Origin of the sequence: Opitutus sp., from assembly GCA_024998815.1 — a bacterium.
Classification (GTDB): domain Bacteria; phylum Verrucomicrobiota; class Verrucomicrobiia; order Opitutales; family Opitutaceae; genus Rariglobus.
Map to the genome: position 1 here is coordinate 403,701 of JACEUQ010000001.1, position 56,537 is coordinate 460,237.

At 61.7% G+C, this 56,537-nt stretch carries 56 protein-coding genes (2 of these 56 cut by a window edge); 22 read left to right on the plus strand and 34 right to left on the minus strand.

Features of this window, described 5'->3' with window-relative positions:
- The 3 genes from H2170_01645 to H2170_01655 form a co-directional block, all read right to left on the minus strand.
- On the minus strand, positions 1-316 hold the 5' end (the start) of the coding sequence (locus tag H2170_01645; protein MCS6298795.1) for a TPM domain-containing protein. It extends 473 nt beyond the left edge of the window; the window shows 316 of its 789 coding nt (coding positions 1-316); the start codon lies at positions 314-316; its stop codon lies beyond the left edge, outside the window.
- Positions 317-399: 83 nt separating this feature from the next.
- A complete protein-coding gene (locus tag H2170_01650; GenBank protein MCS6298796.1) occupies positions 400-1,017 on the minus strand; it encodes a LemA family protein in 618 nt (205 codons plus the stop codon).
- Positions 1,018-1,132: 115 nt separating this feature from the next.
- Positions 1,133-1,804 carry a methyltransferase domain-containing protein gene (locus H2170_01655; GenBank protein ID MCS6298797.1) on the minus strand — a complete coding sequence of 224 codons (672 nt, stop codon included), beginning with the start codon at positions 1,802-1,804 and terminating at the stop codon, positions 1,133-1,135.
- A 185-nt stretch (positions 1,805-1,989) separates the two neighbouring features.
- On the opposite strand from H2170_01655, the gene H2170_01660 reads away from it, so the two are divergent.
- Both H2170_01660 and H2170_01665 read left to right on the plus strand, forming a co-directional pair.
- Complete coding sequence (locus H2170_01660; GenBank protein MCS6298798.1) at positions 1,990-2,430, plus strand: hypothetical protein; 441 nt, start codon at positions 1,990-1,992, stop codon at positions 2,428-2,430.
- Between the two features lie 84 nt (positions 2,431-2,514).
- Positions 2,515-5,088 carry an insulinase family protein gene (locus H2170_01665; GenBank protein ID MCS6298799.1) on the plus strand — a complete coding sequence of 858 codons (2,574 nt, stop codon included), beginning with the start codon at positions 2,515-2,517 and terminating at the stop codon, positions 5,086-5,088.
- Positions 5,089-5,463: 375 nt separating this feature from the next.
- Here the strand turns inward: H2170_01665 and H2170_01670 are convergent, their stop codons facing one another.
- The 19 genes from H2170_01670 to H2170_01760 all read right to left on the minus strand — a co-directional run bounded on the left by H2170_01670 (position 5,464) and on the right by H2170_01760 (position 21,241).
- Positions 5,464-6,306, minus strand: a complete 843-nt coding sequence (locus tag H2170_01670) for an NAD(+)/NADH kinase (protein MCS6298800.1) — start codon at positions 6,304-6,306, stop codon at positions 5,464-5,466.
- A gap of 18 nt (positions 6,307-6,324) precedes the next feature.
- The gene (locus H2170_01675) at positions 6,325-7,077 is read right to left on the minus strand and encodes a TlyA family RNA methyltransferase (protein MCS6298801.1); all 753 of its coding nucleotides are present in this window, start codon (positions 7,075-7,077) and stop codon (positions 6,325-6,327) included.
- 2 nt (positions 7,078-7,079) lie between these two features.
- Complete coding sequence (locus H2170_01680) at positions 7,080-7,730, minus strand: SGNH/GDSL hydrolase family protein (protein MCS6298802.1); 651 nt, start codon at positions 7,728-7,730, stop codon at positions 7,080-7,082.
- A gap of 160 nt (positions 7,731-7,890) precedes the next feature.
- Positions 7,891-8,508, minus strand: a complete 618-nt coding sequence (locus H2170_01685) for an HNH endonuclease (protein ID MCS6298803.1) — start codon at positions 8,506-8,508, stop codon at positions 7,891-7,893.
- A gap of 200 nt (positions 8,509-8,708) precedes the next feature.
- Complete coding sequence (locus H2170_01690) at positions 8,709-10,586, minus strand: DEAD/DEAH box helicase (GenBank protein MCS6298804.1); 1,878 nt, start codon at positions 10,584-10,586, stop codon at positions 8,709-8,711.
- 91 nt (positions 10,587-10,677) lie between these two features.
- Positions 10,678-11,271 carry a molybdenum cofactor guanylyltransferase gene (locus H2170_01695; GenBank protein ID MCS6298805.1) on the minus strand — a complete coding sequence of 198 codons (594 nt, stop codon included), beginning with the start codon at positions 11,269-11,271 and terminating at the stop codon, positions 10,678-10,680.
- Between the two features lie 10 nt (positions 11,272-11,281).
- Positions 11,282-11,752: a molybdenum cofactor biosysynthesis protein gene (locus H2170_01700; GenBank protein MCS6298806.1), complete on the minus strand. Its 471-nt coding sequence runs from the start codon at positions 11,750-11,752 to the stop codon at positions 11,282-11,284.
- Positions 11,753-11,860: 108 nt separating this feature from the next.
- On the minus strand, positions 11,861-12,346 hold the full coding sequence (mog, locus tag H2170_01705) for a molybdopterin adenylyltransferase (protein MCS6298807.1): 486 nt from the start codon (positions 12,344-12,346) through the stop codon (positions 11,861-11,863).
- A gap of 72 nt (positions 12,347-12,418) precedes the next feature.
- On the minus strand, positions 12,419-12,901 hold the full coding sequence (gene moaC / locus H2170_01710) for a cyclic pyranopterin monophosphate synthase MoaC (GenBank protein ID MCS6298808.1): 483 nt from the start codon (positions 12,899-12,901) through the stop codon (positions 12,419-12,421).
- Between the two features lie 18 nt (positions 12,902-12,919).
- Positions 12,920-14,113 (minus strand): molybdopterin molybdotransferase MoeA, encoded by a 1,194-nt coding sequence (locus H2170_01715; GenBank protein ID MCS6298809.1) that lies wholly within the window; start codon positions 14,111-14,113, stop codon positions 12,920-12,922.
- Entirely contained in the window at positions 14,110-14,493 is a 384-nt protein-coding gene (locus H2170_01720) for a molybdenum cofactor biosynthesis protein MoaE (GenBank protein ID MCS6298810.1), read from the minus strand. The genes H2170_01715 and H2170_01720 overlap by 4 nt, the downstream gene beginning before the upstream one ends.
- Positions 14,494-14,576: 83 nt before the next feature.
- On the minus strand, positions 14,577-14,816 hold the full coding sequence (locus tag H2170_01725; GenBank protein MCS6298811.1) for a MoaD/ThiS family protein: 240 nt from the start codon (positions 14,814-14,816) through the stop codon (positions 14,577-14,579).
- Positions 14,817-15,197: 381 nt separating this feature from the next.
- Positions 15,198-16,169, minus strand: coding sequence for a GTP 3',8-cyclase MoaA (gene moaA, locus H2170_01730; protein ID MCS6298812.1), 972 nt, complete (start codon positions 16,167-16,169; stop codon positions 15,198-15,200).
- Positions 16,170-16,291: 122 nt separating this feature from the next.
- Positions 16,292-16,624, minus strand: a complete 333-nt coding sequence (locus H2170_01735) for a DUF2249 domain-containing protein (GenBank protein MCS6298813.1) — start codon at positions 16,622-16,624, stop codon at positions 16,292-16,294.
- Positions 16,625-16,711: 87 nt separating this feature from the next.
- Positions 16,712-17,047, minus strand: a complete 336-nt coding sequence (locus H2170_01740; GenBank protein ID MCS6298814.1) for a cupin domain-containing protein — start codon at positions 17,045-17,047, stop codon at positions 16,712-16,714.
- A gap of 27 nt (positions 17,048-17,074) precedes the next feature.
- On the minus strand, positions 17,075-17,560 hold the full coding sequence (locus tag H2170_01745; GenBank protein MCS6298815.1) for a hypothetical protein: 486 nt from the start codon (positions 17,558-17,560) through the stop codon (positions 17,075-17,077).
- A gap of 109 nt (positions 17,561-17,669) precedes the next feature.
- On the minus strand, positions 17,670-18,497 hold the full coding sequence (locus H2170_01750) for a hypothetical protein (GenBank protein MCS6298816.1): 828 nt from the start codon (positions 18,495-18,497) through the stop codon (positions 17,670-17,672).
- Positions 18,498-20,909, minus strand: a complete 2,412-nt coding sequence (locus H2170_01755) for a molybdopterin-dependent oxidoreductase (protein ID MCS6298817.1) — start codon at positions 20,907-20,909, stop codon at positions 18,498-18,500.
- Positions 20,910-20,986: 77 nt separating this feature from the next.
- Positions 20,987-21,241 (minus strand): hypothetical protein, encoded by a 255-nt coding sequence (locus tag H2170_01760; GenBank protein MCS6298818.1) that lies wholly within the window; start codon positions 21,239-21,241, stop codon positions 20,987-20,989.
- Between the two features lie 92 nt (positions 21,242-21,333).
- Here H2170_01760 and H2170_01765 point away from each other — a divergent pair, with 92 nt between their 5' ends.
- From H2170_01765 to H2170_01780, 4 genes are all read left to right on the plus strand, one after another.
- Positions 21,334-22,068, plus strand: coding sequence for a hypothetical protein (locus H2170_01765; protein ID MCS6298819.1), 735 nt, complete (start codon positions 21,334-21,336; stop codon positions 22,066-22,068).
- A 127-nt stretch (positions 22,069-22,195) separates the two neighbouring features.
- Positions 22,196-23,089 carry a 4Fe-4S dicluster domain-containing protein gene (locus H2170_01770; protein MCS6298820.1) on the plus strand — a complete coding sequence of 298 codons (894 nt, stop codon included), beginning with the start codon at positions 22,196-22,198 and terminating at the stop codon, positions 23,087-23,089.
- Positions 23,082-24,392 (plus strand): polysulfide reductase NrfD, encoded by a 1,311-nt coding sequence (gene nrfD / locus H2170_01775; protein MCS6298821.1) that lies wholly within the window; start codon positions 23,082-23,084, stop codon positions 24,390-24,392. The genes H2170_01770 and nrfD overlap by 8 nt, the downstream gene beginning before the upstream one ends.
- 79 nt (positions 24,393-24,471) lie before the next feature.
- On the plus strand, positions 24,472-24,900 hold the full coding sequence (locus tag H2170_01780) for an Rrf2 family transcriptional regulator (GenBank protein ID MCS6298822.1): 429 nt from the start codon (positions 24,472-24,474) through the stop codon (positions 24,898-24,900).
- A gap of 10 nt (positions 24,901-24,910) precedes the next feature.
- Here the strand turns inward: H2170_01780 and H2170_01785 are convergent, their stop codons facing one another.
- Positions 24,911-25,648 carry a sulfite exporter TauE/SafE family protein gene (locus H2170_01785; protein ID MCS6298823.1) on the minus strand — a complete coding sequence of 246 codons (738 nt, stop codon included), beginning with the start codon at positions 25,646-25,648 and terminating at the stop codon, positions 24,911-24,913.
- A 33-nt stretch (positions 25,649-25,681) separates the two neighbouring features.
- Complete coding sequence (locus H2170_01790; protein MCS6298824.1) at positions 25,682-26,152, minus strand: hypothetical protein; 471 nt, start codon at positions 26,150-26,152, stop codon at positions 25,682-25,684.
- Positions 26,153-26,212: 60 nt separating this feature from the next.
- Here H2170_01790 and H2170_01795 point away from each other — a divergent pair, with 60 nt between their 5' ends.
- Positions 26,213-26,746, plus strand: coding sequence for an NUDIX domain-containing protein (locus H2170_01795; protein MCS6298825.1), 534 nt, complete (start codon positions 26,213-26,215; stop codon positions 26,744-26,746).
- Between the two features lie 229 nt (positions 26,747-26,975).
- On the opposite strand, the gene radC is transcribed toward H2170_01795, so the two are convergent.
- Complete coding sequence (gene radC / locus H2170_01800; protein ID MCS6298826.1) at positions 26,976-27,761, minus strand: DNA repair protein RadC; 786 nt, start codon at positions 27,759-27,761, stop codon at positions 26,976-26,978.
- 190 nt (positions 27,762-27,951) lie between these two features.
- Positions 27,952-28,512 (minus strand): OmpA family protein, encoded by a 561-nt coding sequence (locus H2170_01805; protein ID MCS6298827.1) that lies wholly within the window; start codon positions 28,510-28,512, stop codon positions 27,952-27,954.
- A gap of 80 nt (positions 28,513-28,592) precedes the next feature.
- On the opposite strand from H2170_01805, the gene H2170_01810 reads away from it, so the two are divergent.
- Both H2170_01810 and H2170_01815 read left to right on the plus strand, forming a co-directional pair.
- Complete coding sequence (locus H2170_01810) at positions 28,593-29,450, plus strand: cobalamin biosynthesis protein CbiX (protein ID MCS6298828.1); 858 nt, start codon at positions 28,593-28,595, stop codon at positions 29,448-29,450.
- A gap of 93 nt (positions 29,451-29,543) precedes the next feature.
- Entirely contained in the window at positions 29,544-30,365 is an 822-nt protein-coding gene (locus H2170_01815; protein ID MCS6298829.1) for a sulfurtransferase, read from the plus strand.
- Positions 30,366-30,418: 53 nt separating this feature from the next.
- On the opposite strand, the gene H2170_01820 is transcribed toward H2170_01815, so the two are convergent.
- Complete coding sequence (locus tag H2170_01820) at positions 30,419-30,970, minus strand: methylated-DNA--[protein]-cysteine S-methyltransferase (protein MCS6298830.1); 552 nt, start codon at positions 30,968-30,970, stop codon at positions 30,419-30,421.
- A gap of 92 nt (positions 30,971-31,062) precedes the next feature.
- Positions 31,063-32,406, minus strand: a complete 1,344-nt coding sequence (gene ffh / locus H2170_01825) for a signal recognition particle protein (protein ID MCS6298831.1) — start codon at positions 32,404-32,406, stop codon at positions 31,063-31,065.
- A gap of 170 nt (positions 32,407-32,576) precedes the next feature.
- Between ffh and H2170_01830 the strand changes: the two genes are divergently transcribed.
- From H2170_01830 to H2170_01845, 4 genes are all read left to right on the plus strand, one after another.
- Complete coding sequence (locus tag H2170_01830; protein ID MCS6298832.1) at positions 32,577-32,777, plus strand: DNA-directed RNA polymerase subunit omega; 201 nt, start codon at positions 32,577-32,579, stop codon at positions 32,775-32,777.
- Positions 32,778-32,931: 154 nt separating this feature from the next.
- Positions 32,932-33,411 (plus strand): SsrA-binding protein SmpB, encoded by a 480-nt coding sequence (gene smpB / locus H2170_01835; protein MCS6298833.1) that lies wholly within the window; start codon positions 32,932-32,934, stop codon positions 33,409-33,411.
- On the plus strand, positions 33,408-34,316 hold the full coding sequence (thrB, locus tag H2170_01840) for a homoserine kinase (protein ID MCS6298834.1): 909 nt from the start codon (positions 33,408-33,410) through the stop codon (positions 34,314-34,316). The genes smpB and thrB overlap by 4 nt, the downstream gene beginning before the upstream one ends.
- A 50-nt stretch (positions 34,317-34,366) precedes the next feature.
- The gene (locus tag H2170_01845; protein MCS6298835.1) at positions 34,367-34,831 is read left to right on the plus strand and encodes a tRNA (cytidine(34)-2'-O)-methyltransferase; all 465 of its coding nucleotides are present in this window, start codon (positions 34,367-34,369) and stop codon (positions 34,829-34,831) included.
- 532 nt (positions 34,832-35,363) lie between these two features.
- Here H2170_01845 and H2170_01850 read toward each other — a convergent pair.
- The 4 genes from H2170_01850 to H2170_01865 form a co-directional block, all read right to left on the minus strand.
- The gene (locus H2170_01850) at positions 35,364-36,029 is read right to left on the minus strand and encodes a hypothetical protein (protein MCS6298836.1); all 666 of its coding nucleotides are present in this window, start codon (positions 36,027-36,029) and stop codon (positions 35,364-35,366) included.
- A 146-nt stretch (positions 36,030-36,175) separates the two neighbouring features.
- Positions 36,176-37,474 carry a SpoIIE family protein phosphatase gene (locus H2170_01855; protein MCS6298837.1) on the minus strand — a complete coding sequence of 433 codons (1,299 nt, stop codon included), beginning with the start codon at positions 37,472-37,474 and terminating at the stop codon, positions 36,176-36,178.
- A complete protein-coding gene (locus tag H2170_01860) occupies positions 37,467-37,919 on the minus strand; it encodes a response regulator (GenBank protein ID MCS6298838.1) in 453 nt (150 codons plus the stop codon). Before H2170_01860 ends, H2170_01855 begins: the two co-directional genes overlap by 8 nt.
- Before the next feature lie 507 nt (positions 37,920-38,426).
- The gene (locus tag H2170_01865; GenBank protein MCS6298839.1) at positions 38,427-41,813 is read right to left on the minus strand and encodes a PAS domain-containing protein; all 3,387 of its coding nucleotides are present in this window, start codon (positions 41,811-41,813) and stop codon (positions 38,427-38,429) included.
- A 1,249-nt stretch (positions 41,814-43,062) separates the two neighbouring features.
- Between H2170_01865 and H2170_01870 the strand changes: the two genes are divergently transcribed.
- The 4 genes from H2170_01870 to H2170_01885 all read left to right on the plus strand — a co-directional run bounded on the left by H2170_01870 (position 43,063) and on the right by H2170_01885 (position 45,970).
- Positions 43,063-43,485, plus strand: a complete 423-nt coding sequence (locus H2170_01870) for a hypothetical protein (GenBank protein MCS6298840.1) — start codon at positions 43,063-43,065, stop codon at positions 43,483-43,485.
- Entirely contained in the window at positions 43,472-43,747 is a 276-nt protein-coding gene (locus H2170_01875) for a hypothetical protein (GenBank protein ID MCS6298841.1), read from the plus strand. Before H2170_01870 ends, H2170_01875 begins: the two co-directional genes overlap by 14 nt.
- Positions 43,748-44,686: 939 nt before the next feature.
- Positions 44,687-45,301: a hypothetical protein gene (locus tag H2170_01880; protein ID MCS6298842.1), complete on the plus strand. Its 615-nt coding sequence runs from the start codon at positions 44,687-44,689 to the stop codon at positions 45,299-45,301.
- Positions 45,302-45,370: 69 nt separating this feature from the next.
- On the plus strand, positions 45,371-45,970 hold the full coding sequence (locus H2170_01885) for a hypothetical protein (protein ID MCS6298843.1): 600 nt from the start codon (positions 45,371-45,373) through the stop codon (positions 45,968-45,970).
- 345 nt (positions 45,971-46,315) lie between these two features.
- Here H2170_01885 and typA read toward each other — a convergent pair whose 3' ends face one another.
- Positions 46,316-48,133, minus strand: a complete 1,818-nt coding sequence (gene typA / locus H2170_01890) for a translational GTPase TypA (GenBank protein ID MCS6298844.1) — start codon at positions 48,131-48,133, stop codon at positions 46,316-46,318.
- 504 nt (positions 48,134-48,637) lie between these two features.
- A complete protein-coding gene (ispG, locus tag H2170_01895; protein MCS6298845.1) occupies positions 48,638-50,698 on the minus strand; it encodes a (E)-4-hydroxy-3-methylbut-2-enyl-diphosphate synthase in 2,061 nt (686 codons plus the stop codon).
- Positions 50,699-50,846: 148 nt separating this feature from the next.
- On the opposite strand from ispG, the gene H2170_01900 reads away from it, so the two are divergent.
- The 5 genes from H2170_01900 to H2170_01920 form a co-directional block, all read left to right on the plus strand.
- A complete protein-coding gene (locus H2170_01900; protein MCS6298846.1) occupies positions 50,847-52,952 on the plus strand; it encodes a M3 family metallopeptidase in 2,106 nt (701 codons plus the stop codon).
- A gap of 194 nt (positions 52,953-53,146) precedes the next feature.
- Positions 53,147-54,535, plus strand: coding sequence for a transposase (locus H2170_01905; GenBank protein ID MCS6298847.1), 1,389 nt, complete (start codon positions 53,147-53,149; stop codon positions 54,533-54,535).
- 243 nt (positions 54,536-54,778) lie between these two features.
- Complete coding sequence (locus H2170_01910) at positions 54,779-55,078, plus strand: transposase (GenBank protein MCS6298848.1); 300 nt, start codon at positions 54,779-54,781, stop codon at positions 55,076-55,078.
- A gap of 218 nt (positions 55,079-55,296) precedes the next feature.
- Entirely contained in the window at positions 55,297-55,932 is a 636-nt protein-coding gene (locus tag H2170_01915; protein MCS6298849.1) for a transposase, read from the plus strand.
- Positions 55,933-56,355: 423 nt separating this feature from the next.
- Positions 56,356-56,537, plus strand: the 5' portion of a protein-coding gene (locus H2170_01920; GenBank protein ID MCS6298850.1) for a heavy metal translocating P-type ATPase. Its footprint extends 2,038 nt past the window's final position; 182 of the gene's 2,220 nt are visible here — the first part of the coding sequence; the start codon lies at positions 56,356-56,358; its stop codon lies beyond the right edge, outside the window.

The window sequence follows — 56,537 nt, forward strand, 5'->3', positions numbered from 1 at the left end:
CGGCGACGAAGACAAAGAGCACCGCGCCGTTGTCGCGTTTTTTTTGGCCGACGCCCCAAGCCTGGGCGGTGCGTACAGTGTAGTCTTCCAGCGCGGCGCCGGCGGGCAGGCGAGGGAAGATGGCGACCACCAGTTGGGTGGAAGAATCGCGTTCGAACTGGGCGAGGCGGGCATCGAGGGCGCGGGCGCGCGCAGGCGGGATGTAGCCGGCGTAGTCGTTAAAATACGCGCTCGGGGCCGGCGGCAGCGCCACGGCGGCGGCTTGCAGGCTCGGCGAAAATCCTGCGAGCCCCGCGAACACCGCGAGAATCACCAGAACCGGGCCGAGGCGGCCGACGCGAACGGCCCACGTCTGCCAGCGAAGCAGGTTAAAGCCGCGACAGGCTGGGCGCACGGGGTTCACTTGGCGCCCTTGGAAAAGTCGAACTTCACCTCGGGCGGGGTCTGGGCGGCGGGGGTGGCGGCAAAGTAGGGCTTTTCCTTGAAGCCGAACACGGCCGCGAAGAAGACGGCGGGCACCCGTTTGATCGCCGCGTTGTAGGCGAGGGCGGCGTCGTTGAACCGGCCGCGTTCCACCGCGATGCGGTTTTCGCTGCCTTCGAGCTGCGACTGGAGCGCGGAGAAATTTCCCGTCGCCTTCAGGTCAGGGTAACGCTCCGAGACGACCAGCAGGCGCGAGAGCGCGGAGGAGAGGCGGCCCTGGGCTTTTTCAAATTCGGCGAGTTGGGCCGCGTCGGCGGGGGCCTTGGAGGCGTCGAGGGTGACCTTGCCCACGGAGGCGCGCGCCTCGGTGATTTCGGTGAGGGTGGATTTCTCGAATTGGGCGGCGCCGGCGACCGTGTTGACCAGGTTGGGCACGAGGTCGGCGCGGCGCTGGTAGACGTTTTGCACCTGGGCCCACTGGGCGTCGACGGCTTGCTGGGAGTTGACCAGGCCGTTGTAGATGCCGACGACGTAAAGCACGGCGAGCAGGGCGAGGAGGCCGGCGGCGGCCAGGGCGATGAGGAAGGTTTTCATGGGTGAAGCGCGATCAATTGATTCACTCGCGGCGAAGTTACAACTGCCGCGTGTTTCCAATCCGCTTAGATGATTCTATGCGCGCCGCCCGGTGAAGTCGGGGGGCTCGCCTCGATTAGCACTCCCGCAGCCGCCAGATCTGCCAGCGTTCCTGGCCGACGAAAAGCGGCAGGGACTGGTCGGCGGGTATCGGCCGATCCTCGATCAGCTCGAAAGCGGCGAATAACTGGCGCGCTTCTTCCGGTGCGATGGGGAAGGGCGGGCCGTCATCGGTGGCGGTAGCGGAGAAAAAAACGCCCGCCAGCACGCCGCCGGGGCGCAGGAGCCGGGCCATTTGTTTGGCGTAGGCCGCTCTGCGCTCCAGCGGCATGGAGCACAGAAACGTGCGCTCGTAAATCAGGTCGTAGGGCCCGTCGAGCGTCTCGCCAAAAAAGTCCGCCTGCCGCACGCAGTTCGCGAGCGCTCCGAGCTGAGCTCGCGCCAGTTCGACCGCCGCCGGCGCGAAATCGATCGCCTGTGCCCGCCAGCCGTGGGCATGAAACGCCGCCACTTCGTAGCCGAAACCGCACCCCGGCAGCAGCACGCGCGGGGCTAGGGGACTGGGGAGCGGGGGGCTCGGGGGCGGGGTGCTCGCTTCGCCGGCGGGCCTGGCCGGATTGCCTGAGTCGTTGGTTGCCGAACCGCGCCGAAGGAAATCAGCCAGCGCCGGAGGCACGCCTTGGAAATCCCACGGGGTGCGGCCGGCGCGGTAACGGGTTTCCCAGAAATCGGGGTGCGTGCTGTCCATGGGGCGGACGCTCCGGGCTTAGCGCGTGGGATTCAAGGCTGGTTTGGGCTCCTGAGCGGGCTTAATCACGGGGGCGTTGCCCATCAAGCCGCCCCTCCGGGATCCCAGGCTGGGTGTGCCGGCCGAGGATCTTTCGTTGCAGATTGCGAAGCGCCGTTCCCTATGCTCACTAGCTCTATCCCACCATGCCCGATCTGGATTTTAACGAGATTGTAAGCCTCATTTGCAAAGAGGACGCCCGCTTCGACCGGAAGGCGTATAGCTTTATCCGTGAAGGACTTGATTTCGCGGTGAAGGACTTGAAAAAACGCGAAGCCGAGCGCTCGCGGCAGTCGCTGCATGTTTCCGGCGCCGAGCTGCTGGTGGGCATCCGCACCTTCGCGCTTGATCAATACGGCCCCTTGGCGATCACGGTGCTCAACTCCTGGGGCATTACCCGCTGCATGGATTTCGGTGAGTTGGTGTTTAACCTGATCGAATACAACGTTTTCAGTAAGACCGATAACGACCGTCGTGAGGACTTTACCGAGGTCTACACCTTCGAGGACGCCTTTGTGAAGCCGTTCCTGCCGCAAAATCCGCGCCGGGATGGTTCGGTCTCTTCCCCTCCACTTTCCTCCACTTGAGGAGGTGAGTCGGTCTTCCGCTTCAACCGGGGCGAATTGAAGCCGTAACCACGGTTTTCGCCCCACTATTTCGTTTTTTTATTCATGCCCAAATCTATCCCGTCGTTTGCCGCCGATCTTCGTTTGCTTGAAGCGTTTTGGAAACAACCGCCCGAGCGCACCGTCCTGGCAAACGGCCTCACGCTGCTCATCCAGCGCGACACCTCCGCTCCCGTCGCCTCCGTCCAGGTGTGGGTGAAAACCGGCAGTATCCACGAGGGTGGGTTGATGGGCGCGGGGCTTTCCCACTACTTAGAACACCTCCTTTTCAAGGGCACCGAGCGCCGCGCCGGCCGCGAGATTTCCGTCACCGTCCAGGAACACGGCGGCAACATCAACGCCTACACCACGTTTGACCGCACCGTTTATTACATCGATCTGCCGTCCAACCATGTCGGGGTCGCCATTGATGTGCTCGCCGACGCGGTGCTGCATTCCACGCTGCCCGCCGACGAGGTGACGCGTGAAAAGGACGTGATCCTTCGCGAGATCGCCATGGGCAACGATGACCCCGACCACCGCCTGGGCGAGGCCCTGTTCGACACCGCTTTCCGCCAGCACCCGTATCGGTACCCGGTTATCGGCTACCGCGACGTGTTCACCGCCGTGACCCGCGAAGACCTGCTCGCGTACTACCGCGCCCGTTACGTGCCCAACAACCTCGTGGTGGTCGTCGCCGGCGATGTCGATCCGGTGGAGGTGCGCGCGTTGGTCGAGACCCACTTCGGCGTGGCTCCGAGGGTAAAACTCGCGCCGGTGCTCGTGCTGTCCGAGCCCGCGCAACTCGCCCCGCGCGCCCTGCACCGGCAGGAGGATGTCGAGCTGACCCGCGCCGGTCTTTCGTGGCAGATCCCTGGGCTCACCCATGCCGACGCGCCGGTGCTCGACCTGCTCGGCGTATTGCTCGGCCAGGGCGACAGCTCGGTGCTGTGGCAGGCGGTGCGTGAAAAGGCCCGCCTGGTGCACGCGATCGACGCGACCAGCTGGAACCCCGGCGAGACCGGCTTGTTTTACATCTCCTTTGTGTGCGAGCCGGCGCGTCGCCAGGCCGCCACTACGGCGGTGCGCCGCGAGCTCGACCGCGTGGGGGCGAAAGGCTTCGCTCCGGCGCAGATCCGCAAAGCCCTGCTCCAACTCGTCGTCGGCGAAATCAACACGCGCAAAACCATCTCCGGCCAGGCCTCGCGCCTCGGTGCCGCCGAGGTGGTTGCGGGCGACCTCGATTTCTCCAAGGCCTATTTCGCCCGCCTAGCCCGGGTGACCAGCGCCGACCTTCGCCGCGTGGTGCGCACCTACCTCGCGCCTGAACGGGTCACGGCGGTTTCACTCAGCCCGAAGCAAACGGAAGCAGTCGCGGTGAGTGCCAAAATCGCCGGCCGCCTGCCGGATGATTTCACCGAGCACGCCCTGCCCAACGGCGCGCGGTTGCTGCTGCGACCCGACCCGCGCCTGCCCAATCTGCACCTGCGCCTGTTGTGCGAGGGCGGGCCGTTGCACGAGCCGGCCCACCTGCGCGGGGCCACCTCGCTCATGGCCACGCTGCTCACCAAGGACACCAAAAAGCGCACGGCCGCCGAGGTGGCCAAATTCATCGAGGAAGTGGGCGGCTCGTTTTACCCCTTTTCGGGTAACAACAGCTTCGGCCTCGCCGCCGAGGTGTTGCCCAGCGACATCGGTCGCGCGTTGGACGTTTTGGCCGACGCGGTGCTCGCTCCGACGTTCGCCAAGTCGAGTTTCGAGGTGGAGCGCGATGCGCAGCTCGCCGACCTGCAACAGGACGCCGACGACGTGGTTACGGTGGGCCGCAAACTCGTGCGCCGGAAATTTTTTGGCGAGCACCCCTTCGCGATTGATGCGCACGGCAGCATCGAGGGGTTGAAGGCGCTCAAGCCGGCCGATCTGGCGGCACTGTGGAAGCGCATGTGTGTTGCCGGCAATGTGGTGCTGGTGGCCGCCGGCGATTTCGACCCGAAGGTGCTGGGGCCAAAACTGAAGGCGTTCCTGCGCCGCCTGCCGCGTGGGCAAGCGCCCGCACGCACAGCCGTATTCACCGCGCCCGGCGAGGTGGGGGATTTTGTGGAGACGCAACCGCGCGAGCAGGCGGTCGTATTTCAAGCGTTTCCCGGACCGGGTTTGCTGGCGCCTGATTACCATGTCGGCGAGGTGGCCGACGAGTTGTTCAGTGGCATGTCCTCTCGCCTGTTTGAGCGCGTACGCGAGGAAAAGGGGCTCGCGTACTTTGTGCGCTCCAGCCGCATCACGGGTGTGGACGCCGGAATGTTTACCTTCCTCGCCGGCACCGCTCCGGCCACGGCTAACGACGTGCTCGTCGAGATCGACGCCGAGATTGCCCGAGTGCAGGCGGGGGCGGTCACCGCGACCGAGCTGCTGCGCTGTCAGACGCGCCTCAAGGCAGGGCGGCGCATGGGACTGCAAACCAACGGGGCGCGGGCCATGCATGCGGGTTTGAATACCCTCTACGGCCTGCCGGCGGACGATGCCGCGACCTACGACGCGCTGATTGATGCGGTGACGATTGGGCACTTGCAGGCGTTTGCCCAAAAGCACTTCACCCGAAGCCAGCGCACGCAGTTGGTGGTGGGGCCGAAGGCGGTATAAGCCGGGCAGGCAGCCCGTGCCGAACGGATTCTAAGGGCACAAAAAAACGCCGACTTTTCAGTCGGCGTTTTTTTATCAGGAGCTCTTCGCTTTCTTTTCGCGCTTCTCGATTTTCTTTTCTTTAGCCGTTTTCAGCGGCTGTTTCTTGGTCTCTTTCTTTGCGTTTTCGCCTTTGCCCATGGTGGTGTTGGATTAGTGGTTACGATGTAAGGAACGGAAAGTGGCGGTCGGTTGACCGCGAAACGGTCGCCGGACGATCGGCAGGAGCCGAATTCCTTGGGTGATTAAAAGCGGAGGAGTCGGGGCGGCGTCAATAGGCAACCCGTGGCGAACCCAGCAGTTGGTGGGGCGCGCGTGTTCCGTGTCCCGATCGCACTAGCGGTTGCGCTCGGTGACCCCGCCGGCCCACTTGAGCTTGGTGCGGACCACGGCGAAGTGGTCGTGGTCGCGGCGTTGCACCAGGGGCAGGCGTTCGGTGGCATGCGTGATGGTGATCACTTGGTTGCCGCTCACGCGGTAATCGCGCTGACCATCCACGGTGACTTGCAGGGTGATGCCGGGGCTTAGGTTGCGCACCGCGAGCCGGACCTCAGCACGGAAGATGATGGAGCGGTTGCTCAACGTGTGCGGGCAGATCGGCGTCAGCGCGATGACTTCAGCTGAGGGATGAACCATCGGGCCGCCGGCGGAGAGGTTGTAGGCGGTCGAGCCGGTGGGCGTGGCAAAGATAAGACCGTCGCAATCGTAGTCGGTCACCAGTTGGCCGTCGGCGGTGACCTCGAGGCCGACGATGCGTGAGTTGACCTCGGCTTTGATGAGCACGTCGTTGAGCGCCAGATCCACCGGGCCGCCGTTGATCGAACAGGCAAGGAGCGACCGGTGGTTAATCTGGAAAGCGCCGGCCAGCAGGGAGGGGAAGCTCTCGCGGATGTTGTCGGCGGAAAACGTGGTGAGGAAACCGAGGTTGCCACGGTTGACGCCAATGATGGGCACGCCGGCGCGGGCGGCCTGGGCCGCGATACCGAGTAACGTGCCGTCGCCGCCGATGACGCAGCAGGCGTCCTGGCCGGCAAGAAAATCGACCGCCACGGGGTGCGCCCGGGTAGAAATGACCGCAACGCCGGCGGCGCGGGCGATTGCCATCAGATCCTCGGCGAGCTCGGCGGCGCCGGGCTTGGGGTCATTGACCACGAAGGCGAGCTTGCTGATGGGCGGCATGGGCATGGGAAGAATGGGTTAAGCGACTTTGCGCAGGCCGAGTAAAAACTCGCGGTTGCCGTCGGTGCCGGTGATGGGCGAATCCATGGTGCCGACGAGTTGAGCGGCGGGTAATTGAGCAAGGGCGAAGCCTTGAATGCCGGCCAAAACGGCGTCTTGAACAGCGGTGTCGCGGATGATGCCCCGGCCTTTGTCCACTTCCGCTTTGCCGGCTTCGAACTGGGGTTTTACTAGTGCCACCAACGTGCCGCCGGTGCGCAACAACGGCCAGACGGCGGGCAACACGCTCTTGAGCGAGATAAACGACAAGTCCATCACGATGACGTCGTAATCGGGCCGCGGGAGATCTTCGGCGCGGAGGTTGCGGGCGTTGATTTTCTCCAGGTTGGTGACGCGCGGGTCAGCACGAAGTTTGGGGTGGAGTTGGGCGCGGCCGACATCGACGCAGACCACGTCGACGGCCCCGCGTTGCAGCGCGCAGTCGGTAAAGCCGCCGGTGGAGGCGCCGACGTCGAGCACGTGTGCGCCCGTCAGATCGAGGGCGAATTTCTCGATGTAACCCTGCAGTTTTTCCCCGCCGCGGGAGACGAAGCGTGGCGGTTGTTCGACGATGAGCTCGATGTCACCGGGGAACTCCTTGCCAGGTTTATCGAGACGCGCGGTGCCATGGAGCACGCGGCCGGACATGATCAACGCCTTGGCTTGCGAGCGGGAGTCGGCGAGGCCGCGGGTGACGAGCAGTTCGTCGAGGCGTTGACGGGTGGCGGACATGTTCAGGCGGCGCCGATGGCGGAGAGGAAGGCGCGGGCAAGGATCAGGTGGCCGGTGGTGTTCGGGTGAATACGGTCCCAGGCGAGCGTCATCGGGTGGGTGTGGACGAGCACCGCATCAAAGGCAGCCTGAGTGTCGATGAAGAGGGCGTTGTGCTGGGCCGCTAATTTGCGAACGACGGCACCGTATTCGTCCATGCGGAGGCGCATCGGATCGGCGCGGTTGCCCTCGATCAGGTAGGGGCTGGCGAGGATGAGGCCTTTGACCAAGGGGCGGGTTTGTTCGATGAGCGCGGTGAGCACACGGGTGTATTCGTCGAGCGGCACCTGGAGATCGGTGCGAAGCGGTGTGTCGAACTGGCGCCAAACATCGTTGATGCCGATCATCACCGCGAGCCAGTCGGGGCGCTGGTCGAGCACGTCGGCCTGCCAGCGAGCCGCGAGGTCGCGCGCGGTGTGGCCGCTGGTGCCGCGGTTGACGACGCGGATCTGGTCGGCGGGGCGAGTGGCGCCAAGCCAGCCCTCAATGAGTGAAACGTAGCCACGGCCGGTGCCGGTCTGGCCCCACGGGGTGGCTTCGCCAGAGGGATCGCGGCCGGCGTCGGTGATGGAGTCGCCGATGAAGAGGAGTTTGCTGCGGGGAAAGATTTGCATGGGGCGTGCCGGAGGAGAGATGCCGTGGGTTAAGGCGGCGAGTGTTAAAATTTTTGGCGGGCCGGCGACCCGCAAGTGGTGCGAAAGCCAATTTCTTCGCGCACGATGGAAACGTGTTAATCGGAACCGCTGGAGGGCGGGCGAACGCCGACAGGTCGGGTCAGGCCTCCAGCTCGACGTTCCAGTAGGCGAGATCGAGGAAGTCCTTCCAGCGCTCGCGTTCCTTGTGCCCGAGCACCAGTGAGATCACGGGCCTCCACTTGGGGCGCACTGGTTTGCAGATGAGCCGCATGTTCGCTTGGTGCGGCAGGCGATTGGCTTTTCTGGAATTACATTTGATGCAGGAGCACACGATGTTTTCCCAGGTGGTCTTGCCGCCCTTATCGCGCGGGATGACGTGGTCGAGGTTGAGTTCTTCGCGCTTAAAAATGCGGCCGCAGTATTGGCAGGTTTCCTTGTCCCGCTCAAAGACGTTGGTGCGCGTGAGCTTGAGTTCTTTACTCGGCAAGCGGTCAAAGTGCGCCAGAAGGATCACCCGCGGCAGGCGAATGAGGGAGCGCGGCGTGTGCACCTGATCCATGAATTCAAGCGGAGGGTTGCTCAGCGAAAAATCCACCCAATCCAACAGGTTAAAGACGCGGAAGTCGTCTTCCTGGTGGTGAATGACACTGGCGTGGCCACTCGACAGCAGGGCAAAGGCGCGTCGGGCGCCGATGACATTCACCGCCTGCCACAGGCGATTGAGGACCAACACCGGTTGATCAAGCACAGCCTCCATATGGGGTGTAGTGAGGCGGTAGCCGACCCCATCTGTCAACGGTCCCGCTGTGACCTTTGGGTGACACCGAGCTATCATTAGTCGCGGCATTCCTTAACTTTACCCTGTTTAGCTGCCCTAATGCGCCGAAACGGGGCATAAAAAGGCCCCCGTGTTACCGGAGGCCTTTTGGTCCTTATGCGCTTTTCGCGCAGGTTCGCTTATTCAGCGGCACGATCGGCATCGGTCGCAATCGCCGGTTCTAGCGCGATGTTTTTAACGCGGATGCCTTTAAGCTTCTGCAGGATCAGCGCGACATGCTCGTTACTCACATCGACCAGCGTATGGCGCTGGTGGATATCCATCGAACCGACGACGTTGGCGGGCAGACGGGTGACACCGGCGATTTTACCGACGATGTCGGCCGGGGTGATCAGTTGCTTGCGACCGACGTTGAAGAACAGCGTGGTCATGTTGGGCTCGCGGCCGGTGCGGGCGGGGCGCTGGAACTTCTGTTTGCTGGGGCGTGGCTCGGCGGGCTCGCCCTCGTTTTCGAACAACGCCCGCTCCTCAGCTGTGGGTTCGGTGGGGGCGGTAGCCTCGGCACGAGCCGAGGCAGGGGCTGCGGGTTTTGGTTTGTTGGCCACCTTGGCGAAGGCGGGAGGCACTGGGCGGGCCGGTTCCGGCACGTAGGCGGGGGCCGCAACGTGGGCGGCCGGCTTGGTGGCGGGCGCGGCGATGGGGCGGGCGCTGCTGCGCTCAGCACCGGGTTTGGCAGGGGCGGCGGCCTTGGGGGCCGCTTCGGGCTTGTCGCCACCGTGCATCATGTGGAGGAGGGCTGAGATCACATCGGTGCTCGGGTAACCTTGCTCCATCAGGCGGTCGATGAAGCGGTCCTGCTTGATGTATTTGGCGGCATCAAGGACACCGCGTACTTTTTCAAAAAACACGTTTTCGCGCGCCTCTTCGACTTGGTCGATCGAGGGGACGTTTTCACGGCGGATCTTCAGCTTTCCGTAGTGAATCATGTTTTGCAGACCGTAGAGCTCGCGGCCGGCGACGAAGGTGAACGCCTTGCCCTCGCGACCGGCGCGGCCGGTGCGGCCCACGCGATGGGTGTAATCCTCGGCGTCGTTGGGCAGGTCGAAGTTGAACACCACCTCGAGGTCGTCCACGTCGAGGCCGCGTGCGGCTACGTCGGTCGCCACGAGGAATTCGAAGCCACGGCGTTTGAACTTGTCCATCACGCGGGTGCGCTGGGCCTGGGTGATGTCGCCGTGCAGGCGGTCGGTCGCGTAGCCGCGGGCGTGGAGGTGCTCGTCGAGCTCGTCCACCATGATTTTGGTGGAGCAGAAAATGATGCCGTAGCGGAAATCGTGGAGGTCGATCAGGCGGGTGAGCACGTCGATTTTATAGCGACGGTCCATCTCGATATAAACCTGGTCCACCTTGGGAGCGTTTTGCGCTTGGGCGGCGATCTTGACCCACTCGGGGTTGGGCAGGAATCGCTTGATCATCGCCTGGATGGCCGGCGGCATGGTGGCCGAGAAAAACAGCGATTGGCGCGTGGCCGGAGTCTCGGAAAGGATCTTCTCGATGTCGTCGCGGAAGCCCATGTCGAGCATGCGGTCGCACTCGTCGAGAATCACCATTTTGAGGTTATCCAGGCGGAGGGTGCCGCGCTCCATGTGGTCCATGACGCGACCCGGGGTGCCGATGACGATCTGGGCGCCGGCCTCAAGGGCGCGGATCTGGCGTTCGTAGGGCTGGCCACCGAAAATGGGCACTTCGCGCACGCCTGATTTGTAGAAGGCGAGTTTGGCGATCTCCTCGGCCACCTGCACGGCAAGTTCGCGGGTGGGGCAAAGGATGAGGACCTGCACGACCTTCTTTTTGGCGTCGACCTTTTCGACAGCGGGAATGCCGAACGCGGCAGTTTTACCGGAGCCGGTGGCGGATTGGCCGACGACGTCGCGGCCGGAGAGGAGCAGGGGGATGACTGCGGTTTGAATCGGCGAAGCCTCTTCAAAACCCATCTTATCCACAGCCTTCAATACCTCGGCGGACAGACCAAGGTCGGTAAATTTCAGTTTTTCCATGCGGGAAGGTATGCGCGGATTTTGGCAAAGGATAGACAAAAGATTTTTCAATCCAAAAGCCGGTCGCGTTCGGTCACCCCAAGTCCCGTTGTTAACGGTTCAGGTCGATGGGCGTGTTCCAGTTCGTAAACAGTAGACGTTCGCGCTCGGCGATGGGGAGCGGGAGCAGAATAGAGTCCGTTACCGCGGCCTGAATTAGGGGCTGCAGGCTGAGGCGGGCGGCAGCCAAGGCGGCCTCGATCAGGGGGTGAAAACCTTTGGGGTAAACGGCGACCAGGGGCTCGAAGCCGTCGGGGCCTTGGGGCACGACCCCGATGCTACCATGAGCAGCGGCGATAATTTTTTTAAGGTAGGCGTCCGTCAGGTGGGGTAAATCCACCGCGATTACTAAAACCTGGGTGTGTCGCGCAGCGGCAATGACGGCAGCCAACCCGCCCAACGGACCTCGGTCCGCAACCGCGTCGGTCACCACCCGGGCGCCCGGTATGCCATAATCGACACCGGCTTTGCCTGAGATGAGCAGGTCATCGGTGCCTAGACTGCGCAGCAAGGCGGCCTGGTGCGCGATGAGGGGGATGCCGGTGTTTGGGGCTGGCAGAAACGCCTTGTCGCGGCCCATGCGCGTGGAGCGCCCACCAGCGAGGATCGCGGCGCTGAAGGGGATTGCCGTGGGGGAGCGTGGCATCACGGCACGGTTAATTGACTAAGCGAAGCCAACCGTCGGTGAGGATTTTGGCGCGCAGACCACCGCGGCCCTTGAGCGCGGCTTCGGTGCCGGGCGCAAACGCCTGGTCCATCCAGTAGCAGGGCGAACACTCGCCGGTGCCGAGGAAGGTGATGCCTTGCACGGTGAAGGTTTGGCCGATCAGGGAGTTTAAATCGACGCCGCGCGTGATGACGTTGCGCCGAAAGGCCGAGGGCTCGAAGTGTGCGCCGGAGAGCGGGAGAAACGACGCGCAAAGCTCATCGTAGATCTCGGCGGCGAAGAAAGTGATCTGGCCCTTGTAGTCGGGTTTGTAGTCGAAGAACCGGTCGCCGCGCACACCGCGACCCGCCACGCATTCGAGCTCAGGAACGGCGAGGACCGGATGCTCGCCCGCCGGTTGGTCGTGGTGGCCGAAGTAGTTGTGGCCGGGGGAGAGATACAGGTTTTCGATGCGGAACATGGCAGCGGAAGACGCGGATTTATTGCCCACGAAACACACGAAATGACACGAAAGCGGGCGAAGTATCGGAGGGTTTTTCTTTTCGTGTCATTTCGAGGGTTTCGTGGGCTAACCGCCTTGCAGATGCTTAATGCATTCGCGGATGGCGGGCAGGAGCGGGGGCAGGCATTCGCCGATGGCACGGGGGTTGCCGGGGAGATTGACGATGAGCGTGCGGCCTCGGGTGCCGGCGGTGGCGCGGGAGAGGATCGCCGTGGGGACTTTAGCGAAACTCACCGCGCGCATCGCTTCGCCGAACCCGGGTAACTCGCGCACGATCACATCGCGGGTGGCTTCAGGGGTGACGTCGCGCGGCGCCGGGCCGGTTCCACCAGTGGTGACTACGAGGTCGCAGTGCTCGTCGTCACAAAGGGCGCGCAGGGTGGTGGCGATCCCTTCGCGGTCGTCGGGAATGAGGCGGACGAGAATCGTGGGTTCGTCGCCGAAGCTGGCGCGAAGGACACGCTCAATTTCGGGGCCGCTCAGGTCGGGGTAAACACCAGCCGAGGCGCGGTCGCTGAGGGTGACGCGGGCAATGCGGAGTGAGGAAGGCATGGAATTATTGCCCACGAAACACCCGAAAAGACACTAAATGGTCGGAGCGGAATACTGGGCTTGGTTTTCGTGTCATTTCGTGTGTTTCGTGGGCAAAACGGATTGCGGATCGGTTTTGGTTTTGGTGGTAACGCGGACTTCCCCAATGACCATGGTTTTGTCCACGGCTTTCATCATGTCGTAGAGCGTCAGGGCCGCCACGGAAACGGCGGTGAGGGCCTCCATTTCGACCCCGGTTTTGCCGGTGAGACGGGCTTCGGCGGTGATGAGGATGCGGTCGGTTTTAACCACGAACTCGACGGTGACTTTTTCCAGAGCGAGCGGGTGGCAGAGCGGGATGAGTTCGCTGGTGCGTTTGGCGGCCATGATGCCGGCAACGCGGGCGCAGGCTAGGACGTCGCCTTTGGGAAGCGCCTGCTTTTTGAGGAGGCGAATGGTGGCGGGCTCGCAACGCAGTTCGCCGGTGGCCACTGCGCGGCGAAGTTGCGGGGGCTTGGTGCCGACGTCGACCATCGTGGCGGCGCCGGTGTCGTCGAGGTGGGAGAATTTTTTCATGGGTGCGGGGGCGGGATTTTAACGGCAGGGCAGGACTTCGACTTCAAGTTCGTTTGTGCCGCCTGAGGGGATGCGAACCAGTGCCTCGGCCAAAGCCAGCACGGTCAGGTCGGAGGAGTCGCGCCAGGGAAGCGGGGTGACAACGAGCGCGGCGCCTCGGGTGTTGCTGTGGTTAAAGTAGGCGGGCCACCAGGTTTCGCGGGAGTTGACCTCAAGACACGCGTATTCGTCGAGTTTGGCGCGGACAAGGTAGGTCGGCGAGGTACCGGAGAGGAGGGCGAGCACGCGTTTCACAAACAGGTGGAAACACACGAAGTGCGCCAGGGGATTGCCGGGCAGGCCAAAGGCGAGGCGGCCGTCGCGGGAGGCGGCGATGAAGGGTTTGCCGGGGCGGCTGGAGACTTTATCGCAGTGTAGTTTAAAGCCGAATTCAGCGAGCAGTGAGCTCGTGTGGTCGTAATCGCCGACACTCGCGCCGCCACTGATGAGAATAATGTCGGCCGGGGACGCGAGGGCTGCGGCGAGGGCGTCGGCGGTGGTGGTGCGGGAGTCGGCCACGCGGCGGTGCCAACACAGGTCGGCCCCGGCCTCGGCGAGAAGCGCGGCAATCAGGGTGGAGTTGGAATCGCGAATTTGGCCGGGCTGCGGAGTGGCGTCGGGGGCGACGAGTTCGCCGCCGGTGACAAGGTGGGCGACGCGGGCGCGGCGGTGGACGAGTGGGTGGGTGACGCCAAGTGAGGCGAGCAGGGCGAGGGCTCCGGGAGTCAGGCGTTGGCCGGAGGTGATCAGGCGGTCGCCGGCGCGGGCCTGCGAGGCGCGGGGGCGGACGTGGCGGGTCGAGGGCGGTTGCAGCAGTTCGATTTGGCCGGAGGCCGGGCCAGGTCGGGTATCTTCCTGCATGACGAGGGCGGCGGACTCGGGTGGGAGGGCGCTGCCGGTGAGGATGCGTAACGCGGTGCCGAGGGCGGGTGCGGAGGGCGGCGGTGGGGATCCGGGGGGAAGGGTGCCGACGAGGGTGATCACTGCGGCGGGTTGGTCGGCGTGGACGAGGTAGCCGTCGATGGCGGAGCGGTTAAAAGGCGGTTGGTCTTCGGGGGCGAGGATGGGCTCGTCGAGGATGCGGCCGAGGGCGGCGGACAGGGGAATGCGCTCGCTGGGCAGCGGTGCAGCGAGGGCGTCGAGGCGTGTCCAGAGTTCGGCTACGGTGATCATGTGGGTAGCGTGTCGGTTTTCCAGATGGGCACATCCTCCTTGAGGCGATCCATGAAGGCGGCGAGTAGCGCAAAGGCTTCGGCGCGGTGCCGGGCCTGCACAGCGATGTGGATGGCGGCTTCGCCTACGCGGATAACCCCGATGCGGTGCTGCACCTGCACCGCCAAACAAGGGTGCGCAGCGGCGAGTTCGGTGAGCAGGCGGCGCATCACCGTTTCGGCCATGGGTTGATAGGCCTCGTAAACCAGCGCCCCGATGGGGTCGCCGTTTTCCTCGCCACGCACCGTGCCGGTGAATTCGGCCAAGGCTCCGACGCGGGGATCCGGGCAACTGCAACGAGGGGTAATGACGGCGTCGTTAATCAGGATTTCGATGTGCACGGGGAACGGCGGAGGCCAGAAGCGGAGGAGTTAACCACTGATGAGCACTTCTGAACACTCATGTCGGAAGTCGGACCGTTTATTTAACCGCCCGAGACCGGCGGGATGACGGCGATTTCGTCGGCGGGGGCCAGGATGGCGTCGGCAGGCAGGAAATCGTCGCCACGGGCCAGGCGGGAGACCTCGCGCAGGGCAGCGAGTTCGGGGTGACGTTGCACCAGCAGATCCCAAAGCGATGAGACCGTCAGCGGCGAAGTGAGCGGAATTTCTTCCAAGGAGCAGCCGGTGGCCCGGCGGGCGTGAGCAAAATAGAGCATGTGCATGGTGTGAAGCGTCGTGGGTTGAGTCGCTGCGGCCCCCGGGGGGGGGGCTCAAACCAAAGTGTCACCTATTAGGTGACACTTTGGTTTGGCCCCTGAGTGGGTGGAGGGGAGAAGGCCGCAGTAATAAAAGGGGCGTCGCGCCTAGGGGGAAAAATGTGGACATAAACGAGAGTGGCGGAACTTGAGCACCACGACCAACGGTTAAGTGTCACCTAATAGGTGACACTTAGGATTGGGGGCTGCGGGCGGAACGTGGGTGAATTTGTGGTAAACGAGGGTGCGTTTGGTGGCCGGTTGTCGATGAGCGGTCGATGGCGGTCGGTTGCCGATGAGCCGCCGATGGCGGTCGGTTGCCGATGAGCCGCCGATGGCGGTCATCGGTCAGCCGCCGATGGCGGTCATGGGGCGGTCGGGGACGTAGTCGGCTTGGAAGGTGTGGTTTTCTGGTTTGTTGGCGATGGCTTCCGTGAGCAGCGCGCTTAGGTCAGCGTGGCCGGCGCGGAGCGGCGCGAGTAGGTCGATCTCGCCGTGACGGCCCAGGCAGGGACGTATCTTGCCGTCGGCGGTGAGGCGCAACTTGTTACAGGTGCCGCAGAAATCTGTGGCGGTGAGCGCGCCGATGAAGCCGATCGTCGCGCCGTTGGCCGCACGCGCGTAGCGGGCGGGGCCGTGGCCGGCACGGTAGTCGAGCATCGTTTCCAGCGGGCCGAGCTCGGCTTCGATGCGCGCACGGGCGTCTTCACAGGAGAGGAAGTTGGCCGGGCTCAACACGTCGGTGCGGGTGAGCGGCATCAGCTCGATAAACCGCACCGGCATGCGGTGCTCGGCGGCGAAACGCACCAGCGGCACGAGCTGGTCTTCGTTCACCCCGCGCATGAGAACGACGTTGAGTTTAACCACTTCAAAATCGGCGGCCAGGGCGGCTTCGATGCCGCCGAGCGCGTCGGCGAGGCGGCCGCCGGTGACCCGGCGGTAGGTGTCGGCGTCAAGGGCGTCGAGGCTCACGTTAACCGCGGTGACGCCGGCGGCGCAGAGCTCGCGGGCGACGGGGGCGAGTCGGGTGCCGTTGGTGGACAGGCCCAGCGAGGTCGTGGTGGGCAACGCGGCAATCCCCGCGGCGATGGAAACAAAATCGGAGCGCAGGAGCGGTTCGCCGCCGGTGAGGCGGAATTTGCGGAAGCCCAGCTGGGAGGCGGAGGCGGCGATGCGGATCAGTTCCTCGGCGGTGAGGTGGTCAGGGCGTTGCGCCCAGCCCTTGTAGCCTTCGGGCATGCAGTACAGGCAGCGCTCGTTGCATCGGTCGGTGACGGAGATGCGCAGGTAATCGATGGTGCGTCCGAAGGGATCGGTCATGGCGGAGAAAAGGCTAAGCTGGCAGCGAGGTGGCTTAGGGCACGGAGAAAATGAACGGCGAGGGCAGGATCTTTTTCATCATAACGATGCTCGCGCCACTCGCCGGGTTGATCGGGCGAGGCTCAGGCGTGGCTGCCGCAGCCGCCGGGCAGCGCAGAGGCGGCGAGCTCGGGTTGGTTCGCGGGATTGGCGGAGATGCGCGAGATACGAACGGCGGCCAAGTCGGCTTCGTTGACCAGGTAATCCCATTGGAAGCAGCCGGGGGCGATGGCGGCGAATTGGTAGCGCAGGGGTTCGGGGGCGTGGCCGTTGACCAGGACAAAGCTCCCGCCGATGGCAAGTTGGTTGGCGCGCTCCAGAATGAGCGGGTGCTTGGTGCGGCAGGGAATATCGCGGGCGTCGAGCAGCTCGGCGGCGGGAATGGAGGCAAGGGCGGGATGGAGGGTGGTGGTCATGGAGGAAAGTGTTGGCGGTTAGTGGAAAAATGGGGGCGAACGAGTCGGAGAAAGAGAACGATTAAGAGGAACGAGAAAGAGGAGGGATCAGGGGGCGAGCAGGGTGAGCAGGAAGGTCGTCGGCTCGTCGGCGCGCACGGCGTGGGGGAGTTGCGGGGGCATGTGCAGGATGGCTCCGGGTAACAGAATCTCGGGACGGCCGCCGAGGGTGAGGTGCAGGCTGCCGGTGAGCACCTGGATGAGGGCGTGGTTGGGGTTGGTGTGTTCGGTCAATTCCTGGCCGGCGTCGAAGGCGAAAAGCACCGCCTTGCCGCCGGTGGTTTTGAGTAGCGTGCGGCTGGTGATGCCCGCGGTGCTGGGAGTGGCGAGGGGCGCCAGGGGCACGGTGGCGCATTGGTCGGGTTGGAAGACGGAGAACGCCATAGGTGGTAAAAAGGGAGTGATGTTTTCTTAATCGGCGGACAACTGGGCGGGCACGACAGTGGCCTCGATGTCCGCTTCGCGGATACGCACGAGGGTGAGCCCGTTGGGGCGGCGGATCAGGGTGTCGCACCAGGTGTGGTCGTCGTAGCTGTAACGGATCTGCACGCCGAGCAGCAGGCCGGCGGCCAGGCGGGTGCGGGCGGTTTCCAGCGAAATGGTTTCGGCCCCGGTGTGGCGGCGGTCGGTGTATTTGGGGATGACCGCGTGGATGCGGGTGCAGGCTCCGAGGTCGCGAAACAGCGCGTCGGTGGTGGCCACGTCGAGCAGGGTCTGCTGGAGCGGGGGCAGCCGCAGGGGCTCGGATGAAGACGTGGCGGCGGTGGCTGTGGCGGGGGTGGTCATGGGCGGGGGGGCGAACGAAGTGGTGGACTGCGGAGTGTCGGCGCCGCGCTCGCGTAGTGAGGCCGGTAGCAGGCGGCTCAAAAATTCGCGGCGATTGAGGGCGGCGGACATTGGGTTATTAGGATGAGGTGTTCCTTCGCTGAGTTGGAATCGCTGTTGGTTCGAACCACTGACGAAAGAGAACGATTAAGAGTAAGAGAACGAGAACGAGGCGGGGGGCTTAGGGCGTGGGTTGGGTGTCGCGGGTGGCGTCGAGGGCGTGGCATTGCAGGCAATTTTGGCGCTGCGGATGGCTGGTTTTAAAGGCGCTCGAGCCTCCGGGTGCGTGGCAACTGAGGCAGTTTTCTCGCATGGCCCTGGAGTGGGGCAGGGTTGGCGGCGCGCCCGCGAAGGCCCGGGTGCCGCCGCGTGGCGCGGGTTGGCCGACAAAGTTGTTGGCCAAAACCGGCGTGGCCAGCGCGGCGGGCGGAGCGGCCAGCGCAGGACCGGGGCCGCCGGAGGGCGCGTGGCACTGGATGCAGTTGGTGTAGGCCTGATGGCTGATCTGCGGGACGTCGATTTTGCCGATCCGCGTAGGCTGGCCGTGGCAGGCGAGGCAGGAGGTGGAGGCGTGCTGGTCGATGGGATGCGGGACGGTGGGCGGGGCGCCTGCGAAGGCGCGGCGCGATTCGCGGCGGGCGATCAGGGCGGTTAACTCTTCTGGGCTGAGCGGTGCGCTGGAACCGGTGTAGGCGGGGGCGGGCGGCAGTTGCGCCAGTTCGCTTTTCCAGAAGGCGTTGGGCTGCCGGGAGCGGTCGCGCATCTCCGCGTAGTTTGGGGCTGCGGGAGTGGCGTCGGGCGAAGGGGACGGTTTTAAGTTTGAGGTTTGTGTTTCACTGCCGGCGTTACGGCGGAGTTCGGCCGCGCGGTCGGTCTGGCGCAGGCCCATAAAATAGCCGCTCAGGCCGGTGGTGAAGGCCACCACGGCGGCGACGACCGCGAGCTTGCGACCGAGCGAGGGAAGGGGGGACTTGGGTGTATCCGGTTTCACAGGTGTGGGCGTGAACACTTAGGCGCGGCGCAGGATGCGCACGGCACACTTTTTGTAGTCGGGCTCTTTGGAGAGCGGGTCGACCGCACCCAGCGTGATGTTATTGATCAGGAAATTCTGATCGAAAAACGGCACGAAGACCGAGCCGCGCGGGGGGGAGCTGCGGCCGTTGAGCCAGACCGGCAACTCCAAGCGCCCGCGGCGGGTTTCCAATATGGCTACGTCGCCGTTGGCCAGTCCGGCCGCCGCCGCGTCGGCGGGGTTGAGTTCGACGTAGGCGTTGGGCATCGACCCGCGCAACTGGGGCACGCGCATCGTCATCGTGCCGCTGTGCCAGTGCTCGATCACGCGACCGGTGCAGAGCCAGAACGGGTAATCGTTATCCGGCTCCTCGGCGGCCGGTTCGTAGGGGTTGAACCAGATCAGCGCCCGGTCGTCCTTGGTCACCGAGTGGTAGAACTGGATGCCCGCGCCCTTTTTGACGAACGGGTCGCTGAATTCCATGAAGCGGAAGCGGGTTTCCTTAAACGTGCCGTCGGCCTGCTCGACCACCGGCCAGCGCAGGCCGCGGGCTTTGACCAACTCGTCGTAGGGGGCGAGGTGCTTGTGTTTGTGGTAACTGAAGCGCCGATACTCCTCAAACAGGGCGCGGTCGGTGTTCATGTCGTAGTAGTGGGCGAAATCCCAGGCGGGCACCTCCAGGCCGGCGTCATTTTTGAAGGTGAAGATAAACTTCCCGTCCTTGTCCTTCATGCCGGGGTGGCCGAGTTCGAACAGGCGGCGGGCGAGGGCGAGCGTCATCCAGGCGTCGGGGCGGGCCTGGCACGGGGGCTCGACCTGCTTGAACCACTGCTGGGTGCGGCGCTCGGAATTGCCCACGATGCCGTTCTTTTCGACCCAGAGGGCGGCGGGTAAAATGAGGTCGGCCAGCGCGGTGGTCGCGGTGGGATAGACGTCGGAGACGATGAGGAACTTGTCGGCGAGATTGGCTTTTCCGTTAAAGGTGCGGGCGAGGTCGGGCAGGGTCTGGCCGGGGTTGGTGACCTGGACAAAAATGGTGTGGATGTCGCCGCCCTTGTCGGTGGGGGTGCAGAAGTTTTCCCAGAGTTGCACCGTGTGGTAGCCGGGCTTGGGGTTGATGCGGCCGGCAGGCACATGCCAAAGCTCCTCGCACTCGGCGCGGTGCTCGGGATTGGCAACGAGCAGGCCGCCGGGCAGGGCGTGACACAGGGTGCCGACCTCGCGGGCGGTGCCGCAGGCCGAGGGTTGGCCGGTGAGCGAGGTGGGCGCGTCGCCGGGGCGGCCCCAGTGGCCGGAGAGCAGGTGGATGCCGTGGACGAGGCGGTTGATGGCGGTACCGCGGGTGTGCTGGTTCATGCCCATGCACCACAGGCTGGTGATGCGCAGGTCGCGGCGGCCGAAGAGGTCGCCCAGCAGGCGTATTTTTTCCTCGGGCACGCCGGAGAGTTTTGCCACGTAGGCCGGGGTGTAGAGGGCGAGCGCCTCGCGGTAAGCCGCAAAGGTCATCGGCTGGCCGTTGAGCGAGACCGGCGCGGTGTCCTGGCGGAAGTTACAGTGTTTTTCCACGAACTCCTGGTTCCAGGTTCCGTTGGCCAGCAGCAGGTGGGCGATGCCGTTGGCGATGGCTAGGTCGGTCTGGGGGCGGAATTCGAGGTAATGGTCCGCGTATTCGGTGGTGCGGGTGCGGCGCGTGCCCATGTCGATGAGCATGACCTTCTCGCCGCGGGTGCGCCGGTCGATGATTCTAGAAAACAGCACCGGGTGCATCTCGGCCGGGTTGTTGCCCCACAGGATGCCCACGTCGGCGGCGTCCAGGTCGTCGTAACAGCCGGCCGGCTCGTCCACGCCGTAAACCGAGAGGTAGCCGGTCACCGCGGAGGCCATACACAGGCGGGCGTTGGGCTCGAGGTGGTTGTTGGCCAGACCGGCCTTCATGAACTTCTGCGCCGCGTAACCCTCGGGGATGGTCCATTGCCCGCTGCCGTAGAAGCCGAATCCGGCGGGGTTTTTCATCACGCGCTTGGCCACGATGTCGATGGCCTCCTCCCAGGTAATGTCTTCGAGTCGCCCGTTGCGGCGCAGCTGCGGGGTGGTGAGCCGGTCTTTGCCGTAAAGAATGCCGCCGACATGGTAACCCTTCATGCAGAGCAGGCCCTTGTTCACCTCGGCCAGCGGATCGCCTTGAATGGCGACGACGCGTCCGTCTTTGACGCCCACGCGAACGTGGCAGCCGGTACCGCAGAACCGGCAGGGCGCTTTGTCCCAACGCACGCCGTCCGCCGTGACCGTCGTCGATGGCGAGGTGGCGAAGGTCGGCTCCCCAGGGGCGGGTGCCGCGCCGAGGCGGCGGGCGATCACGGCGGTGGCGGCGGCGAGGGCGGTGGTGCGGAGGAATTCGCGGCGGTGCATGTTTTTTTTAATTAAAGCGGGTAATTGGCCCAAGGGGGGGGGGGCGGAGCGGCCGGCGGTTTTTGGCGGCGGTGGGCTTAGGCGGCGGTGGGCAGTTCGACAAAAACCACCTCGACCAACTCGACGCCGGGTATCGCTTCAAGATCGCGGAAGGCCCCGTAGGCGTCCTCGGCACTGAGTACCGCCGGCAGCCACGGGCCGCGAAGTTCGCCCAGTTCCAGCGCCGCATACTGCGAGAGTTGGCGGAGCGCGCTCACCCGCAGTTCGGGTAAACCACTGAGGGTGATGATGAGTGAACTCAGGCCGGGCGCGGGCGTTTCAGTGGCATCCATAGGACAAACGTGGGCGCGCGAATAGATCATATCAAGAAAAAAAGACAATCTAGTCTTGAAAATGTGCCGACGCTGTGCCTTTCTTGGGGGCAATGAAGCGTCGTTTGATCCTTTCTCCGGTGGTTTGGGCCCTGGTGCTCGCAGCGGCAGGCGGGCAGTGGCTGTTGGGTCAGGCCAGACCGCCGCAGCCGGGAGCTAAAGAGCCTCATCCCTCGTCGTCCCTGATCGCTGCCACGCAATCGACCTCCTCCGACCCTTCCGGGGCAGCTCCCGCCAAGGGCACCGTTCCGCCTGCGTCCGTGCCGTCGCACCAACCGGCGGGTTATCAGCCGAAGGTGGCCGTCACCGGAGCGGTCGATCACCACGGCCAGGCGGTCGGGGTGGCCTGCATGACCTGCCACACGTCCAAAACGCCCAACCTCGGTGCCGGCGCGGGTGGGGCGGTGCCGGCGGAGTTTCACCAGGGACTCGTTTACGCTCACGGCGGGCAGAGCTGCCTGAGTTGCCACCACAGCCAGGATTACGACGCGCTGCGGCTCGCCGATGGCCGCAAGCTCGCCTTCGCCGACGCGCAAAAACTTTGCCAACAGTGCCACGGTCCGCAGGCCCGCGATTACCTCAACGGTGCCCACGGCGGCATGGCCGGCTACTGGGATAAAACCAAGGGCGCGCGCACCCGCAACACCTGCACCGACTGCCACGATCCGCACGCGCCCAAATACCCGCAATGGACCCCGGTTTTTGCCCCCAAAGACGACGGTGCGCTTCAGCAAAAAGCCCGCGACGCCCAGTCGCACCCGGCCGCGCACGCTCCCCATTCAAACTAGGACCGCCCCCATGAGTAACTCCTCGCCCACTGATCCCTCCTCCGACGCCAACGCCGGCTCCGAACATCGCTGCAGTGGCAATTCCGAAGCCTGCGGTTGTGGCGGCAGCAGCGGCGGCGGTGTCGGCATGAACCGCCGCACCGCCCTCAAAGCCATCGGCGCGACCCTCGGCGCGGCGGCCTTCGCCCAAGCGATCGCCCCGCTCACCCAGTGGACCGAAGACCTCACGATCGACGATTATCTGCAAAAGCACTACAAGGAGCTCTCCCCCTTCGATCTCGGCGTGGTCATGGCGCGCATGGAGAAGGAAACCAAGGAGGCGACCGGGGTCGACGTGCACATCGGCGACTACCGCCCGCAGCCCGGCGTGAAATTCGGTTACGCGCTCAACCTGTCGGTCTGCGTGGGTTGCCGCCGCTGCGCCAAGGCCTGCCATGTGGAGAACAACCACGACCGGCCCTCGGGCAACAGTTACATTCGCGTGCTGGAGATGCAAAAGGGCTCGCTCGATCTCGCCAAGGGGCGGGTCAACTACGACCACGCCGTGCCCGATGCGGAAAAGTTCTACATGCCCGTGCAGTGTCAGCAGTGCGACAAGCCGCCCTGCGTCTCGGTTTGCCCGGTCGAGGCGACATGGAAAGAGGCCGACGGGATTGTGGTGGTGGATTACAACTGGTGCATCGGTTGCCGTTATTGCGAGGCGGCCTGCCCCTACCATGCGCGGCGGTTTAACTGGAAAAAGCCCGAGGTGCCCGCAGCCGAGATCAACCCCGACCAAGGCTACCTGTCCAACCGCCTGCGGCCCCAAGGCGTGATGGAGAAATGCACCTTCTGCCTGCACCGTTCCCGCCAGGGTAAACTGCCCGCCTGCCTCGAAGCCTGCCCGACCGGCGCGCGGGTGTTTGGCAACCTGCTCGATCCCGAGTCGGAGATCCGCTGGGTGCTGAAAAATAAACGTGTCTTTGTCCTCAAGGAGGACGTCGGCACCCAACCCAGTTTTTTTTACTTCTTCGATGTCTAATCCCTCCTCCGGCCCCGAAACGCAGGCCCGCGCCCTCGCTCCGAGCGCGCCCGCTGTTGTCCCTGCGCACTGCCCCCACACCCTCGCGTTTCATGCCACCAGCTACCGCCGCTTCCTCTGGAAAGTGGTCTGCGACGCCACCGACGGCTCGGCCTGGTTTTACGCGTGGATGATCCTGCTCACCGCGTTCGCCCTGACCGGCCTGCACGCCTGGGCGGTGCAGGTGCGCGACGGTTTGGTCGTCACCGGTCTGAGCGACCACGTGTCCTGGGGCCTGTATATCGCCAACTTCACCTTCATGGTCGGTCTGGCGGCGGGCGGGGTGATGATGGTCATCCCGGCGTACCTTTACCATGACCACGAGATGCACGACCTCACCATTGTAGGCGAATTGTTGGCCGTGGCCGCGATTGTGATGAGCATCTGTTTTGTCGTCGTGGACATGGGCCGCCCCGAGCGGTTTTGGCACATGTTTCCCGTCGTCGGCCGGTTTAATTTCCCCGTCTCGATGCTCACCTGGGACGTGCTGGTGCTCAACGGCTACCTCGGGCTCAACCTGCACATCTGCGGCTACCTGCTTTATATGCGCTTCCGCGGCGAGCGGCCCAATCCCAGGTGGTATGTCCCGTTTGTCTACCTCTCGATTTTTTGGGCCATCTCGATTCACACCGTAACCGCCTTCCTCTATTCCGGATTGGGCGGGCGACCGCTGTGGAATACCGCGCTGCTGGCGCCGCGATTTTTGGTGACGGCGTTCATCGCTGGGCCGGCCTTTATCATCGTGCTACTGTTTGCGCTGCGGCGCTTCGGCGGCATGCGGCTGACGGAGCGGCCGGTGCAGGTGTTGGTCAACATCGTGCGCGTTACCCTGTTGATTAATCTGCTGATGGTGGCCTCGGAGCTGTTCACCGACCTGTATTCGGGCGGGGCGCACACCGCCTCGGTGCACTATTTGTTTTTCGGCCTGCACGGGGCGAACGCCTTGGTTCCGTGGATTTGGAGTGCGGTAGCCATGGGGCTGGCTTCAGCGGTGATGTTCCTGCGTCCCGGCGTGGTCGGGCATCCCGTTTGGTTGACGCTGGCCTGCGTCCTGGCGTTTGTGGGGATTTGGATCGAGAAAGGCATGGGCCTGATCGTGCCGGCCTTCATCCCCTCCACGCTGCACGAGATTGTGGAATATTTTCCTAGTCTGGTGGAGTGGCAGGTCATGGCCGGCATCTGGGCCTGGGGGCTGCTGATTCTGACGGTGATGCTCAAAATCGCCCTGCCGATCCTGCGCCAGCCGCATCCAGTTGTACCTTAATAGTCGGGTGGTGGCGGACACACAAAATGCGTGAACGACCTCGCGCCCGTCTGATATTTTCCTGTAATCGGTAATTTATATGATTCGTTTTGGTAAAACTGCGCAGACTGCCATTGCCGCGATGAGCTTGCTCGCCGAGGTCTACGACGGTGGCAAAACCAAGCTCAGCTCGCAGGAAATCGCCGAGCGCCGTGGGTTGCCCCAGCCGGTGGTGGCCAAGGTACTGACGATCTTGTCCTCGCTCGGTTTGGTGGATGGCACCCGCGGCCCAGGCGGCGGCTACTGGCTAAAACGTACCCCAGACAAGATTTCGCTTTTGGATATCGTCGAGGAATTTGAGCGCAGTGATGCGCAGATTATGTGTCCGTTTGGGCCGAACTGGTGCGGCCATGGCGCGCCCTGTCCGATGCATGATTCTCTGCTGCGCATGGACCAGCAGTGGATGACCTACATGCGTGAAACCACGTTGAGCGTGTTTTATCAAAAAGCCGCCAAAAGCGTCGGCTGACTCCGGCGCGTCAGCCGAGCGCGAGTTTGACGCAGGCGAGGGCCAGCACCGCAGCGAGCGCTGGGCGCAATTGAGCGGCGCGGGCTTTAACGCTGCCCCAGTGCGCGCCAAGCCAGCCACCCGCGACGACTCCGAGCATCAGCCAGGGCCAGGCCGTCGGCAATTGGCCCAGCGATGCGGACAAGGGCTGGCCCAAAAGAGCTGCGGCCGAGTTGACGAAGATAAAGGGGGCCGAGACCGCCGCAGCGGTCTTCGGTTGGGCCCAGCCCAGCAGGAGTAGCAGTGGGGTTAAAAAAATGCCGCCGCCCACCCCGATCAGGCCGGAGACCAGTCCCATGAGCGCGCCGAGAAGCAAAACCCAGCCGAGCGGGCAGGGGCGCAGTACGCTGGGTTTCGGTGTCGGTAAGAGCAGCCTCAGTGCGGCGAAACCGAGTGCGAGCGCCAGTAGGGTTTTGAAAATCGGCGGCGGTAGGTCGAGTCGCCCGCCAAGAAAGGCGAACGGGATCGAGCTGAGGGCGAAGGGCCAAAACAGGCGCCACACAAAATGGCCGGCGCGTAAAAATAGTACGGTTGCGATCAGTGAGACCGCTAGATTGAGGGTCAGAGCGGTGGGTTTCATCACCGCCGGGGCGATGCCGGCAAGCGCCATGACCGCGAGGTAACCCGATGCCCCGCCGTGGCCCACCGTGCCGTAAAGCACCGCCACCACAAACAACGGGGCGAGGAGGTGGAGCCAGTCCGTCGTCATCAAAGAAACGGGCGCACGGGGCCTTCGGTCTGCTTATCCCTTCCGCTTACGGGAGTCCTTGTCGCTTTCTTCGGTGGGGATTTCGTTGTCGGTCTTGAGCATGAGCACGGCGACCTTGGTTTTAACAAACACGCCGACTTCCTTGAAGTGTTTGGCGGGGATGTGTTCGAGGGCTTCGCCGATGGTTTTCGCGGGCATGAGTCGGCCCTTTTTAGTGGTGTTAAATTCGTAGGCGCCCTTCCAGATGCGTTCGGTGGTGGTGAGAACGCTCTCGTTTTCGGGAACCTGGAGCACCCAGCCGACGAAGTCGTTGCCCTCGGGCAGGCGCTTCTCCGGGTCGGAAATGAGGATCGCGTACTGCTTCTTGAGCGCAGGCGGCTTTTCCTCGTCCACCTCGGGCTGCACCATGAGATTCATCTCTTCGACGATCTGACGCAGGAGCGCGGGCTCGAGTTCGTTTCGCTTAAGAATTTCTGCAACCTTATTGACGTCGATTTTGGCCATGGGAGATTAGGTAGGTTTTACACACGAAAGAGCCCGTACCAACGAAGCGACAACAAAAACATGCCTTCCCGCCTTACAGCCCAGCGCGACGATGAAATCTTCGACGTGGTCAACGTGCTCGACGAAGTGGTCGGACAGTCCACGCGTAAGGAGGTTCACACGCAAAAGCTGCGCCACCGCGCCGTGCATGCACTGGCGTTCGGTGCCGATGACCGGGTGTTTTTGCAAAAGCGCTCGATGCTCAAGGATACCTCACCGGGCCGTTGGGACTCCTCGTGCTCGGGCCACCTCGATAGCGGCGAAAGCTACGAGGCTGCGGTGGCGCGCGAAGTGGCTGAGGAAATCGGGGTGGTGATCGGGCCGGAGCATGCGCTGGAGCCCTTATTCAAGTTGGACGCCAGCCCGGACACCGGCTTCGAATTTGTGTGGGTTTACTGCTTTCGTAGCGAGGGTCCCTTCGTGCTTCACCTGGCCGAGATCGAGTGCGGTGAGTGGTTTACGATCGCCGAGGTGAGCCGCGGAATCGTGGAGCGCCCCAAGGAGTTTACCCGGCCCTTTAAATACATCTGGCCGCGCGTGATCGCGGCGATGTGATCGCCAATTCGACTTCAAGATGAGCTTAATTAACTGGGTTCAGGGGAGAGCGGATACCGTTGGGAAAACACCCTGAGCTCACGCTCAAGGCCACGGTGAGTCACGAGGAGTGTATACACGAAGCGTGTGGCCTTGAGCGTGAGCTCAAGGATGCCGTAGGCCTCAACTTGAAAGCTAATTAGTATAAGTGGCGCTGCGGCTCGCCGGTTGCGGGGCTGAGGTTTGATTTTCAAACCAGGCCGGCGGTGCGGAAACTATAAAATCCCAGGCCGCACGGATCGGCGCCCGCTTGGCCAATAATGAGGTGGTCGAGCAGGGCGATGTCGACCGCGTGGCTGGCCTCGCGCAATTGCCGGGTCATGCGGATGTCCGCAGCACTGGGGGCGGGATCGCCCGAGGGGTGGTTGTGGGCGCAGAGCACGGCGGAGGCCGATTCCTTGATCGCCTCGCGAAACACTTCGCGCGGGTGCGCCAGGGTATTGGTTGCCGTGCCGGAGGTGATCTCGGTGCATTTGAGCAGCCGATTGCGCCGGTTGAGGCTAAGAACCCAGAACTTTTCGACGACCAGACCGTGGGTTAACGGGCGGAGGAATTCGGCGGCTTGTTGCGCGGTGTCGAGCAGCGGTTGGGGCGGCGGGTTGCCCGCTTGGCAGAGGATGCGCCTAGCGATTTCCATAACGGTAATGAGTTGGAGGGCTTTGATCCGGCCGATGCCCTTGAGCTTTTTGAAGTCGGCCTCACGCCAGGCGATAAGTCCGGCGAGTGACCCGGCGTCGGCAATCAGGCGATGGGAGAGGGTGAGCACATCGTGGCCCTGAGTTCCGCTACGCAGGAGCATGGCGATCAGTTCGCCGTCACTGAGCGCGGTGGCTCCTAGTTTTTCCATGCGCTCCTGCGGGCGGTCGCCGACGGCGAGCGTTTGCAGGCGGTTGGTGGCAAGCGGCGGCGGCGCGGGCGGAGGCGTGAGCGCGGGCTGAGCCGCGAGCGTGGGAGCGAAAGGGGTTAACAGGTGCATGAGCGTGGAGAGGTTCCGCGCTTAAGGTGGCCTTTGGCCCGACAAGGTTCACTGCACGGCGCTCATTTCTTCCGGTTTCACGGGTTTCGGTGCAGGTGCTGCACCCCGTTGTGGACTCAGCAAACGAAGCATTTGGGCACAAAAAAGCCCCGACATGCGTCGGGGCCTTTATCGGTATCCGTTTTGCGGATTACTGCTTGAGGACAACCAACTCAACGCGGCGGTCCTTGGCGCGGGTCACTTCGTCGGCATTTTCGATGGCGTCGAGGCTGCCCTTGGAGAGAACCTCGATCTTGTCGGCGGCGACGCCGGTGGTGGTCAGGTACTGCTTGGCGGCATTGGCGCGGCGGTCACCCAGGCCGAGGTTGTACTCGGAGGTGCCTTTCCAGTCGCAGTGGCCTTCCAGAAGGATGCGGGCGGTGGGGTTGGCTTCTAGGTAGGCCTTGGCGGCATCCAGCTTGGTGCGCTCGGAGGCTTTGATGCCGGATTGGTCGAAGTCGAAAAAGACCGGCTGGAGCAAACCGCGGACTTGGCCGTCGATTGCGTTCGGGTCACGGCCGGTGAGGTCGGTGCCGGGGGCGGCACCGTTCATGCCATCGCTCAGGCCACCGATGCCAGCACCGGAGAGACCGCCATCAGGACCGAGGACCGTGGAGGACGGGTCGGGACGCTTGGGCTTTTTGGAGCAACCGGAGAGAACCACGGCGGCGGACAGCAGAACGAAACTGAGTTTCTTGATGGAGAAGTTCATAGTTGGACGATTAAAAATAGGCGACGTTGGTTGACCTTACGGGGCATTTATTTTGGGTCGCAAGATATTTAACCGCGACTTTGAAAACCGTATCCACCGCACTCCCCACCGTATGGTTTCTTTTTGATAACGGCTCCGTGCGCCCCGACTCCACGCTGAGCTTGCGCCGGTTGGGGGCAGCCCTTTCCGCGCACCTGGGGCATGCCGTGCAGCCCGTTTCACTGTTACACTCCACCAAGGTCGAAGCTGCTGCCCTTGGCGGGGTGCCGGCGCGCCTGCTGGAGCCCGCCCTCGTCGAGTTTTTCTCGGCTAACCCAGCTGGTGAGGCGGTGTTGATGCCCTTGTTTTTTGGCCCGAGTGCGGCGCTCACCGAATACGTGCCGGCTCGGGTGGCGGCGTTGCGGGAGCGGTTCCCCCAGGCACGGATGCGGCTGGCGCCTTGGATGGTTAACCCGGCTGAAACGGATTCGCGGGTTGCAGAAATTTTGGCCGACCAGGTGCGCCAGACCGCACGTGCGCGGGGTTGGGTTCGGCCGCACGTGATTCTGGTGGATCATGGCTCGCCGCAACCCTCCGTGGCGGTGGTGCGTAACCACCTCGGTGCGCAATTGCGGGCGCTCCTTGGCGACACGGTGGCGGGGCTAGCGGTGGCGTCGATGGAGCGCCGCGAGGGAGCTGACTACGACTTCAACGAGCCTTTGCTCGCCACGGTGTTAAGCACCCCGCCCTTTAATAGCGGCGAAGTGGTGATCGCTTTACAGTTCCTCTCTCCAGGACGCCATGCGGGGCCAGGCGGCGACATCGCGGAAATTTGCCACGCCGCCGAGGAGGCCAGCCCGGGGTTGCAGACGCAAATGACTGAGCCGATCGCGGCCGATGCCCGCTTGGTCGCACTTTTAACCGAGCGCCTGGCCCAAGCGCAGTCGTTGGGAGTTTAACCTCATTGGCATCCTGCGCGGTTTTTGAATTTCGCGAGCAAGCTCGCCCCCAGGTTTAATTTCCGCTCAGTTGCCTCATCACGCTCCTTCGCCATGGCCGCCGATTTCCTTAACATCTCCACTTACAAGTTCGCCCCGCTCACCGACCTGCCCGCTCTGCGCGCGCGGTTGCAGGCCAAGGCTCACGCCGAGGGGCTCAAGGGCACGATCTTGCTGAGCACCGAGGGGATTAATCTTTTTGTGGCGGGCACGCCGGAAGCGGTTGGCCGCATGGTCGAGGAGATCCGCACGGTGCCGGGGCTGGAGGACCTCGCGCCCAAGGAAAGTTTTAGCACCGAGGCGCCCTTTAATCGGATGCTGGTGAAGATCAAAAAGGAGATCATCGCGTTCGGGATCGACGGTATCGATCCCGCCCACAAACCGTCGCCTAAACTGGCCCCGCACACGCTCAAACAGTGGCTCGACGAGGGCCGCCCCGTCACGCTGCTCGACACGCGCAACGACTACGAGGTGAAGATGGGCACGTTCAAGGGCGCGCTCGTGCCGCACATCGACAATTTCCGCGAATTTCCTGAGGCGGTCGGCCGGTTGCCTGCTGAATTGAAAAAGCAGCCGGTGGTGATGTTCTGCACGGGCGGCATTCGCTGTGAAAAAGCCGGCCCGTTCATGGTGCGCGAGGGTTTCGAGGAAGTTTTCCAGCTCGACGGCGGCATCTTGAAATACTTCGAGGCGTGTGGAGGCGCGCACTACGACGGGGAATGCTTCGTTTTTGACCGTCGTGTTGGTGTAAATGCCCAGCTCCAAGAAACCGGTTCCGTGCTGTGCTGGAATTGCCAGACGCCGTTGTCCGTCGATGAACAACAGGACGTTCGCTACGTGTACGAAAAGTCCTGTCCTCACTGCCACCGCGCTTAGGCGTTAGGCCGGTCGGCGAATCCCGTTCGGAGTGGCTCTCGTTTTTCGTGTGATTAGGTGCGCTCCCGCCTCGTCCAAACGTATCCGCCAACAGGATTCACAGCAGGTCGGCCGGGCCACGCGCCCTCGTGGGTGAGCAGGTGCTGTTTGATGGTTGCACCAAAAGCGAATCCCCCCAGCGCACCGTCCGCGCCGATTACCCGGTGGCAGGGCACGAGCAGGGCGAGGGGATTGGCGGCGTTGGCCCGCCCGACGGCCCGCGAAGCGCCGCTTTGGCCCAGAGCCACGGCGAGTTGTCCGTAGCTGCGCGTCTGCCCGAATGGAATCGCCGCCAATTCCGCCCACACCTGTTTTTGAAACGCGGTCCCCTGCGCCGCCATCGGTACACTGAACACGCGCCTTCTGCCGGAAAAATACTCGGCGACCTCCCGCTGCACCGGAGCGGTTAAACCCAAAGTGGCACCTATTAGGTGACACTTTTTCGGCAGGCGGGAGCGGAGGGATGGCAGCTCGCCGAAGGCGGTGGCGAGCACTTGCCCGGCCGCGTTGACCGCCACCGAAAATGGGCCGCAGGGAGTGTCAAACGTGGAGGAATGGAGCTGCATGATTCGTTAACCGCTTCGGTAAATACATTCTCCCAGGTGCCCACGCGTCAATTCACACTCACGCCCGCTCACACCAGTGCGGGTTCACGCGCTCACATGCCGGGGAAACCGCCGCGGCCTTTCATCGTTTCCATCTGGCGCATCATCTTTTTCGCGCCGCCACCCTTGAGCATTTTCATCATCTTTTGCATCTGCTGGAACTGCTTGATGAGCTGGTTGACCTCCAAAACTTTGACGCCGGCACCGTTGGCGATGCGTAGGCGGCGGTTGCCATTAAGAATGTCCGGCTTACGGCGCTCCTGAATGGTCATCGACTTGATGATGGCCTCCGTGCGCCCCATCTGCTGCTCGGCGTCGTCGGGGATTTGCATGCCGCTCATGCCGGGCATCATGCCCATGATGCTCTGCATCGAGCCGAGCTTTTTAATCTGCTGCATCTGCGCGAGGAAATCCTCGAGGTTGAAGTCGGCCTTGCGGAGCTTCTCCGCCATCTTTTCAGCCTCTTTCTGGTCGATGTTTTCCTGTGCACGTTCGACCAGTGAAACGACGTCGCCCATGCCGAGAATGCGCGAGGCCAGGCGGTCGGGATAAAAGGTGTCGAAGTCGGCAGTCTTTTCGCCGGTGCCGACAAACTTGATGGGCACGCCGGTGATCGACTTGATCGAGAGGGCGGCACCGCCACGGGCGTCACCATCGAGTTTGGTCAGGATAAGACCGGTGAGCACGAGGGCCTCATGGAAGGCCTTGGCAACGTTGACCGCCTCTTGGCCGAGCGCGCCGTCGGCCACCAGCAGGATCTCGTCGGGCTTGATGCGCTCGCGCAGTTTTTTGACCTCCTCGATCAAGTCGGTGTCGATCTGGAGGCGTCCGGCGGTATCGAACAAAACGGCGTCGGCACCGGCGGCTTGCGCGGCGGCCAAGCCGGCTGCGGCAATGGCGGGAACGTCCTTGCTGACGCGGTCGCTGTAGAAGCCGAGCTCCTCCTGTTTGGCGAGGATTTCGAGCTGGTCGATGGCGGCGGGGCGGTACACGTCGCAGGCGATTACGAAGGGGCGGTAGCCGCGTTTTTTTAACAACTTGCCGAGCTTGACCGTCGAGGTGGTTTTACCCGACCCGTGCAAGCCGACCATGAGCACTTTGAGCGGACGCGCGGTTGACAGATCGGTCGTGCCTTCACCGAGCAGGCGAACGAGTTCGTCGTTGATGATTTTGACGATCTGCTGGCCGGGGGTGACCGATTTGATCACCTCTTGGCCCACGCACTGGGCCTGGACGCGTTCGACGAATTCACGGGCGACCTTAAAGTGGACGTCGGCCGAAAGAAGGGCGGTGCGCACCTCTTTGAGGGCATCGGCCATGTTGTCTTCGGTGAGTTTGCCGACACCGCGCAGGTTGCGCAGGGCGGAGGAAAGTTTGTCGGTGAGTGACTCGAACATGTAGTTGGGCACCGTGGGCGGCGCGGAGCGCTCTGGCAAGTCGCTGGTGCGAGAGACCCACGAACTTGTGCCGCGAGAGACCGGCGCCATGCGACGGGGAAATAAACCCTTGACCGGCCCTAGTGCGGGCTGTGCTATCGACTTTTTTCCGATACCGAACCCGCCCGACCATGAGAGACGACTACCTTAAAGAAGCCCACAAAGTTATCCCTGACGCCAACATCCTCATCAATGTGGTGTCGCGCCGTGTTAAACAGCTGCGCCGGGGCCAGCGTGCGCTGGTGGAATCCCTCGAAAAGCTCGCTCCCGAAGACATCGCCCTGCGCGAAATCATCGAGGGCAAGATCACTTACGAAGAGGCCACCGAGTAATCACCACCGCAGCGGGATCGACCCGCTCACCACGGGTCATTCTGTGCCAAGCCGGTCATCGCCTTGTTCAAAATAAACAAGTCGTTTGGCCCTCAGCTTTGCGCGGAGTGACTTTTTTTATACCTTTTAACCGAGGGCTTCGCGCCCATTTGCCATGTCCGCCAAGAAAAAAGACGCCCCCCGCTTCACGGAGGTTCGCAACGCCAAGGCGCTGCGCGATTTTTCCGTGGAGGAGCGCTTCGAGGCGGGCTTGGTTCTCCACGGCACCGAGGTGAAGGCCATCCGCGCCGGACGGGCCCAGATTGGCGACGCCTTTGGTAAATTTGAAAAAGGCGAACTGTGGTTGTTTAACGCCCACATCGACGAGTACGCCTACGGCAATATCAATAACCACGCGGCTCGCCGTACCCGTAAGCTGCTCCTCCATCGCCATCAGGTGCGCAAGATTGCCCAAGCCATGCAGGTCGGCGGGCGCACCTTGGTGCCCCTGCGCATGTATTTTAAAGAGGCGCTCGTCAAAGTGGAGGTCGCCCTCTGCCTCGGTAAACAATCGCACGACAAACGTCAGGACTTGCGTGAAAAAGCCGCGATGATGGAAGTGGAGAAAATCATGAAACCTGTTCGTCGCACATGAGCCCCGCCCCCAACTCCGTGACCACCCGCGTGCCGGGTAGTACATCCAATTGCGGCGCGGGTTTTGACACCCTTGGCCTCGCCTTGCAGATCCACAATCGGGTCACGCTTACGCGTGAACCGGGTGCTGTGGCCCGTCCGGTAACCGTCGGCGATGGCCGCGCGCAGGCCATGGTTGAGACCACGGCATCGGCTTTTTTTACGACGGCAGGCGTGGTGCCTTTTGGTTTCTCATATCAAATCGACGGTGACGTGCCGCCGGCGCGCGGGTTGGGTTCGAGTGTCACGGTGATCGGCGGGGTACTGGGCGGGCTCAACGCGCTGTCGTCCGCGGGGCTTTCACGGCAGCAATTGGTGGGTATCGCCACCGCCATCGAGGGCCATCCCGACAACGCGGCTGCAGGTATTCTGGGCGGCTTCTGCGTGGCGCGCTGCGACCCGGCAACCGGCGCGTACGTGGATACGGTTCGCGTGGAGCTACCGGCGGATTTGGCCTTTGTGGCAACCTCGCCCGACGTTGAAATGCTCACCAAGGAGTCGCGTGGGGTTCTACCCGCGACGCTGTCTTATTTTGACGCCGTGAAGAGTATTAACAGCGCCGCGTACCTCGTCGCCGCTCTGGTGGCGGGTGACTACGAGCGGCTGCGGCATGCGGTGAGCGACTACATGCACGAGCCTTACCGGTTGCCGCGTATTCCAGGTGGACGCGCCGCGATTGAAGCGGGTGTCGCTGCCGGCGCTTACACCGGCTGGTTAAGCGGCAGCGGCTCGACCGTGCTCTGTGTCGCCACGCGACCAGCGGCATCCGCGGTCGCCGCAGCCATGCAGGCCGCCTTCGCTAGCGCCGGCCTGACCAGCACCGCTCGGGTGTTGGCCGCCGATAACAGCGGTTTGGTCGTGGAGTGAGGGCGACCTAGCGCCGATCGTCTGGACTCCTTCAGCACTCGATTCTTGCAATGCTGCACATCGTCCTTTTTCAGCCGGAGATTCCCCAGAACACGGGTAATATCGGGCGCATGTGCGCGCTCACCCGTTCGCGCCTGCACTTAATCCACCCGCTGGGCTACGAAATAACCGACAAGCACCTGAAGCGGGCCGGCATGGACTATTGGCACTCGTTGGACGTCCACCACCACGCCGATTGGGCTGCATTTAAGAGCAGCGAGGCGGGCCCGAAGCGCTTGTGGTTATTCACGACCAAGACGGCGTGCAGCTATTGGAGCGCGAGTTATGCCGACGGCGACGGGTTGGTTTTTGGCAACGAAGGTCATGGTGCACCGGAGTGGTTGCACGCGGAATTTGGCGACGACCGGCGCGTGACCATACCACACGCCAACCACGAATTGCGTTCGCTCAACCTCAGCACGGCGGCGGGCATCGCCTGCTATGAAGCCCTGCGGCAGACCGGGTTACTGGCCTAGTCTACCGGTCTTTTCGGGTGAGTTAAGGCCAATGCCTGTAAGGCATGCTTTAACTCGGCCAATCGGCATCAGACCGGAATGGCACTTAGTTAGGCCCGACCGCCCCAACGGGGCTCTCTACCACAGCCTAGGGCAACGCCCTAGGAATCATGGGGTAAAGTGCACAAGCCCTGAAGGGGCGATCTAACTAGGACTGACGATAACACCCCTTAACTAAGTGCCATTCGCATCAGACCGAGAACGAGTAAGATTAAGAGAACGAGAACGATACGGAATTCAGCGGTGCCACTGGCAGGCTGATTGGTGGAAGGGGATTGAATCGTTCTCGTTCTCTTACTCGTTCTCGTTCGTCAGGGGATCGGGTGATGGCCGGACCGACGCACTCTTCCCTGCCAACCGCAACCCCGCTTTAGCACGCAAGTTACTTATCATGAGAATCACCCGACCAATGCCTTACAGGCATTGGAGTTAAGGAGTCTGGTTCCCGCGATCTCATCGGCCGAGCGAGTTTGCCACCTCAGGGGTGGTCGGGTTAGAGTCCGATGACGCTGACGGGGGCCGTTTTTTGCTGCTCGATTTTCTTCAGAGCAGACTCTTTGGCTTCCGTCTCTTTGGCGATCGTTTGTTGGGCAATCACATACTCATCAAGGCGGGCCGAGAAAATCATCAGCCAGGTCCCCTTTTGTTTGGCGCGCAGTGAACCGTCTTCGAGCTCATAATCATAGCCAATTCCGTTAACTCCACCACCGGCTCCCGAGTTTTTCCGCCAAGAAGACCCCCCTTGGTTAGCCGCCAGAATGGCGCGCACCTCAAATTCACTGAGCTCTTCGCCGACTCGGTTGTAACCCTCTAAAACAGAGCGCCCTGCTGTATAAAATACGAATATCTTCCATCCGTTATCGTTACTGAGTTGTTTGGCGATTGCCGACTTCCAGTAAACGGCCGCTTTGCTGTCCGAGGGGAAAAACTTCCGTGCTTCGTTGAACGGCTGTTCGCTCAACTCTTTTAGCCGCGCTCGTTCCGTCGCAGGGGTTTCTTTCTCCTTAGAGTGGAAAAAAAGCCTGCCCAAGTTGGGCTGCAATAGGCGACGCTCTACGACATCCTGGGTTTCTCCGACCCGAGCCGAAAGTGTTGCGACGGGTAATGCTCCAATCATGAGCACGAATAACGACCTGCGTAATGATTGAGGGGTAATCATAGCCGCAGGCTAAGCACTCCAACTGGGGCTTCGCCATCCCAATTATTGGGCTTGGTCTCTTTGCCCAGAAGAGGCCCGCCGATTCATTTAAACCGCGAAGGCTCTAATTTGCGCGTGGAATTTGGGGGGGGCTGACGCCTTGTTTTTTATGTGGCCACCAGCTGGGCCTCACTTGCTTCGAGGTGGGCGATTTCCATGCTGACCAGGCAGACGTCGTCGGGAAACACATGGCCTGCTGCGAATAACTCGATCTCGGCGATCACCGAGTCGACCAATTGCGCCGGGGGTTGCCCCGCGCGTTGTTCAAATGCGTCCCTCAGCCGGCCCTCCCCGTAGGATTCATTCAGGGTATTTTCCACCTCAAAGAGGCCATCCGTGAAGAGCAAAATGAGGTCGTCGGCAGCCACGGGGAATGCGTACGTGCGATATACCTCCTCCTCAAACAGCCCCAGTGCCGGGCCAGCGGTGTGCTCAGGGGTGAGTTGCACGACTTCCCTGGGCTCGTTGCGCACCAGCAGCGGGCTGGGATGCGCGGCATTGGCCACGGTGATGCGCGATTTGCCGATGTCGGCCACGATGTAACAGGCGGTGGTGAACAGGGTGATGCCGGACTGGCGCAAAATGCCGCACAGGCTCTGGTTGATTGCCGTGAGCAGGGCCCCCGGATCGGCCGCCAAGTCCCCCAGTTGCTCCTCAAGTGCACGCATCATTGCGGTGACCAACGCCGCCCGAACCCCGTGGCCCATCACGTCACAGATGAACACCCCCACGGCGGACTCCGAGACGCGCACCACGTTGAAAAAATCCCCGCTTACCGAGCTCGCGGGATGAAAAATGCTGGAGAATTTCACCGCACTCGTCCCTTGCAGAGTACCGTAGGGCAGGGTGGGGAAGCGGTGCGGCAGCAGTGCCAGTTGGAGTTCCTTGGCCATGGTCAGATCCTCTTCCATGCGCAGATTCTTTTCGCGCAACTCCCGGGTGCGATCGGCGACCCGTTGCTCCAGTGCTTCGTTGAGCGCCCGTAGATCGGCCTCGGCTTGGCGTAGCGCCTGGTGTTCCGCCACCTCTCGCAACGCCCTCCGCACCGCTGGAACGAGCCGGGTGAGCCGATCCTTGAGAACAAAATCGGTGGCCCCGTTTTTGAGCAACTCAACGGCGGTTTCCTCGCCTACTGCACCCGAAATTATGATGACGGGCACCTCCGGGCTGCAGTCTTTGGCCAGAGCCAACGCCTCACCTCCGTCAAAGGTTGGCAGCTTGTAATCGGCCAGAATGAGGTCGGGGCTGAACTCACTGATCTCACGCAGGAAATCCTCCCGTGTCTGCACCCGGCGCACGACGAAATCGATCCCGCCGCGTTTGATCTCACGCAGGATCAACTCCTCGTCCGTATCGGAATCCTCGAGCGAGAGGATGCGCAAGCCGACTAGAAGGGCTTCAATCATGGGATACGCAGGGGGGCTGATTTAAGAGTATCCAATAAAGCCCCAAGTTGGCGACGGCCTCGGCGAAATTCTCGAATTCCACCGGTTTTACCACATAGCTGTTGGCGCCCAGTTTGTAGCTTTCGATCACGTCGCGGTCCTCGCGCGACGAGGTCATGATGACTACGGGCAAAAGCTTGGTCCGCTCGTTGGCGCGCAGTTGGCGCAACACCTCGATGCCGTTGAGCTTGGGCAGGTTTAAGTCCAGCAGGACCACCTTGGGTTGTTCGTCTTTTGGGCGGCCCGCGTAGGGGCCGGTACTGAAAAGAAAATCGAGCGCCGCCTGACCATCCGTGACGTGCACGAGGTGGTTGGCGAGATTGCGTTTTTTGAGTGAGCGAATGGTCAATTCCGCATCGGTCGGGCTGTCTTCGACCAGCAGGATTTCTACTTGTTGGGAGTTCATGGGGAGAGGGCGGGTAGGGCAGAGCAAATACGGTTCTTTTGAGGGGTGGCGGGAGCACGTCGATGACGCCAGGGGGGGGGCGCGGCGAACGGGGCCTTAGAGTAAAGCTCTGAGCTGGTTTGTGCAACCGAGGGACGCATAAATGAGGTTTAGTTTGGGCGTCCTTTTTTGGTCGATCGTTCGCGATCGATTTGGGTAAAGCACCTGCTGGCTTTGGGTGCCCTTGTTGATAAATGGGCTACGTCGCCTTCCGTGGTTCTTCGACAGTTCCAGTGGGTAGGTAAATACGAAACCAGGACGCCGGATCTTTAACCGCGAAGACAATCCGAAGGAACGCGAAGTGGATAAATTTAATTGATTAACGATGGGTTGCGTTGTCCTCCGCACACTTCGCGAGCCTTCGCGGTTAGATCGATCGATGCCTGAGTTTTTGTGTCATTTTGTGGTTTTCGTGGCCAATGGTTTGGGGGCGACCCACTGGAAACGTCGAAGAACCCCTTCCGTTATTCAGATGCCTGATTTACCGGCCTCGGCCGCCACCGTTTCCGGGGCTGGCAGGGTGAAATAAAAACAGGCGCCCTTATCGACTTCTCCCTCCGCCCAGATGCGCCCGCCGTGGCGTTGCAGGATGCGTTGCACCAGCGCCAAGCCCACTCCCGTTCCTTCATAATCCGCGTTATCGTGCAGACGCTGAAAAACCCCAAACAGCTTGTTGCTGTGGCGCATATCGAAACCCACCCCGTTGTCTTTGACGTGGTAAACCCACACGCCGTCCACGCCCACCTGCGCCCCAATCTCGATTCGGGCGTCCGGCCGTTTACGGGTGAACTTCAGCGTATTACTGATCAGGTTCTCCCACACCTGACGAATCATCGCTGGGGTGCCCTGCGCCGCGGGCAGCGTGTGCAGGTCGAATTTAACGGTGCGGCCGGGTTCGGCTTTAATTAACGCGTTATAAACCTCCTGCGCCAGCTCCTGCATGTTGATCGCCACCGGTTCGGCCTGCTGGCGGCTGATACGCGAAAAGGCCAGCAGGTCGTCGATCAACCGGCCCATGCGCTTGGCCTCGGCACTGATCACATTGAGCAGGCGGCGACCATTGTCGTCGAGCAGGGCGGCTAAGTCTTCAAGTGCCATACGCGCATACCCGTCGATGGCCCGCAACGGTGCCCGCAGGTCGTGCGCGACGGTATAACTGAACGCCTCCAGCTCCTTGTTGACCCTTTCCAGCTTGGTGGCGCGGGTGTGGAGGTCGGTGTTGAGCTTCTGGTTGTCCGCCTCGGCCACCTTGAGCGGGGTAATGTCGTTGCGGATGGCGATGTATTGCACCGGGCGGCCGTCCGGCCCTCGGAACGGCACGATGGTGGTGTTTACCCAATGGAACGAGCCGTCCTTGGCCCGGTTGCGGATCTCGCCCCGCCATACCCGCCCCGCGCTGATCGTTACCCAGAGCTCCTTGAAAAATTCGCCGGGGTGATAGTTGGAGTTTACGATGCGGTGGTTGTGGCCGAGCAACTCGGCGCGCGAATACTGGGTGAGGGCGCAGACCCGGTCATTGGCATAGGTGATATTCCCATGGGTGTCGGTCATGGTGACGTTGACGTGCTCATCCAGCGCGGACTTGAAATCGGTCAGGGAGGTGTTGGTGGCCTGCAGTTCGGCGGTGCGCTCGGCCACGCGCTGCTCCAGCTCGGCGTTGAGCGCGTTGACCTTCGCCTCGGCCTGCTTGTGATCGGTGATATCGATATTGGTGCCGAGCATCCGCAGGGGGGTGCCCTGTTCGTCGCGAAACACCTTGGCCACGGCCTTGATGTGGTGAATTTCGCCGTTGGGCCAGATGACGCGGAATACCGTGTCGAATGGTTTTTCACCGGAGATCGCCTCCCTGACTTCCTGGTCCCCGCGTCCAAGGTCCTCTGGGTGTAATGACGCCCGCCACGCCTCTTCGGTGCCGACGAAGTCTTCGCGGCGGATATGGTAGAGCGCGAACATCGAATCGTCCCACACCATCTCTTGGGTAACCAGGTTCCAGTCCCAGATGCCGATGCCATTGTGGAGCGTGGCGAGAGCCAGGCGCTCCTCCTTTTCTCTCAGCTCATGTTCGGCGGCTTTGCGCTCTTCCTCCGCCCGCTTACGCTCGCTGATGTCTTCGATCATGCACAGATGACGCGGGTGGGCGGTATCTGCGACCCGTAAGGGCGCAATTGTCATGCCAATCCACACGGGGAAACCACCCGGTTGCAGATAACGTTTTTCCATGTGGAATCCGCTGATTTTCCCAGCGTTCAACGCGGCCATGTTATCCAGGTCCGCCTGCACATCATCCGGATGCGTGATTTTCAGCCAGTCGATCGACGCCAGCTCTTCGCGGGTCCTACCCGCGATGGCGGCAAAGCGCGGGTTGACTTCGTAAATATGTCCCGTGTGCGAATCGATCAGGGCGATGCCGAGCGGGGCCTCCTCGAACATGGTTTTGAAGCGCGCCTCGCTTTGCGCCAGGGAGGCCAGTGTTTGCGCCTGCTCGAGGGCCTGTGCTTTGAGCTGGTCGGTGCTTTCTTGCAGCAAGGTAAGCCCGCTTAGCCGGGCGGCCGTCTCGGCATTGAGCCGCAGCACCCCGGCGATAATAAGCAGGGTGCTCAGGAGCAGCCCGATTGGCAGAATCACCTCGGCGCGTTCGCTGAGGCGCAACACCTGCCGCTGGCGTTCGCCGAGTAGCCGCTCCTCCTCGGCCATCATCTCGTCGAGGTTGGCATTGATCTGGTCGTTCAACGCCACGGTCTCGGTGTTTTGGAGGGGCGAGTTGGACACGGTGTTACCGCTCGACGGGTACGCGGCGATGAAGTGCGCAAACTCGGTTTCGCGTCTGGCGACCAAGGGCTCGACGCGGGCCAGATTTGCCTGCTGGACGGCGTTGTCTGCCGTCAGCGCGCGTAGTTCTGCGATCAGCTTGCGTGCCTGGGTGATCGCCTTGGCTTGGTTTTGCAGCCGATCGCCTTGGCCTGTGGTCAGGTAGCCGTGCAGGTTACTCTGCTCGGTTTCAAGGGTCGCTTTCAGTTGGTGGAGCTGGCCGGTGACGTTGTTGGTGTGCAGCACCCAATCGGTGGCCGCCTTCAACTCTTGGTGGGAGTTGAAGGTCGCAGTCGCCACGATGATGATGATCGCAATGCCGACGGTTAGCCCGAGGGTGCTCCAGAGACCGAGCAGCCTGCGCCTCCCGTTTTTTTCACGGGCGGCAGCGAGCACGGTTGCCCCCAAGAGGATAAACAGAAGCGCCGTCGCCTGGGCCATCGGTTTGAGCTGCCCCCAGCTATAAAAAAACCGGAAACCGGCGAGATAACCCACCATCGTGGTGATCCCCAGCATCAACACCGCCAACCCCAGCCCGCCGAGGATCCAGGGCCGACGGCGCCCCAGCCAGTCCGGCCGGCTCAGGAGCCCAAGCGCCGCCGCCGTGAGCAGGAACGCGAGCGCCGTGTTGGGTGCCATACGGCCTGGGGGCAGTCCCGCCGGGGTGAAGCGATCGAGGACGAGGAGTTCGTCGAGGCCGAGATTCCAGCCCGCCACGTATTCGCCCAGGGTGAGCAAGGCGATGACCCCGACGGCGAGGGCGCATGCCCGCGCGGTGCGGTGCAGGCATTGCCGCTGCGTTTGCAAAAACAGCAGGGCCGAACCGCTCAGGATGAAGCAGAACGCCGAATTGGCCACCATCGGTCCCCCCTGAAGGCAGAGGGTGGTGAGCTCCTGAAACCCCAGGGCCCAGCCGACTAGCACGAGACCGCCGACGCTGATCGTGAGCGCGCCGACGATCTGCGCTAACGAGCAGCAGGACCGAGGTGGGGTGGACGCAACCGCGGGGAGCGGGGCGGGGAGGGACGGTACGTTGGGAGGCGGCACGTTGGGAGACGGCGTAGGTGCATTCACGAAACTACCTTTGGGTACAGGTCGTTGGACGGGCACCGGACCTGGGCGGGTGCGGGCTGGGCGGGCGTGTCCACGGTAGTGCATGCGACCCCTGCGTTGCAACCGGTGCAGGCTTAAATCCAGATGGGGAATATCGGAACAAGGGGCCTCCCCGTATTTAGGCAACAAGGTGTTTCCGTAGCGGTTCCGGCGCTGCTTTTGGACCACAGCCGAATCGACTACCGCGCGGGGCAAAAAAACTGAACTGATTCTAATTCGCGTTCAACTTTAGGCTAACTGGTAGGAGTTTATTTATGGGCGAATTCGCCCCGTTTAAGCAGTGCCAAGCCAGCGCCCACATACCCTACACGTTCCGATTTTAGGCTTTAAGGAGGCTATGCTAAATAACTTGATCAATTTAGGGGAAGACTGATGGGGAGGTGCCACGTTGAATTCATACGGCTCAAACCCTATTATTGGCGTGGGATAGAGCAGTTACGACAAGCCGGCTGAATTTAAATCCACTGAATTTTTAACCACTAATGGACACTAAGATGCACTAATCTAGGAGATGTATATCTTGTTTTATTAAGTGCCTTTTAGTGGTCATTAGTGGTTAAACGGATTGGGTTATATGTCTTTAAGTTACGAGTGGTGAGGTAGGGGGGGGGAGTGTACAGGTTGTTTTGATTCGCCTCCTAACGCAAAGGCGCAAGGACGCGAAGAAGCGCAAGGAACTCATTTATTTGTAATCCTTTGCGAACTTAGCGTCTCGGCGGCTTTGCGTTAAAAATAGCCTCGTTCGTTTAAGCTATGGGTATAAATGGGCTCCTACTAGGCTGTAACATTTAAAGTGTCGCATCCCGAGCCCCCTTAAAATCAACGTAAACATCGATCGTTTTTAGCCGCGAAAGAACGCAAAGAGCGCATAGAAATACAGGGGTCTTGTCGGATTTAGCCTTGAGGTAGTGCGGTGCTTTAGCCCGCAGGTTTGCATCGGGTTCTTCGCACAATCGCCAATGCGGGCTGAAGCACCGCACTACTTTCGATCCGCCACTTTAAATGTTACAGCCTACTACCCATGGAAACTCAGCTATTCTTGATCGCGAATTGGTATGAGATGCGCCCAGTGGGGAAACGCCCCATGGTGAAAGGGCGCCGTTGGCTGCATCTTTACCCACGCAGGAAACACCGTGGAGCCACCCGGTTTTTGCCCGCCCGTGTCGGTCTAAAATGAGCCATCATGGATAATAACCCGCTCAATCAAGGCGTCTTCGTCGAGCACGGCCTCGGCGTTGGCGTGATTACCCGAAAAATGATCCGCGAGCGCGCCCTAGAGGTGGCGCTCCTTAACGGTCGCAATGCCCACGAGGTCGAACCCGCCGACTGGGAGCAGGCCAAGCGCGAATTGTCGGGCGGGCCTGAAGTCGATCCCGAGACCGCGATTCTCGAAGCCCTGCCCGAAGCCGTCCGCAGCAACGAGCTGCCGGATGCGGAAGCCTCTCGAGCGCCGGAATCGCCTATGGAAGACGAGGACGAGGAGGGCCGCAGTGAGACCGTGCGGCTCGTTGAGGAGGGCGCTCAGGAGGCGGCGCGCGATCAGTGTCTTGTTGCTGCCAGGGAGGCGCAAAAGCAGCGCAGAAGGAGGAATCATGAACCCGCCTAACGAACATTCCGCGTGGCCGCTCGCAGCATCCGTAGCGGATAAAGGAAACTCCTTGGCCGAGCCGGTGAACGACGAGGCTCTTTCGAAGCGCCCCACGATGGCGGTCGCTGTCAGGCCGGAGATGCATCTGGCCAATCGCTCGACGTGGGCTCTCGCCGTCGAGCCCGACTCGCACGCGACTGCAACCGATCCGAATCAGAAAGCGGATATCCAGGCCATTGAGGCCTGGGAAAACGAGGGCGATCCCAACCACCGAACGTAATAGCGGATTTCCCTGTTTTCGCCGTTCGAGCAGGCGGGAAACCAGGACGCCTAGATCGGTTCCTCGACGATTTTGGTGGGACGCCCTCAATCCATTGGCCACCAAAAACACAAAATGACACAAAAGCAGCGGCATCGATCCATTTAACCGCGAAGGCTCGCGAAGGTGCGCGAAGAAAAATGCAATCACTTATTAATCAATTTGATTCATCTCCTTCGCGTTCCTTCAGATCCTTTTCGCGGTTAAAAAACCGGAGTCCGGGTTTCGTGTTTAGCTACCCACTGGAACTGTCGAAGGTGCGATCATGAAACTAACAACCACAACAGTGAAAGTCTGTTCGACCGAATTAAACGATTCGCGGTCGAAGGGCTTGGTCACGGACGACTGCCGCGAGGCAGCACCGGAAAGCACGACCGAGCTACGAACCGGCCAGCCGCAACGAAGGTGAACCCCATCGAATGAGCTTCGAAAATTCAACAACCGGCAAGCCGAGCCAATCTTCGACTGGTGAAGGCTGTCAGGATCGGGCAGGGCAGTCCCGCAAGGACGTAGGACCCAAATCGTTGATGTCCGATCAACGTGCCGGCGGAGTCTGCGGGGGCGGCGGGTCGGGAAGGGGTGTTAGGTTAAGTGGTGAGACCTGCGATGGCGGGGTGTCCTCGGATGCTCCAACCTCCGGCACAAGTGCGGCTAAACCGCGCGAGGCAGGACGGGCCGTGGCAGGAGTCGGAGACCTCCATAGTAGTGATGATCTAGCGGACATTAAAACCGCTGGGGAGCGAAGGGAGGGCACTTGTTCCCACTGCATCACAGCGTGGCGAAGGACTTGACGATGGCTGGAGTGATGAACTCTGGATAAAAACGTTGCCCAAAGTTCGGAAGCTGCAACGGGTGCTATATCGTAAAGCAAAAGCGGAGCCGCGTTGGCGGTTCTATAGTTTGTATGGAGAGCTGTATCGGCGGGACATACTGTCCGATGCGCTCGATCAGGTGATCGCCAACAAGGGCGCTGCCGGAGTGGATGAGTTTGAGGTGGAAACGTTGGCGAAAGATCCGTCGTTGCGAGAAGTTTGGCTTCTGGCGCTGGAGGAGGAATTGCGAACGAAAACCTATCGGCCGAGTCCGGTCCGGCGCGTTTTTATATGGAAAGATCAGGCCAAGACCAAGCGCCGCGCGCTGGGCATCCCTACGGTGAAAGATCGGGTGGTGCAGAGTGCGGCGGCGATCGTGTTGCAACCCATCTGGGAAGCGGACTTCCATGACCATTCCTACGCCTACCGGCCGAAACGCCGGACCCATCAGGCGATGGATAAAGTCAGGGAGGCGCTGCTGAGCGGAAAGGTGGAGGTGGTCGATGCGGACCTATCGAGTTACTTCGATATGATCCCGCACCGAGAACTCCTGCGACTGGTGGCTAAACGGGTGAGCGATGGCAGCATGTTGCGCCTCATCAAGGCGTGGCTGCGCGCGCCCATCGTGGAGGAGGATCGTGATTCGGGACGCCGCAAGGTGCACCCAAATCACTGTGGCACGCCGCAAGGCGGAGTCATTTGACTCCCTCCGGTCGGGCTCTTAGCCCCGCTCTGCTGAGCGGCCCATCTCCGCTGCGCTTCGTCACCGCTCTTGGCGAACCTCTATCTCAACGACCTCGATCATGCGGTGAACGAGAAGTGCGAACAAAAGCCGACGATGGTGCGCTACGCCGACGACCTGCTGATCCTGTGTAAACCGGGTCAGGGGCCGGGGCTGCAAACGCGTCTGAAGAGGTGGCTGGAAGCACGAAAGTTAAAACTCAACGAAGAGAAAACCCGGCTGGTGGACACGCGAAAGGAAGGCATCGAGTTCCTCGGTTTTAGCGTCGCATGGCGGCAAGGACTGAAGAGCAAGCGGTGGTATCCGCACGTGGAACCCAGCGCGAAGAGTCAGGCAAAGCTGCGAGACAAGGTGCGGCAGGTGCTGGAGGTGCGCACGCGAAACCAAGCGGCGGTGGCGGTAGTCCGAAAGGTCAACCAGATCACGCGCGGGTGGGCGAATGCGTTTCATTATGGGCACAGCACACACGTGTTTGGTAAGCAGCAGCTCTTTGTGCAAAACCGGCTGAGACGATGGCTGTGGCGAAAGTATAGCCGCACCCACGGGCTGTTTGAGTTCTTCACCGACGAGCGTCTGCATGGACAATACAAGCTATGGCACTGGCCGCTTACGGCGGCTTGGAAACAATGAACTCCGCTGAAACCAAACCGAAAGAATTGAGACTCGGTAAGCCGTGTGCGGGAAAACCGCTTGCACGGTTTGACGAGGGGGAGGGTCGCGCTGACGGGTTACCGACGCACGGCTCTCTCTACTCTACGTCTAATTATTTTTCTCGGTTAATTAGTGTATCTTAGCGTTCATTAGTGGTTAATAAATTCCGTTGCTTGGTTTTTGCGGGCTGGTGCAGTGACCGTGAACGGTAGCCAAGTTGGTATGCGTATGAATGAGAAATGGTATGTGCCCTACTCGCGGGCACAAAAAAGCCGCCGGGGTGAGCCGGCGGCTTTGGGGGAAGGGCGACGAAGACGAGTCGGCTTAGCGGCCGGACTTCTTGGCCTTCAAGCGCTCGCCGGTGTTCAGCAGGCGCTTGCGCAGACGCAGGCTCTTCGGGGTGACCTCGAGGAGCTCGTCGGAAGCGATGTACTCGAGGGCGCGCTCGAGGGACATCTTGGCGGCGGGGATCAGGCCGGTGGCGACACCCGAACCCTGCGAACGGAAGTTCGTGAGGGCCTTTTCGCGCACAGCGTTGCACGAGATGTCTTCGTTACGCGGATTTTCGCCAACGATCATGCCTTCGTAAACCTGCTCGCCGGGCCCGATGAACAGCTTGCCGCGTTCCTGGACCATCAAGAGGGCGTAGGTGGTGGTTTCGCCGGCTTCGGTCGCCGTGATCACGCCGGTCATACGGGTGAGAACTTCACCGGCGTACGGGCCGTACTCCTTGAACAAGTGGCTGGTGATACCGCGGCCGCTGGTGGCGTTGATCACGTCGATTTCCAAGCCGATCAAACCACGGGTGGTGATGGTGGCTTCGATCATCGTGGTGGTGACCAACTTTTCCATGTTGGTGAGCAGGCCCTTACGGTTAGCAAGGTTCTGCATGATCGAACCGACGCACTCGTCGGGGACTTCGATCCAGACGGTCTCGAACGGCTCGTGGCGGGCGCCATCGACGGTCTTTTCGATCACCGTGGGGCGGGAGACGAGGAGCTCGAAGCCCTCGCGACGCATGGTCTCGACGAGCACGGCGACCTGCATGGTGCCGCGTGCTTTGACGTTGAATACGCCGGCGCGGTCCGCGTCGTCGATGTAGATGGAGACGTTGGTCTTCAACTCACGCATGAGGCGCTCGCGGATTTGGCGCGAGGTAACCAGTTTACCTTCTTGGCCGACCAACGGACCGTCGTTGACGGAGAATTGCATCTCCAGCGTGGGCGGGTCGATCTGGGTGAAGGGCAGGGCGTGGCCGTCTTCGCGCACGTCCAAGGTGTCGCCGATGTCGACGTCCTCGAAGCCGGCCAGACCGATGATGTTACCGGCGTGAGCAGCTTCGACTTCGCGTTGACCGAGACCGGTGAACTCAAAAATCTTGGTGACCTTGGAGCGGACCTTTTTGCCGTCTTCGTTGTGGCGGATAACGAACATCGGGTCGCCGACCTTGATGGTGCCGGCGAGGATCTTGCCGACAGCGATACGGCCGACGTAGTCAGACCAATCGATGTTGGAAACGAGCATGTGGAAGGGCTCGTCGGGCTTAGCAAAAGGAGGTGGGACGTGGTCGATGATGGTCTGGAAGAGGGGTGTCATGTCCTTCTTCTCTTCGCCGAGCTTGTACATCATGTAGCCGTCGCGGCCGGAGCCGTACACGACGGGGGCGTCGAACTGTTCCTCGGTGGCTTCGAGTTCCATGAGGAGCTCAAGGACCTTGTCGTACATCTTGGCCGGATCCGCATTGGGGCGGTCGATCTTGTTGATGACGATGACGACCTTGAGGCCGTGGGCGAGGGCCTTGCGGAGCACGAAACGCGTCTGCGCCTGAGGTCCGTCATAGGCATCGATCACAAGGAGAACGCCGTCCACCATGCGGAGGGCGCGCTCGACCTCGCCGCCGAAGTCGGCGTGGCCGGGCGTGTCGAGAATGTTAACGATCTTCCCCTTCCAGTGGACGGAGGTGTTCTTGGCCTTGATGGTGATGCCCTTTTCCTTTTCGAGGTCCATGGAGTCCATGGCGCGGACTTCAACGGCTTGATTGGCACGATAGACGCCACCCTCTTTAAGGAGTTGGTCCACGAGCGTGGTTTTACCGTGGTCGACGTGGGCGATGATGGCGATGTTGCGGATGTTCTGGTTCATAAATCTCGGGACGCGTTCTTCTGTGAAAAAACGAAGACCGTGCGAGGCGGTTTCCGTGTTGGCAAGGACTAAGGCGAACAGTGACGAAATCGTTACTCAGGCGAATGAGTTAACGCGTAACGGCAGTGGGTTGGCTTCCTAAGAGCGCCGACTTAAGCGGGCGTTTTTACTGGAAATACCGGTCATTTCCAGGGGCGGATAGCTGAATCGGAGCGTTTCAACGTGGGGCGCGGCGGCAAACGCGGTCAGGGGATTACACCTCATACTAATTGGCGTTCAAGTTGCGGCTTACGGCATCCTTGAGCTCACGCTTAAGGCCACTCACTTGGTGTACACGCTCCTCGTGGCCTTGAGCGTGAGCTCAGGGTGTTTTCCCAATGGTATCCGCCCCCCCATGACCCTGGTTAATTAAGCTCATCTTGAACGGGAATTCGTATCAGCCGCCCTCGAAGTTTCTTACTGAATACTATCAGCAGCGGTTGGCGCGCGCCTCGGGGATGCAGGCTACACCGGGGGCTCGAACCATTTGCCCTGTTCCTTAATGAGCGCGATCAGGCGTGAGTCGGCCTCGGCTTGTGGGATGTTATACTGGACGCAGGTTTTGCCCACGTAGAGGTTGATCTTCCCCGGTGCGCCACCGACGTAGCCGAAGTCGGCGTCGGCCATCTCGCCGGGGCCGTTGACGATGCAGCCCATGATCGCGAGTTTCACGCCCTTGAGGTGGCCGGTCTGCGCGCGGATGCGCTGGGTGGTGGTTTGCAAATCGAACAGCGTGCGGCCGCAGGAGGGACAGGCGACAAATTCGGTTTTGGAAATACGGGAGCCCGCCCCCTGCAGGACGTTGTAGGCGAGTTGCGTGGCGCGCGGGGCATCGGATTCGGTTTCGATGGAAACCACGTCGCCCATACCATCGCAGAGCAGCGAGCCGGTGAGGATGGCGGCGTCGAGCAGCCGTGAGAGGAACGAGGGATCGCCGTGGACCGTGGTGGTCGTCGTGTTGCGGATCCACAGTGGGGATTGGACGCCGGCGAAACGCAGTTGCTCGACCAGCGCGCGATAGGCTCCGGTGGGGTGGGCGACGATGGCTCCGACTATGGGCGTAGCGGGATTGGAGAGGGTGAAGAGCAATCGGTCGTCGCCAAGCGCGGGCAGCGCGGGTGCAAGGGATGCAATATCGGCGGCCGTCGTGGCGATGGCCAGCGTATGCCCGCGACTGCGGGTGAACTGAGCAAAAGCGTGCAGGGCCACGCTGTCGTCGGCGTCGAACGTGCGCAGAAAAACTGCGGGTGTAGTCAACTCTTCGGTCGCTGCGGCCACCGCGACGGCGGGCAGGGTGGGGGCTAGATCAAAAACGATCAGCGGGGTTGTGCCCGTTTGGCTGAGCTCCTTCAGCTCGCGACTGACGCTTTGCAGCTCCGAGGTTGTGGCGATGGGCAGAATCAAGCCCTCGGCGGGGGTGTCGGCCAAACGTGCCGACGTGAGTTGGGCGAGGGCCGCCGGCCAGGCCTGAATCGACGGAATGCGCACGAACACCCGGGGCGGTTGCGCGGGACCAACTTTGATCGTGGGCGAGAGATCCACGGGCGTGCTCTGCCGGCGGCTGTAGTTAAAGGGATCAACAGCGTCGGCGGTCGCGGCGAACCGGGCGAAGGGCGAGGCAGTCAGGTTGATCGTCGGTTTCCACAGAGACATGGCCTTCTTGGCGAGGGCTTGGGCGACCGGAATCTCGTACACGCTGTCCTCGGTGAGTGACACGCGAATGGTGTCGCCGAGCCCGTCGTACAGCAGGCTGCCGATACCAATGGCGCTCTTGATGCGGCCGTCCTCGCCGTCACCCGCCTCGGTCACGCCGAGGTGCAGCGGGTAACTCATGCGCTCGTCGTTCATTCGCTGCACCAATAGGCGGTAGGCGGCGATCATCACCTTGGGGTTGGATGATTTCATCGACAGGATCAGCTGGTTGAACCCGTGGGATTCCGCGATGCGTAGGAACTCCAGCGCGCTCTCGACCATGCCCAGCGGCGTGTCGCCGTAGCGGTTCATGATGCGGTCGGAAAGCGACCCGTGATTGGTGCCGATGCGCAGGGCGCGACCGAGTGTCTTGGCGCGCAGCACGAGAGGCGAAAACGACTCATGGAGGCGTTGCAGCTCACGCTCGTAGTCGGCGTCGGTGTAGTCGGTGACGGCGAATTTTTTCTTGTCGGCGTAGTTGCCCGGATTGACGCGGATTTTTTCAACGTGCTCGACGGCCTCCATCGCGGCGGAGGGCAGGAAATGGATGTCGGCGACGAGCGGAATATGGGCGAAGCCGGCGGCGGAGAACTGCTCGCGAATGGCGCGCAGGCACTGGGCGGCAGCAACGTTGGGCGCGGTTATGCGGACGATCTCGCAGCCGACCTCGGCCAGGGCGATGGATTGTTTCACCGTGGCGGCGACGTCCTGGGTGTCGCTGGTGGTCATCGACTGGACGCGAACGGGGTTGTTTCCGCCAACGCCGACTTGACCGACTTTTACTTCTACAGTTGCCCGGCGGAGGGTGTGAAAACGGGATGCGCAGTAGGACATGGGAGATAAAGACGTTCAATGACCTGGGATCTTGAGCCAAGGTCAAATTCACTCCCCGTCGAGCTGTCGACTCGACGCGTTCGTGGCGCGGCGGGGTGTTTCGCTTGCGCGGTTGACAAGGCCCGCAGCCCTCGGGGTCATAGCTGCCGTGGTAACCCATTCTTTTCTAGATAACACCTTTGCAGTCCGCTGGTCGCAGCATACCCCCGAGCAGATCGCGCCGGCCATTGAGGCGGCCTTGGCTGGCGCCCAACGCGCCATCGACGCCATCGCGCAGCTCGACCTCGCCGCGCTCACCTACGAAAATACGTTTCTCGCGCTTGAGCGCGCCACCGAGGAACTCAATTTCGCCTGGGGCAAGGTCACCCACCTTCAGTCAGTCGACGATTCGCCCGCGCTGCGCGACGCCCACAATGCCCTGCTGCCCGCCGTCTCGGTTTTCTTCGCCCGCATTCCCCTCAACCCCGCGCTGTGGACGCGGTTAAAAGCCTTTGCCGCCACGCCTGCCGCCGTCGCCCTCACGGGAATTCACCGGCGCTTCCTCGACGAGACGGTGGCCGACTTCCGTCAAGCCGGCGCTGATTTGCCCGAGGCCCAGCGCACCCGCCTCGAGGTGCTGCAAACCGAGCTCGCGGAAGCCACCCAGAAATACGGGGAAAACGTGCTCGATGCGACCAACGCCTGGGAGCTCATCGTGACCGATCCCGCCCGCCTGCAGGGGCTGCCCGAACACGCGGTTGCCACCGCACTGCGCAGTGCCGAAGCCAAGGGTTTGGGCACGCCTGCGGCACCCGCCTGGCGCTTCACGTTGCACATGCCGTCGCAGGAGCCGGTCATGACCTATGCCGCCGATGAGAGCCTGCGCCGCGAGGTCTGGACGGCCGCCACCGCCGTGGGAACGCTTGCGCCGCACGACAACGCCGCCCTCGTGCAGAAAATTATCGCGCTGCGTGACGAGAAGGCGCGGTTGCTCGGACAGCCGCATTTTGCCGATCTGGTGCTCGCCCGCCGCATGGCGGTTTCGGGTAAAAAGGCGCTCGCGTTTATTGCTGACATGCAGGCACGCGCTCAGGTCGCTTTTGTACGTGAGTGCGCCGAGTTGGAGGAGTTTAAAGCCAAGCATACCGGTGCGCCGCGCGCCTTGCTGAAGCCGTGGGAAGTGGGCTATTGGGCCGAGAAACTGCGCCAGGAACGCTACGATTTCGATGACGAGGTGCTGCGTCCCTACCTGCCGATGGATCGGGTGATTGCCGGTCTGTTCGACTTGGCGGGCCGCGTGTTTGGGCTGCGCATTACGGAGCGCTCCGTGGTTTTCTCCGGGCGCGAGCTATCGCAAGCGGGCAGCCCTTCGAGCTCGGTCGAGGTGTGGCATCCGGAAGTTAAGTTTTATGATCTCCATGATGCGGCCGGTCGCCACCTCGGCTCGTTTTACGCGGACTGGTATCCGCGCGAGTCGAAGCGTGGCGGCGCTTGGATGGGTTATCTGGTGACGGGTGGGCCCCAACCCGACGGCACGCGCGCGCCGCACCTCGGCTACATTTGTGGCAACCTCACGCCTCCGGCCGAGGGCAAGTCGGCGCTGCTGGCGCACGACGAAGTGGAGACGATTTTCCACGAGTTCGGGCACCTGTTGCACCACCTGCTCGGCGAGGTGGAAATCAAATCGCTCAACGGCGTCAACGTGGCGTGGGACTTTGTGGAGTTGCCCTCGCAGATCATGGAAAACTGGTGCTGGCAGCGTGAGAGCCTCGACCTGTTTGCCCGCCACCACGAGACCGGTGTCGCGATCCCTGAGGAGGTTTTCCAAAAGATGACCGCCGCGAAAAACTTCCGTTCGGCCTGCGCCACCATTCGCCAGGTGCAGTTCGCGCGCATGGACCTGTTGCTGCACATGCGTGCGCCGGAGTTCGTTTCTGGTGACATTGAGGCGCAGGCGCGCGCACTTGTGGCCGACTGCATGATTCCGACCGAACCAGCGGGGCGCACCTTGGTAAAACGCTTCGGCCACCTTTTCAGTGATCCGGTAGGCTACGCGGCGGGTTACTATTCCTACAAATGGGCGGAGGTGCTCGATGCGGATGCGTTTACCCGATTCCAGCGTGAAGGCGTATTCAACGCCCAAGTGGGGGCCGAGTTTGTCGCGCATATTCTCAGTCAGGGTAACTCGGCTGAACCCGCCGAACTGTATCGCCGCTTCATGGGGCGCGACCCCGATCTGACCGCGCTACTCGAGAGAAACGGTTTGCTGGCGTAACCGGTTCTTGGCGACGCAGGCGCTGGGAAAAGTAGCGCAGACTTCCAGTCTGCTCCGGCTGCGTATGGCTAACTCAGTAGGCCGAGTCAGACTGGAAGTCTGCGCTACTAGGAGCCTGTCGGACTTGGAAAAATAAACGCATTAAATATTTGTTTTATATTGACTACCAATTAAAAGCGTAACTAAGTAGTTCCATGGCAACCAAGTTCGTTATAATTGATCGGCGCACTCCGTTACTGCTGCCGCCCGACCTGCGGGATTGGGTGAAGCCGGATCACTTGGTGCATTTTGTCATCGATGCGGTTGACTTGATCGACGTCAGTTCGGTGTCCGTAAATCAGCGTGGGAGCGGCAGTGCGCAATACCCGCCGTCGATGCTCCTGAGTTTACTGACTTACAGTTACGCGACGGGAGTTTTTTCCAGCCGCCAAATTGAGCGCACGACCTATGAAAACGTGGCAGTGCGCCTGCTCTGTGCCGACACGCACCCCGACCACGATACGATTTGCACGTTCCGCCGGGAGAACCGGAAATTGGTGCAAAAAGCTTTTGCTCAATTACTTCAGATGTCTGCGGCGTGCGGAGTGTTAAAGATCGGCAACGTCACGGTGGCCGTCGATGGCACCAAAATACTTGCCAACGCCAGCAAGCACTCGGCGGTGAGTTATGCCCATGCGGTTAAGACGATGGAAGTCCTTGATCTGGAAATCGCTGAACTGTTGCGCAAAGCCGACGCTGCGGACGCGATCCCGCTGCAAGACGGGTTGACGATCCCCGCAGAGATCCAGCGGCGCGAGGAGCGCAAGGCGACGTTGGCCAAGGCCAAGGCGGAAATCGAGGCCCGGGCGCATCTGCGGTTTCAGGCGGAACAAGCTGAGTATGAAGCTAAAATGGCAAAACGCTCCGCGTCCGAAGCCGACACGGGTAAAAAACCGCGTGGCCCAGTTCCCGTTCAGCCCGACCCCACTCCGGGCACGAAAGACCAGGTCAACCTGACCGATGAAGTCAGCCGGATTATGAAAACGGGCAACGGCTTCCAGCAGTGTTATAATGCACAAGCCGGGGCCGACACCGACTCGCGCCTGATCGTCGGTGCGCGGGTCTGTAATGCGCCCAATGATAAACAGCAGCTTGAGCCAAACCTGGCGGCCATCGCGCAACATATTGAGGTGGCGAACGTACTGATTGACAGTGGTTTTGTGAGTGAAGCGGCGGTGACAAAGGCCGAGTCCGCACCGGACGCAACCACAACGGGCGTAACTGTATATGCAGCGATGAAACGGGAGCCGCATGGCCGCACGATCGCCCAACTCGAACAGCACGAAGACCCGCCGCAACCGGGCCCCGAGGCGAGCTTCGCCGAACGCATGATCCACCGCACCGCTACGGCCGCCGGACGAGCGTTATATAAACTACGGCAAGAAACCATTGAACCGATTTTTGGTATTATAAAAGAGGCGCTCGGCTTCCGACGTTTTTTAATGCGCGGACTGGAAAAAGTATCCCTCGAATGGGAGCTGGTGTGCCTGGCCTACAACTTTAAGCGTCTTCATCGCCTCAACGCCAAACTGCGGCCGGCCTAACCTCGCCAACGCAGGAAAACCAACCCTCAAACACCAAAAAAATCCGGACGCGCCATTGATTAACCGCCCTAATCCAACGGGCCACAGCCCGAAGGAGTATTTTAGGCCCCAAAATCTATCCGCCACACTCAAAGTTGGCGCGCGGGCCGGGGACTTGGCCCGAACCCGCTTTTTTCAGTCCGACGGGCTGCTAGTGGTGGTGCCCGCAGGCGGGTTTCACCTGGACTTGGACTCGACGGTGTTTTGCGGGAGGGCAAGCAGGAGGGCGCGCGCAAGGGCTACAATCCGAAGCGCAAGGGCCGCGCGAGTCACCACCCGCTGCTGGCGGTGTTGGCCGAGGCGCAGTTTATTCTACATGGCTGGTTGCGCAGCGGCAATTGCGGCTCGGCGCGCGGGGTCGTCGCGTTTTTACAGGAGGCCTTAGCGCTGGCACCGGCGGGATTAAAAATCGCCTGCGTTCGCGCCGATAGTGGTTTTTGCGAGAACGGGTTTCTCTCTTTTTTGGAGGAAAAAAGCTGCCCTACATCGTTGTCGCCCGCATGATACCATTTCGCGTTCAAAGACATACAAACAAATCGTTTTAACCACTAATGGACGCTAATAGCCGCTAATAAAAACAAGGAATTCGCCGCTTCTGGATTAGTGTATCTTAGTGGTCATTAGTGGTTAAAAACTCCAGTTGTTTTAAGGTTAGATGATGGATCGCTACTGACGTGATCACGGTGGTGGTCGGGTTTTAATGCGTTTGAATGCAAAATGGTATGACGTCCTCGATCAGGGCACGTTGCACCGGGCTGACCGAATGGACCGCACTCGACGAGAACTATGCGGTCGGCGAGATTTGGTTAAAACTGCACGGATGGACCGTGACGCGACGCTTCGTGGTGCTGCGCGAGCGCGAGCGTGAGGACAAATCGGCGGTCGGCCGTAGGCTCATCGAGGTGCCCGGCTACACCTTCCGCATCTTCGTCACCAATCGCTGCGAATCCGCCGAGATCATCTGGCGCGACTACAACGGGCGGGCCTGCATCGAGCAGCGTATCGAGGAACTCAAAAACGATCTGGCGGCCGACGGCTTTTGTGTGCGCGAGTTTTTCGGCACCGAATCCGCCTTCCTCGGCGTACTCTACGCCTTCAACCTGCTCAGTCTTTACCAGCGTCAAGTCACGCCCGAAAAGCCCTACCGCCAACCTGCCACCCTGCGCAGCCAGGTCTTCGTCGCCGGTGCGATCCTCGGGCTCGTCGGCAAACAAATCGCCGTCAAACTGTCGCAAGCCTGGGGTGGCCTTTCAAAACACAAGCCCATTATTGATAACGCCTTGCAGTGGCGTCCGCCAACTCCGCCGAAGTTGGATTCCGACCCTCTATCGCCCTGCGTTATGACTGCCTGCACTTAGCCACTACCGCCTCTTTCCTCCACTAAATCGCACTCCAACTTCGGCGTTCGGGATAAATGGGCTCCTACCCATGGAAACTCAGCTATTCTTGATCGCGAATTGGAATAAGCCGCCAAGACGAAAAGTGCGCAAAATGTTGCAAGTATATGATTTATTCGCGCTTCTCCGCGTCCTTGCGCCTTTGCGTTAAAGCCTAAAATCGGAATGTGAATGGTTTAGCCGCAAAAAAGCGCAGAAGACTCAGAAACCAGGCCAAGCGAAATACGCCGTTTTTTGCGACTCCTGCGCCTCTTTGCGGCCATCTTCCGTGTCTCGTCTCCAAAAGCGGCGATTCGCCCACCACCCTTGTCGTGACATACCGTGAGCGCCGTGTTGGGTCTCGCGTTGCATCGGCACGGAAAAGGCATTTTTTGAAAACCTCTTATGCATTCCTCGTGGACCGAAACCTTGGCGGAGTTTCTCAAACATGAACCGGGCGTCGAAGCCGTGCGGCTTGATCCGGCTGCCCGCAAGGTGTCCATTGCCACACTCGGCAAGGTCGATATCACGAACTTGGAGAAACGCCTGGCCGAAACGCTCGCCGCCATCGATCGGCACCTCGATTT

Bases quoted from the DNA above. Each gene is read 5' to 3' on its own strand.
- H2170_01650 (MCS6298796.1), bottom strand. From the start codon at position 1,017: ATGAAAACCTTCCTCATCGCCCTGGCCGCCGCCGGCCTCCTCGCCCTG.
- H2170_01655 (MCS6298797.1), bottom strand. From the start codon at position 1,804: ATGGACAGCACGCACCCCGATTTCTGGGAAACCCGTTACCGCGCCGGC.
- H2170_01660 (MCS6298798.1), top strand. From the start codon at position 1,990: ATGCCCGATCTGGATTTTAACGAGATTGTAAGCCTCATTTGCAAAGAG.
- H2170_01665 (MCS6298799.1), top strand. From the start codon at position 2,515: ATGCCCAAATCTATCCCGTCGTTTGCCGCCGATCTTCGTTTGCTTGAA.
- H2170_01670 (MCS6298800.1), bottom strand. From the start codon at position 6,306: ATGCCGCCCATCAGCAAGCTCGCCTTCGTGGTCAATGACCCCAAGCCC.
- H2170_01675 (MCS6298801.1), bottom strand. From the start codon at position 7,077: ATGTCCGCCACCCGTCAACGCCTCGACGAACTGCTCGTCACCCGCGGC.
- H2170_01680 (MCS6298802.1), bottom strand. From the start codon at position 7,730: ATGCAAATCTTTCCCCGCAGCAAACTCCTCTTCATCGGCGACTCCATC.
- H2170_01685 (MCS6298803.1), bottom strand. From the start codon at position 8,508: ATGGAGGCTGTGCTTGATCAACCGGTGTTGGTCCTCAATCGCCTGTGG.
- H2170_01690 (MCS6298804.1), bottom strand. From the start codon at position 10,586: ATGGAAAAACTGAAATTTACCGACCTTGGTCTGTCCGCCGAGGTATTG.
- H2170_01695 (MCS6298805.1), bottom strand. From the start codon at position 11,271: ATGCCACGCTCCCCCACGGCAATCCCCTTCAGCGCCGCGATCCTCGCT.
- H2170_01700 (MCS6298806.1), bottom strand. From the start codon at position 11,752: ATGTTCCGCATCGAAAACCTGTATCTCTCCCCCGGCCACAACTACTTC.
- mog (MCS6298807.1), bottom strand. From the start codon at position 12,346: ATGCCTTCCTCACTCCGCATTGCCCGCGTCACCCTCAGCGACCGCGCC.
- moaC (MCS6298808.1), bottom strand. From the start codon at position 12,901: ATGAAAAAATTCTCCCACCTCGACGACACCGGCGCCGCCACGATGGTC.
- H2170_01715 (MCS6298809.1), bottom strand. From the start codon at position 14,113: ATGATCACCGTAGCCGAACTCTGGACACGCCTCGACGCCCTCGCTGCA.
- H2170_01725 (MCS6298811.1), bottom strand. From the start codon at position 14,816: ATGCACATGCTCTATTTTGCTCACGCCCGCCGGGCCACCGGCTGCTCC.
- moaA (MCS6298812.1), bottom strand. From the start codon at position 16,169: ATGACCGATCCCTTCGGACGCACCATCGATTACCTGCGCATCTCCGTC.
- H2170_01735 (MCS6298813.1), bottom strand. From the start codon at position 16,624: ATGACCACCACCCTCCATCCCGCCCTTGCCTCCATTCCCGCCGCCGAG.
- H2170_01740 (MCS6298814.1), bottom strand. From the start codon at position 17,047: ATGGCGTTCTCCGTCTTCCAACCCGACCAATGCGCCACCGTGCCCCTG.
- H2170_01745 (MCS6298815.1), bottom strand. From the start codon at position 17,560: ATGTCCGCCGCCCTCAATCGCCGCGAATTTTTGAGCCGCCTGCTACCG.
- H2170_01755 (MCS6298817.1), bottom strand. From the start codon at position 20,909: ATGCACCGCCGCGAATTCCTCCGCACCACCGCCCTCGCCGCCGCCACC.
- H2170_01760 (MCS6298818.1), bottom strand. From the start codon at position 21,241: ATGGATGCCACTGAAACGCCCGCGCCCGGCCTGAGTTCACTCATCATC.
- H2170_01765 (MCS6298819.1), top strand. From the start codon at position 21,334: ATGAAGCGTCGTTTGATCCTTTCTCCGGTGGTTTGGGCCCTGGTGCTC.
- H2170_01770 (MCS6298820.1), top strand. From the start codon at position 22,196: ATGAACCGCCGCACCGCCCTCAAAGCCATCGGCGCGACCCTCGGCGCG.
- nrfD (MCS6298821.1), top strand. From the start codon at position 23,082: ATGTCTAATCCCTCCTCCGGCCCCGAAACGCAGGCCCGCGCCCTCGCT.
- H2170_01780 (MCS6298822.1), top strand. From the start codon at position 24,472: ATGATTCGTTTTGGTAAAACTGCGCAGACTGCCATTGCCGCGATGAGC.
- H2170_01785 (MCS6298823.1), bottom strand. From the start codon at position 25,648: ATGACGACGGACTGGCTCCACCTCCTCGCCCCGTTGTTTGTGGTGGCG.
- H2170_01790 (MCS6298824.1), bottom strand. From the start codon at position 26,152: ATGGCCAAAATCGACGTCAATAAGGTTGCAGAAATTCTTAAGCGAAAC.
- H2170_01795 (MCS6298825.1), top strand. From the start codon at position 26,213: ATGCCTTCCCGCCTTACAGCCCAGCGCGACGATGAAATCTTCGACGTG.
- radC (MCS6298826.1), bottom strand. From the start codon at position 27,761: ATGCACCTGTTAACCCCTTTCGCTCCCACGCTCGCGGCTCAGCCCGCG.
- H2170_01805 (MCS6298827.1), bottom strand. From the start codon at position 28,512: ATGAACTTCTCCATCAAGAAACTCAGTTTCGTTCTGCTGTCCGCCGCC.
- H2170_01815 (MCS6298829.1), top strand. From the start codon at position 29,544: ATGGCCGCCGATTTCCTTAACATCTCCACTTACAAGTTCGCCCCGCTC.
- H2170_01820 (MCS6298830.1), bottom strand. From the start codon at position 30,970: ATGCAGCTCCATTCCTCCACGTTTGACACTCCCTGCGGCCCATTTTCG.
- ffh (MCS6298831.1), bottom strand. From the start codon at position 32,406: ATGTTCGAGTCACTCACCGACAAACTTTCCTCCGCCCTGCGCAACCTG.
- H2170_01830 (MCS6298832.1), top strand. From the start codon at position 32,577: ATGAGAGACGACTACCTTAAAGAAGCCCACAAAGTTATCCCTGACGCC.
- smpB (MCS6298833.1), top strand. From the start codon at position 32,932: ATGTCCGCCAAGAAAAAAGACGCCCCCCGCTTCACGGAGGTTCGCAAC.
- thrB (MCS6298834.1), top strand. From the start codon at position 33,408: ATGAGCCCCGCCCCCAACTCCGTGACCACCCGCGTGCCGGGTAGTACA.
- H2170_01845 (MCS6298835.1), top strand. From the start codon at position 34,367: ATGCTGCACATCGTCCTTTTTCAGCCGGAGATTCCCCAGAACACGGGT.
- H2170_01850 (MCS6298836.1), bottom strand. From the start codon at position 36,029: ATGATTACCCCTCAATCATTACGCAGGTCGTTATTCGTGCTCATGATT.
- H2170_01855 (MCS6298837.1), bottom strand. From the start codon at position 37,474: ATGATTGAAGCCCTTCTAGTCGGCTTGCGCATCCTCTCGCTCGAGGAT.
- H2170_01860 (MCS6298838.1), bottom strand. From the start codon at position 37,919: ATGAACTCCCAACAAGTAGAAATCCTGCTGGTCGAAGACAGCCCGACC.
- H2170_01870 (MCS6298840.1), top strand. From the start codon at position 43,063: ATGGATAATAACCCGCTCAATCAAGGCGTCTTCGTCGAGCACGGCCTC.
- H2170_01875 (MCS6298841.1), top strand. From the start codon at position 43,472: ATGAACCCGCCTAACGAACATTCCGCGTGGCCGCTCGCAGCATCCGTA.
- typA (MCS6298844.1), bottom strand. From the start codon at position 48,133: ATGAACCAGAACATCCGCAACATCGCCATCATCGCCCACGTCGACCAC.
- ispG (MCS6298845.1), bottom strand. From the start codon at position 50,698: ATGTCCTACTGCGCATCCCGTTTTCACACCCTCCGCCGGGCAACTGTA.
- H2170_01905 (MCS6298847.1), top strand. From the start codon at position 53,147: ATGGCAACCAAGTTCGTTATAATTGATCGGCGCACTCCGTTACTGCTG.
- H2170_01915 (MCS6298849.1), top strand. From the start codon at position 55,297: ATGACGTCCTCGATCAGGGCACGTTGCACCGGGCTGACCGAATGGACC.